54 protein-coding genes, 1 rRNA gene, 1 riboswitch and 1 other annotated feature (1 of these 57 running past the window's edge) are annotated in these 57,671 nt (G+C 48.2%); of the genes, 28 read left to right on the top strand and 27 right to left on the bottom strand.

The genetic code is table 11. The features are described 5' to 3' along the window. The 6 genes from H615_RS0100285 to uvsE all read left to right on the top strand — a co-directional run. A protein-coding gene (locus tag H615_RS0100285) for a bifunctional riboflavin kinase/FAD synthetase (RefSeq protein WP_027953291.1) crosses the window boundary here: on the top strand, positions 1-614 show its 3' portion. Its footprint begins 325 nt before the window's first position; only the last 614 of its 939 coding nucleotides appear in the window; the start codon falls outside the window, past its left edge; its stop codon occupies positions 612-614. Between the two features lie 25 nt (positions 615-639). After that, positions 640-888, top strand: a complete 249-nt coding sequence (locus H615_RS0100280) for a YuzB family protein (protein WP_027953290.1) — start codon at positions 640-642, stop codon at positions 886-888. Positions 889-902: 14 nt separating this feature from the next. Further along, positions 903-1,391 (top strand): DUF1189 family protein, encoded by a 489-nt coding sequence (locus H615_RS0100275; protein ID WP_027953289.1) that lies wholly within the window; start codon positions 903-905, stop codon positions 1,389-1,391. Positions 1,392-1,470: 79 nt separating this feature from the next. Then, positions 1,471-2,307: an SAM hydrolase/SAM-dependent halogenase family protein gene (locus tag H615_RS0100270; protein ID WP_035531012.1), complete on the top strand. Its 837-nt coding sequence runs from the start codon at positions 1,471-1,473 to the stop codon at positions 2,305-2,307. A 75-nt stretch (positions 2,308-2,382) separates the two neighbouring features. Next, on the top strand, positions 2,383-3,207 hold the full coding sequence (locus H615_RS0100265) for an aldo/keto reductase (RefSeq protein WP_027953287.1): 825 nt from the start codon (positions 2,383-2,385) through the stop codon (positions 3,205-3,207). A gap of 135 nt (positions 3,208-3,342) precedes the next feature. Further along, positions 3,343-4,299 (top strand): UV DNA damage repair endonuclease UvsE, encoded by a 957-nt coding sequence (uvsE, locus tag H615_RS0100260; protein WP_027953286.1) that lies wholly within the window; start codon positions 3,343-3,345, stop codon positions 4,297-4,299. Positions 4,300-4,506: 207 nt separating this feature from the next. On the opposite strand, the gene H615_RS0100255 is transcribed toward uvsE, so the two are convergent. Both H615_RS0100255 and H615_RS0100250 read right to left on the bottom strand, forming a co-directional pair. Continuing rightward, positions 4,507-5,088, bottom strand: a complete 582-nt coding sequence (locus tag H615_RS0100255; RefSeq protein WP_027953285.1) for a CDP-alcohol phosphatidyltransferase family protein — start codon at positions 5,086-5,088, stop codon at positions 4,507-4,509. 187 nt (positions 5,089-5,275) lie between these two features. Next, positions 5,276-6,691 carry an alanine/glycine:cation symporter family protein gene (locus H615_RS0100250; protein WP_027953284.1) on the bottom strand — a complete coding sequence of 472 codons (1,416 nt, stop codon included), beginning with the start codon at positions 6,689-6,691 and terminating at the stop codon, positions 5,276-5,278. A gap of 135 nt (positions 6,692-6,826) precedes the next feature. Between H615_RS0100250 and H615_RS0100245 the strand changes: the two genes are divergently transcribed. From H615_RS0100245 to H615_RS20655, 5 genes are all read left to right on the top strand, one after another. Beyond that, entirely contained in the window at positions 6,827-7,432 is a 606-nt protein-coding gene (locus H615_RS0100245) for a flavin reductase family protein (protein WP_027953283.1), read from the top strand. Positions 7,433-7,591: 159 nt separating this feature from the next. Next, positions 7,592-7,969 carry a GntR family transcriptional regulator gene (locus H615_RS0100240; protein ID WP_027953282.1) on the top strand — a complete coding sequence of 126 codons (378 nt, stop codon included), beginning with the start codon at positions 7,592-7,594 and terminating at the stop codon, positions 7,967-7,969. After that, positions 7,962-8,861, top strand: coding sequence for an ABC transporter ATP-binding protein (locus H615_RS0100235; protein WP_027953281.1), 900 nt, complete (start codon positions 7,962-7,964; stop codon positions 8,859-8,861). Before H615_RS0100240 ends, H615_RS0100235 begins: the two co-directional genes overlap by 8 nt. Continuing rightward, positions 8,836-10,848: a DUF6449 domain-containing protein gene (locus tag H615_RS0100230; RefSeq protein WP_027953280.1), complete on the top strand. Its 2,013-nt coding sequence runs from the start codon at positions 8,836-8,838 to the stop codon at positions 10,846-10,848. The genes H615_RS0100235 and H615_RS0100230 overlap by 26 nt, the downstream gene beginning before the upstream one ends. A 13-nt stretch (positions 10,849-10,861) precedes the next feature. Next, entirely contained in the window at positions 10,862-11,380 is a 519-nt protein-coding gene (locus H615_RS20655; protein ID WP_051254541.1) for an RNA polymerase sigma factor, read from the top strand. Positions 11,381-11,577: 197 nt separating this feature from the next. Here H615_RS20655 and H615_RS0100220 read toward each other — a convergent pair whose 3' ends face one another. From H615_RS0100220 to H615_RS20650, 5 genes are all read right to left on the bottom strand, one after another. After that, entirely contained in the window at positions 11,578-12,051 is a 474-nt protein-coding gene (locus tag H615_RS0100220) for a PCYCGC motif-containing (lipo)protein (RefSeq protein ID WP_027953279.1), read from the bottom strand. Positions 12,052-12,145: 94 nt separating this feature from the next. Continuing rightward, positions 12,146-13,777: a thiamine pyrophosphate-binding protein gene (locus H615_RS0100215; RefSeq protein WP_027953278.1), complete on the bottom strand. Its 1,632-nt coding sequence runs from the start codon at positions 13,775-13,777 to the stop codon at positions 12,146-12,148. Positions 13,778-13,790: 13 nt separating this feature from the next. Further along, positions 13,791-16,595, bottom strand: coding sequence for a sensor domain-containing phosphodiesterase (locus H615_RS0100210; protein ID WP_027953277.1), 2,805 nt, complete (start codon positions 16,593-16,595; stop codon positions 13,791-13,793). A gap of 130 nt (positions 16,596-16,725) precedes the next feature. After that, positions 16,726-17,907: a chromate efflux transporter gene (gene chrA / locus H615_RS0100205; RefSeq protein WP_027953276.1), complete on the bottom strand. Its 1,182-nt coding sequence runs from the start codon at positions 17,905-17,907 to the stop codon at positions 16,726-16,728. Then, positions 17,885-18,223 (bottom strand): PadR family transcriptional regulator, encoded by a 339-nt coding sequence (locus H615_RS20650; protein WP_425306993.1) that lies wholly within the window; start codon positions 18,221-18,223, stop codon positions 17,885-17,887. The genes chrA and H615_RS20650 overlap by 23 nt, the downstream gene beginning before the upstream one ends. A 174-nt stretch (positions 18,224-18,397) precedes the next feature. On the opposite strand from H615_RS20650, the gene H615_RS0100195 reads away from it, so the two are divergent. Further along, the gene (locus H615_RS0100195; RefSeq protein WP_035531009.1) at positions 18,398-19,381 is read left to right on the top strand and encodes an NAD(P)/FAD-dependent oxidoreductase; all 984 of its coding nucleotides are present in this window, start codon (positions 18,398-18,400) and stop codon (positions 19,379-19,381) included. A gap of 143 nt (positions 19,382-19,524) precedes the next feature. Here the strand turns inward: H615_RS0100195 and metH are convergent, their stop codons facing one another. From metH to H615_RS0100150, 9 genes are all read right to left on the bottom strand, one after another. After that, positions 19,525-22,986, bottom strand: coding sequence for a methionine synthase (gene metH / locus H615_RS0100190; protein WP_027953274.1), 3,462 nt, complete (start codon positions 22,984-22,986; stop codon positions 19,525-19,527). Next, entirely contained in the window at positions 22,967-24,826 is a 1,860-nt protein-coding gene (locus tag H615_RS0100185) for a bifunctional homocysteine S-methyltransferase/methylenetetrahydrofolate reductase (protein ID WP_027953273.1), read from the bottom strand. The genes metH and H615_RS0100185 overlap by 20 nt, the downstream gene beginning before the upstream one ends. After that, positions 24,823-26,004: a cystathionine beta-lyase gene (gene metC, locus H615_RS0100180; protein WP_027953272.1), complete on the bottom strand. Its 1,182-nt coding sequence runs from the start codon at positions 26,002-26,004 to the stop codon at positions 24,823-24,825. Before metC ends, H615_RS0100185 begins: the two co-directional genes overlap by 4 nt. Continuing rightward, a complete protein-coding gene (locus H615_RS0100175) occupies positions 26,001-27,116 on the bottom strand; it encodes a methionine biosynthesis PLP-dependent protein (protein WP_027953271.1) in 1,116 nt (371 codons plus the stop codon). The genes metC and H615_RS0100175 overlap by 4 nt, the downstream gene beginning before the upstream one ends. A gap of 104 nt (positions 27,117-27,220) precedes the next feature. Further along, a riboswitch (SAM riboswitch) is annotated at positions 27,221-27,331 on the bottom strand. A gap of 106 nt (positions 27,332-27,437) precedes the next feature. Beyond that, positions 27,438-27,884: a DUF4385 domain-containing protein gene (locus H615_RS0100170; protein WP_027953270.1), complete on the bottom strand. Its 447-nt coding sequence runs from the start codon at positions 27,882-27,884 to the stop codon at positions 27,438-27,440. Continuing rightward, the gene (glsA, locus tag H615_RS0100165) at positions 27,874-28,842 is read right to left on the bottom strand and encodes a glutaminase A (protein ID WP_027953269.1); all 969 of its coding nucleotides are present in this window, start codon (positions 28,840-28,842) and stop codon (positions 27,874-27,876) included. Before glsA ends, H615_RS0100170 begins: the two co-directional genes overlap by 11 nt. A 93-nt stretch (positions 28,843-28,935) precedes the next feature. Then, positions 28,936-29,961 carry a cytochrome d ubiquinol oxidase subunit II gene (locus tag H615_RS0100160; RefSeq protein ID WP_027953268.1) on the bottom strand — a complete coding sequence of 342 codons (1,026 nt, stop codon included), beginning with the start codon at positions 29,959-29,961 and terminating at the stop codon, positions 28,936-28,938. A gap of 24 nt (positions 29,962-29,985) precedes the next feature. Next, positions 29,986-31,311 (bottom strand): cytochrome ubiquinol oxidase subunit I, encoded by a 1,326-nt coding sequence (locus tag H615_RS0100155; protein WP_027953267.1) that lies wholly within the window; start codon positions 31,309-31,311, stop codon positions 29,986-29,988. A gap of 70 nt (positions 31,312-31,381) precedes the next feature. Then, positions 31,382-32,158, bottom strand: coding sequence for a class I SAM-dependent methyltransferase (locus H615_RS0100150; protein ID WP_027953266.1), 777 nt, complete (start codon positions 32,156-32,158; stop codon positions 31,382-31,384). 248 nt (positions 32,159-32,406) lie between these two features. Then, positions 32,407-32,635 (top strand) — a binding site (T-box leader). Positions 32,636-32,734: 99 nt separating this feature from the next. Between H615_RS0100150 and ileS the strand changes: the two genes are divergently transcribed. The 4 genes from ileS (at position 32,735) to H615_RS0100125 (ending at position 38,180) form a co-directional block, all read left to right on the top strand. Further along, positions 32,735-35,824 (top strand): isoleucine--tRNA ligase, encoded by a 3,090-nt coding sequence (ileS, locus tag H615_RS0100140; RefSeq protein ID WP_027953264.1) that lies wholly within the window; start codon positions 32,735-32,737, stop codon positions 35,822-35,824. Positions 35,825-35,928: 104 nt separating this feature from the next. Then, a complete protein-coding gene (locus H615_RS0100135; protein WP_027953263.1) occupies positions 35,929-36,348 on the top strand; it encodes an RrF2 family transcriptional regulator in 420 nt (139 codons plus the stop codon). A gap of 370 nt (positions 36,349-36,718) precedes the next feature. After that, positions 36,719-37,429 carry a nitroreductase family protein gene (locus H615_RS0100130; RefSeq protein WP_027953262.1) on the top strand — a complete coding sequence of 237 codons (711 nt, stop codon included), beginning with the start codon at positions 36,719-36,721 and terminating at the stop codon, positions 37,427-37,429. 136 nt (positions 37,430-37,565) lie between these two features. Further along, positions 37,566-38,180, top strand: a complete 615-nt coding sequence (locus tag H615_RS0100125) for a PH domain-containing protein (RefSeq protein ID WP_027953261.1) — start codon at positions 37,566-37,568, stop codon at positions 38,178-38,180. Between the two features lie 190 nt (positions 38,181-38,370). Here H615_RS0100125 and H615_RS0100120 read toward each other — a convergent pair whose 3' ends face one another. The 5 genes from H615_RS0100120 to nadB form a co-directional block, all read right to left on the bottom strand. Next, positions 38,371-38,556, bottom strand: a complete 186-nt coding sequence (locus H615_RS0100120) for an H-type small acid-soluble spore protein (RefSeq protein ID WP_027953260.1) — start codon at positions 38,554-38,556, stop codon at positions 38,371-38,373. Between the two features lie 57 nt (positions 38,557-38,613). Continuing rightward, positions 38,614-39,210: a TetR family transcriptional regulator gene (locus H615_RS0100115; protein WP_027953259.1), complete on the bottom strand. Its 597-nt coding sequence runs from the start codon at positions 39,208-39,210 to the stop codon at positions 38,614-38,616. A 75-nt stretch (positions 39,211-39,285) separates the two neighbouring features. Continuing rightward, positions 39,286-40,392 carry a quinolinate synthase NadA gene (gene nadA, locus H615_RS0100110; protein WP_027953258.1) on the bottom strand — a complete coding sequence of 369 codons (1,107 nt, stop codon included), beginning with the start codon at positions 40,390-40,392 and terminating at the stop codon, positions 39,286-39,288. After that, the gene (nadC, locus tag H615_RS0100105) at positions 40,389-41,240 is read right to left on the bottom strand and encodes a carboxylating nicotinate-nucleotide diphosphorylase (RefSeq protein WP_027953257.1); all 852 of its coding nucleotides are present in this window, start codon (positions 41,238-41,240) and stop codon (positions 40,389-40,391) included. The genes nadA and nadC overlap by 4 nt, the downstream gene beginning before the upstream one ends. After that, a complete protein-coding gene (gene nadB / locus H615_RS0100100) occupies positions 41,215-42,771 on the bottom strand; it encodes an L-aspartate oxidase (RefSeq protein WP_027953256.1) in 1,557 nt (518 codons plus the stop codon). The genes nadC and nadB overlap by 26 nt, the downstream gene beginning before the upstream one ends. 98 nt (positions 42,772-42,869) lie before the next feature. On the opposite strand from nadB, the gene H615_RS0100095 reads away from it, so the two are divergent. Together H615_RS0100095 and mscL are read left to right on the top strand one after the other, a co-directional pair. Continuing rightward, positions 42,870-43,994: an IscS subfamily cysteine desulfurase gene (locus H615_RS0100095; protein WP_027953255.1), complete on the top strand. Its 1,125-nt coding sequence runs from the start codon at positions 42,870-42,872 to the stop codon at positions 43,992-43,994. A gap of 57 nt (positions 43,995-44,051) precedes the next feature. After that, positions 44,052-44,543 (top strand): large conductance mechanosensitive channel protein MscL, encoded by a 492-nt coding sequence (gene mscL, locus H615_RS0100090; RefSeq protein WP_027953254.1) that lies wholly within the window; start codon positions 44,052-44,054, stop codon positions 44,541-44,543. A 39-nt stretch (positions 44,544-44,582) separates the two neighbouring features. Here the strand turns inward: mscL and H615_RS20645 are convergent, their stop codons facing one another. After that, positions 44,583-44,795 carry a hypothetical protein gene (locus H615_RS20645; protein ID WP_035531002.1) on the bottom strand — a complete coding sequence of 71 codons (213 nt, stop codon included), beginning with the start codon at positions 44,793-44,795 and terminating at the stop codon, positions 44,583-44,585. A gap of 256 nt (positions 44,796-45,051) precedes the next feature. Here H615_RS20645 and H615_RS0100080 point away from each other — a divergent pair, with 256 nt between their 5' ends. Further along, positions 45,052-46,230: an MFS transporter gene (locus tag H615_RS0100080; protein ID WP_051254545.1), complete on the top strand. Its 1,179-nt coding sequence runs from the start codon at positions 45,052-45,054 to the stop codon at positions 46,228-46,230. 137 nt (positions 46,231-46,367) lie between these two features. On the opposite strand, the gene H615_RS0100075 is transcribed toward H615_RS0100080, so the two are convergent. Both H615_RS0100075 and H615_RS0100070 read right to left on the bottom strand, forming a co-directional pair. Further along, positions 46,368-46,796, bottom strand: a complete 429-nt coding sequence (locus H615_RS0100075; RefSeq protein ID WP_027953252.1) for a BrxA/BrxB family bacilliredoxin — start codon at positions 46,794-46,796, stop codon at positions 46,368-46,370. A gap of 12 nt (positions 46,797-46,808) precedes the next feature. Then, on the bottom strand, positions 46,809-47,948 hold the full coding sequence (locus H615_RS0100070; protein ID WP_027953251.1) for a conserved virulence factor C family protein: 1,140 nt from the start codon (positions 47,946-47,948) through the stop codon (positions 46,809-46,811). A gap of 178 nt (positions 47,949-48,126) precedes the next feature. On the opposite strand from H615_RS0100070, the gene H615_RS0100065 reads away from it, so the two are divergent. Genes H615_RS0100065 through H615_RS0100055 form a run of 3 tightly spaced genes read left to right on the top strand, consistent with a single transcriptional unit; the run spans position 48,127 to position 50,452 of the window. Beyond that, positions 48,127-49,044, top strand: coding sequence for an ABC transporter ATP-binding protein (locus H615_RS0100065; RefSeq protein ID WP_027953250.1), 918 nt, complete (start codon positions 48,127-48,129; stop codon positions 49,042-49,044). Continuing rightward, the gene (locus H615_RS0100060) at positions 49,037-49,987 is read left to right on the top strand and encodes an ABC transporter permease subunit (RefSeq protein ID WP_027953249.1); all 951 of its coding nucleotides are present in this window, start codon (positions 49,037-49,039) and stop codon (positions 49,985-49,987) included. Before H615_RS0100065 ends, H615_RS0100060 begins: the two co-directional genes overlap by 8 nt. 18 nt (positions 49,988-50,005) lie before the next feature. Next, complete coding sequence (locus H615_RS0100055; protein WP_027953248.1) at positions 50,006-50,452, top strand: DUF4064 domain-containing protein; 447 nt, start codon at positions 50,006-50,008, stop codon at positions 50,450-50,452. Positions 50,453-50,482: 30 nt separating this feature from the next. On the opposite strand, the gene H615_RS22220 is transcribed toward H615_RS0100055, so the two are convergent. After that, the gene (locus H615_RS22220) at positions 50,483-50,659 is read right to left on the bottom strand and encodes a hypothetical protein (RefSeq protein WP_156896413.1); all 177 of its coding nucleotides are present in this window, start codon (positions 50,657-50,659) and stop codon (positions 50,483-50,485) included. Positions 50,660-50,779: 120 nt separating this feature from the next. Here H615_RS22220 and H615_RS0100045 point away from each other — a divergent pair, with 120 nt between their 5' ends. Next, the gene (locus H615_RS0100045) at positions 50,780-51,685 is read left to right on the top strand and encodes a formate/nitrite transporter family protein (RefSeq protein WP_027953247.1); all 906 of its coding nucleotides are present in this window, start codon (positions 50,780-50,782) and stop codon (positions 51,683-51,685) included. Between the two features lie 249 nt (positions 51,686-51,934). Here the strand turns inward: H615_RS0100045 and H615_RS0100040 are convergent, their stop codons facing one another. Beyond that, complete coding sequence (locus H615_RS0100040) at positions 51,935-52,405, bottom strand: DinB family protein (protein WP_027953246.1); 471 nt, start codon at positions 52,403-52,405, stop codon at positions 51,935-51,937. A 188-nt stretch (positions 52,406-52,593) separates the two neighbouring features. Between H615_RS0100040 and H615_RS0100035 the strand changes: the two genes are divergently transcribed. Further along, positions 52,594-53,358: a MerR family transcriptional regulator gene (locus H615_RS0100035; RefSeq protein WP_027953245.1), complete on the top strand. Its 765-nt coding sequence runs from the start codon at positions 52,594-52,596 to the stop codon at positions 53,356-53,358. A 41-nt stretch (positions 53,359-53,399) separates the two neighbouring features. Here H615_RS0100035 and H615_RS0100030 read toward each other — a convergent pair whose 3' ends face one another. Beyond that, complete coding sequence (locus H615_RS0100030) at positions 53,400-54,452, bottom strand: class I SAM-dependent methyltransferase (protein ID WP_027953244.1); 1,053 nt, start codon at positions 54,450-54,452, stop codon at positions 53,400-53,402. Positions 54,453-54,713: 261 nt separating this feature from the next. Here H615_RS0100030 and H615_RS0100025 point away from each other — a divergent pair, with 261 nt between their 5' ends. From H615_RS0100025 to H615_RS0100005, 4 genes are all read left to right on the top strand, one after another. Continuing rightward, positions 54,714-55,493, top strand: coding sequence for a 3D domain-containing protein (locus H615_RS0100025; RefSeq protein WP_027953243.1), 780 nt, complete (start codon positions 54,714-54,716; stop codon positions 55,491-55,493). 251 nt (positions 55,494-55,744) lie between these two features. Beyond that, positions 55,745-55,900, top strand: a complete 156-nt coding sequence (locus H615_RS22485) for a hypothetical protein (RefSeq protein WP_169516172.1) — start codon at positions 55,745-55,747, stop codon at positions 55,898-55,900. Positions 55,901-56,090: 190 nt separating this feature from the next. Then, complete coding sequence (locus H615_RS0100015) at positions 56,091-56,891, top strand: SDR family NAD(P)-dependent oxidoreductase (RefSeq protein WP_027953242.1); 801 nt, start codon at positions 56,091-56,093, stop codon at positions 56,889-56,891. Between the two features lie 627 nt (positions 56,892-57,518). Then, a 16S ribosomal RNA gene (locus tag H615_RS0100005) occupies positions 57,519-57,671 on the top strand; the annotation flags it as partial.

Here is a 57,671-nt window from a genome sequence, read left to right as displayed (position 1 = left end):
AGCATTTAAACCGCATGAATATCCAGCATGTGATTGTAGGAGAAGACTTCCGATTCGGGAAAGGCCGAGGCTCTGATGCGGAAGGACTGGCAGAGCTGTGCAGGGAAATCGGAGCCGGGGTATCGATTGTACCCGGTGTGATGCTTCATGATTCTAAAGTGAGCAGTACCGATATCAGGACGCATGTATCCAACGGAAGGATGGAAGCGGCCCAGGCGATGCTCGGGCGCCCTTATGAAGTCACAGGTTTCGTTGAAAAAGGGGAGCAGCTTGGACGCACGCTCGGTTATCCGACACTGAATGTCGGAGGAATCGATGACTACATCAAAGCTAAGCCAGGCGTCTACCTTGGTCTTGTGAAGCTTGTACAGGATTCTCCTGAATACTATTACACATTAATCAGTGCCGGTTACCGCCCGACGGTAAACGGTGATTCTTATAAAGTCGAAGCTTACCTTCTGGATTTCTCCGGCGATCTCTACGACAGAAAAGTGACCGTTCAGTTTTTACGGCATCTGAGAGACGAGGAGAATTTTGACGGGGTCGATGCCCTTGTCACACAGATGCAGAAGGATGAGCAGAAGGCCCGTCGAATTTTAGGCTTACCTGAATAATACACCTTAGAAAGGAGTACACCTGATGGGAATCGTTGTTGTTGAAGTATGTGACGGCAACTTGATCAATGAACTGGACATCGAGAGCATCATTGAATCCGAATATCCAGAAGTCGCTGTACTCATGAACGAATGTTTATCGTTCTGCGGCATGTGTGCCGTCCGCCCGTATGCCATTGTCAATAATCAGCGCGTTTTCGCAAAAACACCTGAAGACGCCCTGGAGAAAATCCGTACGAAGATTGAAGAAGAGCTGGCCATTTACGCTGAATAAGGCAGGAGAGAGTCATGAGTTTTTTTGATTCGTTGAAGAATAGTCTGCGCCTTCCAAAAAAAGAGGCGATGTTCCATTTGAATAGAAAAGGCATTACACAGACGATCGGTTATTTGTTTGTTCTTCTGCTTGCTTTGTTCCTGCCGGATATGGTTTTTTCGATTATGTATCTGGAGACGAGCGTTACAGAAGTATCCAGAGGAATGTACATCGTGCAGTTCCTCGTCTTTTATCCGCTGCTGATTGTCTTTTTAATCCTTGTCGGGGTTTCCATATTGGCTGGAGGAGCGCTCCTGCTTTGTAAAGCCCTTGAGAGGAAACTGAGCTACCAGCTGCTGTGGAAGCTGACCGCTTATGCTGCCACACTGCCGTTGATTCTCAGTGTCGTGCTGAAATATGCAGCGGTGCCGAACGTGATCAGTGCTCTTATTTTTTTCATTCTTTTCGTCTTTTATATGTACCGGATGATCATCATCTATCCAAAAGCACCTGTCCGTTCTTAGGACCGGTGCTTTTTTATGTTGCTTTTTTTAAATGAATTATTTAGAATGTTCATAATTTAACAGGATGGAGGTTCTTCGAATGGGAGCACTCGTATTTCAATCGGATTTCGGACTCGGAGATGGTGCAGTGAGTGCCATGCACGGGGTGGCACATGGAGTGGATGACTCGTTGAACATCTTTGATTTGACCCATGACATCCCACCATTTCATATATGGGACGGCTCATACCGGCTGTGGCAGACGATGGGGTATTGGAGAACAGGGACGGTCTTTGTGTCTGTCGTAGATCCTGGTGTCGGGTCTGCTCGAAGAAGCATCGGGGTCCGGACCGGATCCGGCCGGTACGTCATTACACCGGACAACGGTACGTTGACGCATATAACGGCGGCCGAAGGAATCGTGGAGGTAAGGGAGATTGACGAGCGGGTCAACCGTCTTCCGCGCTCCGGCGAATCATTTACGTTCCATGGCCGGGACATTTACGCCTATACAGGAGCAAGACTGGCTTCCGGAGTGATTTCTTTTGAGGAGATCGGTCCCCCTCTTGATCCAGCGGAACTTGTGAATCTCCCGGTGAAAGAGCCTGTGCTTCAACCTGGGTCTGTATCGGGGATCCTGGATATCCTTGATGTCCGGTTTGGAAATGTATGGACCAACATTCCTCGTCGGTTGTTCCTTCAGACAGGTGTCGATTACGGCAGTCAACTGGACGTGCAGATCACTCACAATGGCCAGGAGGTTTATCACAATACGGTGACGTTCGGCCGTTCTTTCGCAGCAACGCACATCGGAGAGCCGCTCCTTTATGTGAATTCACTGGATCATATGGCCGTCGCCATTAACCAAGGGTCCTTTTCCAAGGCGTATGGTATTCGGACGGGATCGAATTGGGAAATACAATTGAAAAAGCTGTGAGCAGATTAGAAGCCCACATGAAAGCGTTATGATACACTACAATTTGAAATCCCTAAGCAGAAAAGGAGAATGACAATGAAGACGGTTACGCTACATAGCCAGATTGAAATGCCTCAGCTCGGTTTCGGTGTTTGGCAGGTAGAAGAAAATGAAGCAGTGCCTGCGGTAACAAAAGCTATTGAAACGGGGTATCGTTCTATTGATACAGCGGCCATTTACGGCAACGAAAAGCAGGTCGGGGAAGCCATCCGCCAGAGTTTCGTTGCGCGCGATGAATTGTTCATAACGACAAAAGTATGGAATACAGACCAAGGGTACGACAATACCTTGAAAGCTTTTGAAACTTCTCTTGATAAGCTTGGACTCGACTATGTGGACCTTTATTTGATCCACTGGCCGACACCGGAATTCGATGAGTACGTTGAAACTTATAAAGCACTTGAAAAACTGTATAAAGACGGTAAAGTAAAAGCCATCGGAGTCTGTAACTTCGACATCGATCACCTGCAGCGTCTATTGGATGAATGCGATGTGAAGCCTGCAGTCAACCAGGTGGAATGCCATCCATATCTTGCGCAGAATGAGCTGAAGGATTTCTGCCGTGATAATGGTATCCTCCTGGAAGCATGGAGCCCTCTCATGCAGGGGGGAGAAGTTCTGAAAAACGAAGATGTTCAGTCCATTGCCAAAAAGCATGGGAAAACACCAGCGCAGGTTATCATCCGCTGGCACCTGCAGAACGATACGGTTGTCATTCCGAAATCCGTGACACCATCCCGCATCGAAGAGAACTTTGATGTGTTTGACTTTGAATTGACGGCCGACGATATGGCTGCCATCAACAAATTGGACCGTGGAGAGCGTAAAGGTCCGAAACCATCGGAAATGAATGTAAGATAATAATGAGAATGGGACGGCCGGACGATGGCCGTCCTTTTTATTGGAAAAAAACATACCGGACAGTGGAATCCATTATTAACCTTTTCCATTATGGGGAAGATAGAACTATACCATTTTGTGAGAAGGAGTATGTTTATGATCATCCGCTTCGGCTATGTATCTCACGCTCTATCGCTGTGGGAAGCCGCGCCTGCAAAAACGATGACCTTCGCCCGCTATCAGAAACTCGGGCGGGAAGAAGCGTTGAAACAGCTTCATACTATTGCAGAAATGAACCTGCGCCGTACGATCCGGATTCTCCACTATAATGTGGCCCGGCAGATCCACCTATACCGGATGTCTTCCTCCTTAATTCCACTTGCCACCCATGATGATGTGGAGTGGGACTATATTACACCCTTTGAGTATTTGTTCAGGGAAATCGGGGATATTGTCAGAAGGCACCGGATGAGAACAAGCTTCCACCCCAACCAGTTTACATTGTTTACAAGTGACCGTCCGGAAGTCACGGTCAATGCCGTCAAGGATATGACGTACCATTACGCGATGCTTGAAGCGATGGGACTGCATGAGGAAGCCCATATCAACCTTCACGTGGGCGGAGCCTACGGAAATAAAGCCAAAGCACTCGGGCGTTTTCACGAGAATATCAAACAACTGCCGGATCCAGTCAAACAGCAGATGACGCTTGAAAATGATGATAAAACCTACACAACATCGGAAACGCTTGACGTGTGCGAAAAGCACAACATTCCAATGATGTTCGATTATCATCACTATAAGGCGAATCATACAGATGAAGAATCATTGAAGGACCTTCTTCCCCGCTTTTTCCGGACGTGGGAAGGCATGCATGTGCCTCCGAAAATCCACATCTCCTCCCCGAAATCGGAGAATGCTTTCCGAAGCCATTCCGATTATGTGGACGCTGATTTTATCCAGCCGCTTCTGAAGGAATTGAAAGCATTGAACCAGCCGGTCGATTTTATGATTGAAGCGAAAGGAAAAGATCTTGCTCTCATGAAGCTGGTGGAGGACATGGCTGCTGTCAGAGGTGTGAAAAGGATAGAGGAGGCCGTGCTTGATCTATAAAACAGTCTTTTGAAAGCTGCTGCTATACGTTAATACCTGAAGGCTTCCAGGATGAGCGTTCGATCGTCACGCCCTCGGCAAGCCTTCACTGACAAGCGGTTCGTAAGCATTCATGCTGCGCAATCAAAAAAGAGATGCTCCTTTGCTTCGCAAAAGAGCATCTCTTTTTCTCCTCTATCTCTGTCAAAGTCTCCGGTTGATGGGATCTTACTTCAGAATTTTGGCTGCTTCCATAAAACGCTGGATGCCTGTGAACAGTTCTACGGCAAAGAACAACAGCGTTGACCAGAGCAGATAATCCGGAAACAGCATCATAATGCTGAATAAAAGGAAGCCTTCTGTCCGTTCGGCCGCCCCTGCCTGATAATAGAAGGACTTCACTCCTGCTTTTTCAGACACAGCTCCAACGACAAGAAATATCGTCATCGAAATGATGATGGAGGCAGTAAGAAGAAGAAGCGGCCACAGCACGTCCGGGTGCACGTAGGCGATCGCAAGAATGATTCCGACTTCGACGACACGGTCGAACGTAATATCCATCACGGTGCCGAAGGGGGATGTTTTAGTATGGCGGGCCATTGTCCCGTCTACGGCATCAAGAAATCCGGAAAACCATAAAAGGACGACAGCAGCCACCGGATGGCCGAGCATGTAAAGGATACTGGTGCCCAGACCGATGAATAGAGCGGTGATGGTGATTTGATTGGCTGACCGGCCCTGTTTTAATAAATAGTGGGCGGTTTTATCAATGGAAGGCTGTACATATTTCCTGGCGTGGGTATCGAGCATGTGAACACCTGCTTTTCGTTGTTTTCCTGCCTGTTTATCCTATATCTTATCCTCTTAGACGATAGCATAATCAGGGCTGGGAAGAGAATTGAAAAGGTCCATGTGTAAGCTTTCTTACAATCGGAGAGCCGCTCATAAAAAAACTGACGGGAAAAGTTCCCGTCAGTCGGCTTCCGTATAGAAAGGTTCAGCTGGCATCTTCCTCTTCCTCAAACAAGGAGATGTTCCGTTTAGAGGTTTTCTTTTTATACACCCGGTTTACGTAGTCATCGGTCAGTGCCGCGATTTCCTTGTGCAGGAACAGGAGCGGGATAATATTCGCAAGAAGGACAAGGGCTAGAAGCAGATCAAGGAACTGCCATACAAACTGAAGGCCTCCGAGAGCTCCGACGAAAACGGCAAGAATATAAACGATTCTCATCCCTTTGGCCGCTTTCAGGCCATATAAGTATTCCGCCTGCTTCTCTCCGTAGAATACAAGAATTCCAATCGTCGTAATGACGAAAAAGAGCAGGAAGACACTGATGAAGCTTCCTCCGAACGCGTCGCCGAACTCACTGCCGATGGCGACGTTAATCATGTTGGAGGCATCGCTGCCATCGACTTCTGTCCAGGCCCCTGTAACGAGCACGACAAGGCCGGAAACGGTACAGATCAGAATCGTATCTACGAAAACACTGAAGATCCCCCACAGCGCCTGGCGGGAAGGGTGATCGGTCTGAGCAGCGGAATGGGCGATCGACGCTGTCCCGAGTCCTGCTTCGTTGGAGTAAAGACCGCGCGCAATTCCCCAGCGGAGCGCCTGGGCTACGGCGGCCCCGGCAAACCCGCCCGTAGCGGAAACAGGTGTGAAGGCGTGCTGGAAAATAAGAGCGAAGACGGAGGGGATTTCACCAATGTTGGCAAAGATGACGTAAAAACAGACAGCAAGGTAAACCAGCACCATCCCCGGTACCATTTTATCCGTGACTTTGGCAATGCGCTGAATGCCACCAAATACGACGAGGGCAATGGCCACGCACATGATGGCGCCGGTAACTTCCACCGGCCACCCAAAGGCTCCCTCGGTCTGGGTGGCGATGGAGTTGGACTGGACCATGACACTTGGAATCAGTTCAATCATAAGGAGAAAGGCAAAGGCGGTGGAGACCCATTTCCAGCCGAGCGCTTTTTTTATGTAATACTGCGGGCCGCCCACCCATACGTTCTTTTCATTCTTTTCCCTGTATTTCACTCCGAGAAGAATCTCGCTGTATTTCGTTGCCATTCCGATAAGGGCTACCACCCACATCCAGAAAAGTGCTCCCGGTCCACCGAGCGAAATGGCTACCGGAACCCCCACAATATTTGTGGCGCCTGCTGTCGAGGCAAGGGCTGATGTGAACGCCTGGAAAGGAGTGATGCTTCCTTTCTGTTTGTTTTTCTTGAAAATCTGGCCCACGGTTTGATGGAGAACATGACCGAAGAAGCGGAATTGAAAAAACTTGATGCGGAACGTGAGGAAGATCCCGCCGAGAATTAAGATAATAGCAAGAGGGTATGTCCATAAAAAGTTGGATACAGTGGCTAATGCATCTTTAAAGTCACTCCATAAATCTCCCAATAAAAGAAACTCCTTCCTATTTTTAATGTTAATCATACATTCCCTTTACCATTTACTGTTAAACGGTAAATCCCTCTGCATGATGTGGAAAAACATGGATTCTAGTACAATGAAAAGTAAAGGAGGAGAAGCAGGATGAAAATCGGAGAAAATCAGTTTCATGAGCATCGTATGAGTAAGCTGGTGAAAGGGGCCGTCGTTCCTCGGCCCATCGCATGGGTGTCTTCTCTCAGCTCTGGTGGTGTAGCCAATCTGGCTCCGTTCAGTTTTTTTACAGTGGCTTCCATGGACCCGGTCACGCTTTGTTTTTCCATTGGTGATGGAGAACGGGAGAAGGATACTCTTGTCAACATACGGGAAACCGAAACCTTCATTATTAACCTTGTAACAGAACAACTGGCTGACCAAATGCACGAGAGCAGTAAAAATCATAGTCCTGATGTAGATGAGTTCCATGCAGCCGGCGTGGAGTCGGAACCCGGAGATTTTGTAAATGTTCCGAGAGTGAAGGAATCCCCTGTGCACATGGAATGTACACTGTCACAGGTTGTAGAGGTGGGATCCGGTCATTTAGTGCTCGGCCGCCTTGTCGGTTATCATGTGAGGGACGATGTTTATATGGACGTGGATAAAATCGATCCCTATAAGCTGAAGCCGGTTGGAAGGATGGCAGGAGATTATACATATGTCCGGGAGTTTTATTCCCTGCCCATCGGATGTATGAAGCAAAAAAAATCATAGACGTATGCAGAGACTGCCGCGGCCTGCCCGGCGGTCTTTTTTTGTGACTTGTGCGTCCATGTTTTTTCACTCCGGGCCTTCTCAAAATAAGAGGGGACGTGTATACTACTGTATTAGTAGTAATAATACAGTTAATACAGAAGAGGCGGAGGTGGATCTATGTTTGAGCTGGATATCAGGAGCCGTAAGCCGATATACGAGCAGTTGATCGACAAACTGAAGCAGCTGATTATTCACGATGTTCTTAAGGAAGATGAAAAGCTTCCTTCTGTAAGGGAACTGGCGCAGCAGTTGACGATCAACCCGAATACAATTCAAAAGGCATACCGGGAGCTTGAGTCCCAGGGCTACATTTACTCGTTGAAAGGTAAAGGAAGCTTTGTTCATCCTTCAAGTAAAAACGGACGGAAAGAGGAGCTGGAAAAAGTGAGGGAAGAGTTGAAGGAATTATTTGCAGAAGCGATGTATTTAGGTATGAGCCGGGAAGAGATTGCTGAACTTTTAAAGGATGTGGAAGGGGGAGAACGTCATGATTGATGTGAGAAACGTCGATAAATCGTTCGATAAACAACAGATTTTAACCAATGTCAGCTTTCATGTGAACAAGGGGTCGATCTACGGGATGCTTGGATCCAACGGTGCCGGTAAAACGACGATGATGCGGATGCTCGCAGGAATCCTGCGGCAGGACGACGGTCAGGTCCATATTGACAATGCTGGGATTTATGAAAATACGAAAACAAAGCAGCGGCTCATATTTCTGTCGGATCACCTGTATTTCCTACCGCAATACACCATTCGGCAGATGGGGGACTATTATCGATCCTTGTTTCCCGGCTGGGATGAAGAGCGGTACGAAAAGCTGAGAACGCTTTTTAAGCTGGACGACAAGCAGAAGCTCAGCCGTTTTTCAAAAGGGATGCAGAGACAGGCGGCGTTCTGGCTCGCATTGTCCACCGTCCCGGATGTATTGATTCTTGATGAACCGTTTGATGGCCTGGATGCTGTCATGAGACAGAAAATCAGAAACTTGATTATCCAGGATGTGGCTGAACGTGAAATGACGGTTTTGATTTCTTCTCATAACCTGCGGGAAGTGGAGGATATCTGCGACCACGTCGGCATCCTTCATAAGGGAGAGATCCTGTTGGAACGGGACTTGGACGACTTGAAGGAAGACGTGCATAAAATTCAGGCCGCCTTCAAGGAGGATGCGTTTGATCCTGATGAAACAGATCTTGACGTCCTTCATGTAGAAAAACGGGGAAGCGTATATGTCCTCATCGTCCGTGGCACAGAGAAAGAAGTGGCACAGGAAATTCAGTCATGGCATCCTGTGGTTTATGACCGCCTGCCGTTAACGCTTGAGGAAATCTTCATCTATGAAATGGGAGGTGTCGGATATGCGTTTGAAAACATCCTTGTTTAATAAGGAAATATTCAAGCAGGATTTCAGAGCTGTAGGGTGGATCAGCATCGTCTATTTTCTTGGACTTTTCTTTCTCGTTCCGCTGCCGCTGTTTATGGATCTGAATACAGCCACTCCTATGACTCTACCGGTGGAAAATGACGGAGGGCTCCTCGGTTCGATGTTCGCCTTTGAGCTTCAAGCTGTTTTTCTATTGATTCTCCCTGTCTTGATGGCTGTTTTTTTATTCCGGTATCTTCAAACGAAGGATGCCTCAGACTTTGCTCATAGCTTACCGATCAGCCGTGGCAGGCTGTTGAACCATCACCTGGTGTCGGGGATTGTTCTGCTGCTCGTCCCGGTTCTCTTGAATTTCATCATTTTAGTTGTAACTTCATGGATCGCAGACGTATCGGGTTATTTCACGATGGGAAATGCCGCTTACTGGCTCGTTCTTTTCTGTGTCATGTCCATCCTATTATTTATGACCGGTGTTTTTGTAGGGACGCTGACCGGTTTATCCGCTGTTCATGCAGTAATTACGTATATTTTCCTGCTATTTCCCGCTGGAATGTACTTATTGATCAGCTATTACCTGGACATGACAATCAATGGTTTTTCAGGCGTCATCGTTCAGGAAGAAACGATCCAGCATTTATCACCAATCACAGATGTTCTGACGGCGCCCCCTTCCGGTGGTGAAGCCTCCGATCTTCCATTATCCCAAGTTTCTTTATGGACGTACGGTTTGGCATCTGTCGTCATTTATGGCCTTTCTTATGTCATTTATCAAAGGCGTGCGTTGGAAACGGCCACAAAAGCCGTGACTGTTCCAGCGCTGCGCCCTGTCTTTAAGTTTGGTGTTACCTTCTGCACCGCACTGCTTGGAGGGATGTATTTCGGTCTCAGCTTGAGTTCGTACGGCTGGATGGTGTTTGGCTGGGGATTGGGCGGAACCTTCGGGTATATGGTGTCAGTCATGCTGTTGGAGAAGACGTGGCGTGTCTTCCATATCCGTCTCATTAAAAACTGGCTCGTCTATACAGGAAGCGCAGGTGCTGTCCTGGCTCTCCTTCCGTTAGGCTGGCAGAGCTACGAAGCTTACATTCCGGAGCAGGAAACGGTTGTAAAAGCTTATATCAGTGAGGGTTATGGTGAATATGAACAGCATCAGATTGACGGCACGCCGATTTCCTATATCACATCAGGAGAGGGAATTGAATCCGTTCTTAATTTACATGAAGCCCTTGTCGAATACAGCGAACCTATGGTGATTGGGGAAGACTACTTCTTTATCCATTACGAACTGGAAAACGGTCGGAAGGTCCAGCGGCAGTACCAAACGGCTGATCCAAGAATCGAAGCCGCCCGGCAGGCGGTTTATGAAACAGAAGAAGGTAGAAACATCCGTTATCCAGCTTTAACACTGGAGAGTGGACAGGTGGACCGCATCCATCTTGATCCTAATGGAAAAGGAAGACCGCAGACAATTATGGATGACGAGAAAGTGACCGGCTTGTTGAAGGCTTTGCAAGAAGATCTGCGCAGTCAGTCTTATGAAGAGATGGCCCATCCAAGCGGCATGTATTCATGGATATCCTTCCGTGTGAAGGACGAATCCAATGAAATCATAACCAACCCTTATCAAACGACCGTATACGAAGGGTATGAACGAACGACGGCCTGGCTTAAAAAGGAAGGGTTGTATGAGGAGTTTATGGTCGGACCTGGGGATATTGCTGAAGCGGTAGTGTTTGAATGGCCGGAGGAACAGCTCGCCGATGATTATCCGAGATTTATCTATGATCGGTTAATGGAACAGGGCGTGGAGCCACTGGCCGTGGAAGGTGATGAGAAAATCGAGCCTCTGCTTCAAGGCGAACACAATCAGGATAGCGGTGCCTATATAGTCGCCCTTTACTATGACGATACCAACAAAGACCATAATGAAATTGTGACGTTCACCAAAGAGAATGCTCCGGATTTCGTTCGACAGTATTTTGAGTAAGGAGGAGAGCCGGATGGATATCCGTGAACTTTATGAGCGTTATCACCGGCGGGTCTTTTTCTCTGCATATAAAGTGATGAAAAGCCACAGCCTTGCTGAAGATGTGGTGCAGGAAACGTACTTGAAAGCCTATCACAAACTGGATGAACTGACGGATGAGGAAAAAGCGGGAGCCTGGTTGTCTACGATTGCCGCAAGAAAAGCGGTCGATCTGCTGAGAAAAGAGCGGCGTGCCGTTGTAGTATCGCTTGAACATATCCCGCTGCCCGATTCTTTATGTCAAAAGGACTCCCTCGTTGAAGCAACGTGTGAACGGCATCAGCTTGAGGAGGAGATCCAATCATCCATCAACTTACTATCCCCTAAAATAAGGGATGTTCTTCACTTAAGCTTTCAGTACAGCATGAAGGAGCAGGAAATCGCGGCCTTTCTGAACATAACCCAGGGCGCCGTGAAGTCGAGGCTGCACCGGGGCCGGAAACAGTTAAAGCAGAAATTCGATCAGAAGAAGTCGGTGGAAAAGACGGCATGAAAGAGTCACTCTGAAAATGGCTTCCTTTCAGCGTGCAGAGGAACCTGTGTTTTTCTAGCGTCTCCATGAGTGCGGATCATTCGCTTAAGCGGGGCGTGACCTCGAACGCTCTGTGAGTACAACATACTAATTCTCAACAAACAAAGGCCGCCCTGGAAACCGGGGCGGCCTTCGTTGTTCATTTTAAAACGATCTGATTAAAGAGCAGGGGTTGGGGTAGGTTCTGCATACCCGTTTTCATATGCTTCATCAATATCTGCACGGATGTCCTTGATCGATTTCCCCTGCTGATAATCGTTGATGGAAGAGGCAGCAATTTCAAGGCAGACCCCGCATTTCGTTCCGTGGTCATCCCACATGATCCGGCCGTCGTCATGGTTTTCATGAACGAAGCAGTCGTAATTATCTTTATGGCCGGCGCTTTCTCCGCAACCACAGTAGCAGGGAATGTTTTCAAGCAGATCACGGTGCTGGGCAGCAGCCAGGTAGATGTTCTGGACATTTTCGGGTTTCTCGTCCATGAAGGCGGGGAGGACATCCGCTGAAGCCGTTTCTTCACGCAGGTCTCCGTTCGCATGTTCGACATGACTCTCTTCACTTTCCGACGCTCCACATCCTGTAAGGAACAGGCCGGATACGAGTATACCCATGATGAGTACATTTTTCAGCAAAACAAAGCACCCTCTTTATATAGATTACCTCTATCATAAAGAGGGTGCAGGAAAGATTCAATCGTTTTCAAAAAAATGACAGACTTTCATAGAATTATTTTCCGAAAGAAGAGAGGAACTTGACTCTATCACCCATAGGCGGGACATTGTCATCCACAAGGGAAATCTCAAGAACGGCTGGCCCGCTGCTTTTCAAAACCTCTCCGAGTGTATCTTCATTCACATCTTCCATGGAATGAACGGAAGCAGACGGCACACCAAGAGAAGCGGCCATAGCAGTAATATTGACCGCTTCCTGACCAAACCGCTCATGCGCACGCTTATACTGCAGCGTATGCCCGTGATGGACCATGCCGAGCCGTGCATTATTCATCACGATAAACAAGACGGGGATGTTGTATTCTTTGGCTGTCAGCAGTTCCATCCCGTGCATGAAGAAGCAGCCATCTCCGGTGAGGCTTACCACGGGTCTTTCCGGTTCTGCAAGCTTGGCACCGATGGCACTGCCGATGCCGCTTCCCATCGCTCCGAAGTGGACATTGATATCAAAAGAATCCGTGGAACGGACGTTCATATAGTGGACGACATAAGCCATGAATTCTCCGATATCCACTGTATAGCGTGTATTCTCAGGAAGGAGCTTCTGCAGGGAGAGCAGCACATTCTGGGTGTTATACTCCGGTGTGATTTCCTGTGAGCGCTGTGGGAAGGCAGCCATTCGTTTCTGCCTTTGTCCAAGCTGATTCAAAGCTGTAATCAAAGAAGATACGGTCACATTGATATCCCCGTGTACAGCCATGTCAACCGGATACTTCCGGTTGAAGACCGTAGCATCGTAATCAACCTGGATAAGCGTCCGGTTGGCAGCCAGGGCGGGATTCCAGTTGTTCGTAGCCGTTTCCCCAAGGCTCGACCCAAGCACAAGGATGGTTTCAGCTTCATTCGAATGAATGAATGCGGAAGCCTCTTCGTGCCCCGCAAATCCGAATATCCCTTTCAGAAGCGGGTGATCATCCGGGATGAATCCCTTCGCCTGAGGGGTTGTGATAATCGGCCATTCCAGCGTTTCAGCCAGTTCCAGTACGTCTTCGACAGACCCGCGGATCCCTTGGCCGGCGAAAATAAATCCACTCGTTCCGGCGAGTTTTTCAGCCGTTTTCTGGATTTTTTCATCATCGGGAAGAAGAGGGAGCCGTTCCGGAAAAGCCGGAAGAGCGGGGGGCGTAACGGATGAAAGCTGAACGTCGATCGGCATAGCGATATGCACAGGGCCTGGAACACCGGTCAGGGCAATTTCCACCGCTTTATGAATTTCCGGAAGCAGGTCCTCCGCCCGGTCCACACGCTGGCTGTATTTCGTCACAGACTGATACAGAGGATCCGCATGCAGTTCCTGGGACGCGTTCAATCCGACAGTATCCACAGGGACAGCTCCGGTGAGGAACAGGACAGGAAGGTGCTCCCGCATCGCATTCGCCGCCCCTGTCACCAGATTTGTTCCGCCGGGACCACTGCTTCCGATGCATACACTCAGCGAACCGGAATATTTAGCATAGGCAGCGGCCATATAGGAGGCTGCTCCCTCATGCTTAGCGATAACAGGTGTAATGGAAGGCGTGTCATAAAGCTCATCAAAAAAGGCATTTACCGATCCAGCCGGAATTCCAAAAATATAAGAAACATCTCCTGAAACTAAATAATCCAGTACAGCACGAACAGATTTCATTTCATTAGCTCCTTTATGAATGTGATGGGACGTACCGCTCCTCAAATTCAGATACAGGAAGAGGGCGGCTGTATAAATATCCTTGAATCCAGTAGCACCCGTGCCGGGCAAGGAAGTCAGCCTGATCTCTGCTCTCGACTCCTTCTGCAATGACGTTCAGTTTCAGACTGTCAGCCAGAGTGATGATCGTCTTGATGATGGCGGCATTGTTCGCATTCGTTGTCATATGATCAATAAAGGATTTATCAATCTTAAGCGTATCCACCGGGAAATCCTTCAAATAGCCGAGGGAGGAATAACCTGTCCCAAAATCATCAATGGATATCTGCACACCAAGGTCCTTCAGTTCCCGGATCGTTTTAAGGGTTTGATTGGTATTGTTGACGATTAAATTTTCTGTCAGCTCCAATTCGAGCAGCTGTGGTGGAAGACCAGTCTCTTTAAGAATAGCAGCTACCTTGGATGCAAGATCGGTCTGCTGGAACTGCTGCGGCGACAGGTTGGCGGAGACGGCGAGCTGCGTGCATCCTTTGTCGTACCACTTTTTCATCTGGCGGCAGGATTCTTTGATGACCCACTCCCCGAGGGCGGTAATCAACCCGGTTTCTTCCGCCAGCGGAATAAACCGGCCGGGGGACAGCAAACCGAATTCCGGATGATTCCAACGAATCAGTGTTTCTGTACCGATCAATTCATCGGAGCGGACATCGAATTTGGGCTGATAATACAGTTCAAACTCATCCCCACGCTGGAGGGCTTTGAATAAGTCATTCTCCAGCTGGATCTGTTCAACCGAACGTTCTTCGATATCATTGGAAAAAAGCTGATATTGATTACCAGCGTAATCTTTCGCTTTATACATCGCTACGTCCGCATGTTTGATCAACGATTCAACATTGTCCCCATTCTCTGGATATATGCTGATACCAATGCTGGTTTTTATGCTTACTTCCTGGGATTGAATCGTAAAGGGTGTGTCGAAAGAAGCCAATACCCGCTCTGCGCATGCAACAGCATCATCTGTCCGATCGATTTTAGGAAGAAGGATGATGAATTCGTCGCCTCCCTGCCTGGAAACCGTCGCCTCCTTCGGAATGGCATGCTCCAGACGCTGGGCGGCCTGCTGGAGCACCATATCCCCGAAGCTGTGTCCGAACGTATCATTGATTTTCTTGAATCGGTCAAGGTCCAGAAACAGAATGCCCAGCGACTTTCCTGTTAATTCTGCATAGCTGAGCGCCTGCTTCAGCCTGTCTCTGAACAGGACACGGTTCGGAATATTGGTGACGACATCATAATAGGCATGGTATTTGATCTTTTCCTCCATCTGCTTGCGTGATGTCACATCTTTGAAGGTCACTACGTACCCGATGGTCTTATCGTTTTCCTGCTTAGGTGTTATAACATATTCGACAGGAAACGATCCGCCGTCTTTTTTTATGAAAAAGTGCTCCTGCCCGCTGTAAGTTTCCTTCCAGAGATAGAGATCCTTGAAGGAGTGGATGTCCACACTCGGATCTTCCCACTTGAAAATCCGTGCGTAAGACAAGCCCACTACATCGGTTTCATCGGCATAACCGAGCAGACTGGTGGCAGAAGGGTTTGCGAAGGTGATGTTTCCATCAAGGTCGATGCCGAAAATCCCTTCGCCCGCGGAATTCAAGATCAGGTCCTTTTCACGGCTGATCTGCTTCAATTCTATGAAAGCCTCCTCCAGTTCCCGGTTTTTCTCTATTAATTCAGAGGTACGGTCCTGGATGATAACCTCCTGCTTTTCTATATACAATAGATTGAATAAAACGGGGGCTGTTGTATCCACGATGGATTCAGCGAGCTGGCGGACAGAGGGGGTGAAGCGGAATTCCGTTTCAGTCAGATTGACGATGGCGATGGCGCCAAGGACTTCTCCAAGTGATACAAGAGGAATCATATACAGTCCTTTAATTCCAAACTCCCTGCAAATGTGCTTGTTGACACGGTCATCTTCATACACATCCGGGACAAGCACGGACTTTTTTGTTTCAATCACTTCCTGAAAGATCAAGTCTTCCTTATGATCGAACCGTGTCTTTCTGTGAGTGGCGATCCAGTCTTCCTCGGTCCAGTCACTGTTTTTGTTCAGGCTCGCCGGCTTCAGGCGGTCTTCTGCTACAGGATCGATAAAATGCGCGCCGATGTTCTGGTTTCCAAGGACTTCTCCAAGGTAATAAAAACATTTATCAAGAGCTTCCTGCAGCGAAGAACACAAAGATAAATCGCGTGTCACGTTAAGGAGAAGCTGTTTTTCTGAAATCAGTTTTTCTTTTCTTGTCAGGTTGTTGGCATTTCGCAGCGCTACAGCGGCCATGTGAATATAGGCTTTGACGCTTTCAATCTCAGAGTCCGTCAAATCCATGGGGATCCCGTAGTCAAACAAGAAGACGAGTCCATACAATTCATCTTCATAGGAGATGGGAGCGACAAGCAGCGAGTTGATCTTAAACGCCTGGATCGCCCGCTGGTCCGGGCGGTCATCCTTGGAAGTGTCCGGGATATAAATTGCTTCCCGCGTTTCAATCACTTCTTTGGCTAACAGATCCTGTTCCGGCTCGACAATGTGCATATCCAATGTCATGCCGTTAATGGTATTGGGTTTCCCTACATACCCCTGGTACGTGCCGTCTTCCCGCGGGAGATAAATCCCCACGGAATCGCACCTCATGATTTCTTCTGATATGGCTGTTACTACATGCTCTAATACTTCGCGCAGATCCAACTTGGTGTTGATCAGCTTGGTAATTTGAGCTAGTCGAGAATATCTGGTTTGCTCTTCAGCCATGTGGTTCCCTCCATAGTTTCATCTTTTGATAAAGTTCGACTATTATAGTGAACTTCCTGCATAAGATCCAAAGTTTTTTGAATAAGATCGAAAATAAAAGGCACAAAAGAACGTCTTTTGTGCCTGGTATCTATAACATATTGAGCACAGCTCCGGCAGCAACCCCGATGATAACGATGGCCCATGCCGGGACTTTAAAGAAATGAAGCAGGGAGAACAGGATGGCAGCGAGCGCGAAATCTTCTCCGCTTAAAATCGAGCTCTTAAGGACCGGATCATAAAAGGCAGCCAGCAGGATGCCGACGACGCTGGCGTTCACGCCTGTCAGAACTCCTTGGAAAGCCGGGCGCTTTCTAAGTTCGTTCAAGAACGGGAGCGCGGCTACAAGGAACAGGAAAGACGGGAGGAAAATCCCTGCCGTCGCGGCGACAGCTCCAGATATTCCCTGAATCATCGTACCGAGATAGCTTGAAAACGTGAACAAAGGTCCGGGAACAGCCTGAGCCATTCCATATCCAGCAAGAAAATCACCGGCAGATAAAAGTCCGGTCGGAACAACTTCCCGTTCCAGCATCGGAAGGACCACATGACCGCCCCCGAAGACAAGAGATCCGACCCTGAAGAATGTATCAAACAGCTGGATGAACAGACTGTCTGTATTCCTTGCCAGCACAGGCAGAAAAATAAGCAGGGCGACAAGAATACTGAGGGAAGCGACCCCTGCTTTTTTAGAAAAGGTGACAGGAAACGGCTGGATTCTGGATGGATTCAATCCGGAAAACATCTTCCACCCGAAGACGCCCGCAGCGAATATGATGACCAGCTGCATCCAGGCGGATGGATAAAGCAGCAGAATCAAGGCGGCTGCCAGTGCTATCGCAATCCTCGGCTTGTCCGGTGTCAACTTTTTACCAAGCCCCATCAATGCATGCAGGACGACAGCTGCAGCAACGACTTTAAGGCTGTGGATGAAACCGGCATCTGCCAAGTCAAAGGATTGATAAAGCATAGCGAATAGAATAAGAACCAGAATGGACGGCATCGTAAAACCGAACCAGGAAATCAATCCTCCAATGAACCCTCCGCGCAGCATACCTATGGCAATGCCTACCTGACTGCTTGCCGGGCCGGGGAGAAACTGGCAGAGGGCAATGATATCAGCATAGGTTTTATCATCGAGCCACTTTTTACGATCGATGTATTCGTCCTTAAAATAGGCAAGGTGCGCAATAGGGCCGCCGAAGGACGTGAAGCCGAGTTTTGTCGACGTGCGCAGTATTTCCAGCCAGTTACTTTTCTTTGATTGACTCATCTGAAATCTTCCTCCAATCTTTCCCTAAGATTTCTTCAGCAAGTTCCTGGACCTGCTGTTTTCCTTCTTTCAGTACCTGCTGCCCCTTGTCTGTAATGACATAGTATTTGCGGATTTTCCCTTCTACCTTCTCCTCGTATTTTTCAAGCAGCTCATCCTTATGCAGCTGCTTGAGCGTAGGGTAGAGGGTCCCCGGACTGATATCATAACCATGGGAAGCAAGCTCCTCTATAAGAAACGCGCCGTATATCGGTTCTATACTGGCATGATAGAGGATATGGATCTTAATCGAACCAAGAAAAAAATCTCTCAGCACATCGACCACCTCCATTATCGAAATCCGATATCATAATACGATAATGGTTGGGGGAAAGCAATGGAATCCCTGTAACCTTTACAAAAGATTTACTTTTGCATTCTTTTTCCGCCCTCCGTACAATGGGAGGTAATCACGTGTACGAACATATATGAAGCGGAGAAGGTGACAGACATGGAAATGTACGATGTAACCATTATCGGCGGAGGTACGACGGGGATGTACGCCGCTTTTTATAGTGGGATGAGAGGGCTGAAGACGAAGGTGATTGAAGACCAGCCGGAAACAGGAGGCAAGGTTTCGTTCTTTTACCCGGAGAAACAAATCTATGATGTCGGCGGTTTTCCCGGGATATCCGGGGAGGAACTTGCGGCAAATGTGGAAAAACAGGCACAGAGCATTCATCCGGCTCTTGTGACAGGGACGAAAGTAAAAGATTTTCAGAAACAGGAAGATGGGACGTTTCTTCTCATGACCAATGATGGGTCCGCTCATTATACAAGGACCGTCCTGATCGCTTCCGGACTGGGGACTTTCCAAATGCAGCCTCTCCAGGTGAATGGCGCCGCTGTTTATGATGGCACACAAATCCATTACACAATAAAAAATAAGGAACAGTATAAAGGGCTGAAAACCGCTGTAGTATCAGAAAACCGTGTCGGAATCGACTGGGCGCTTGCGCTGGAAGACTCCGCTGATGAAGTGACGCTGATCAATAGGGGCAACGCCTTTAAAGCGGTTTATGAAAAGGATGAGGAAAAACTGCAGGCGTCCTCAGTTCACGTCCAGTACGGCCGTACCATTCAGCAGTTGAAAGAGGAAGACGGACAGATGACCGGGGTGATTTTGAGTGATGGTACAGAGCTTTCTATTGATCACCTTCTCGTTTATGAAGGACTGCAGATGGAGAAAAGCGTGTATGATCAATGGGGAATCCACACCGATAAAGGACGGATTCCTGTAGAAACGGATATGTGTACCAATATTCCCGGAGTGTTCGCGGCAGGGGATGCAGTGGTCTATCCAAGTAAAACGATGTTGATTGCTTCCGGATTCAATGAAGCAATGGCTGCCATCAACAGCGCGGCCACTTTCCTGGATCCTAAAGCGAAGACTCAGGTCTACAGTACCGTCATTTATAAATACCTCGATGATTAACAAGTCGCGTCTCAGGTCTTTTGATCTGTAAAAACGGCTCTCCGTGGACGAGCGTGGCAATCAAAGGATAAACCCGTACAGTGACTCAGAAATCTTGGTCTCTGTACGGGTTTTATATCGGTATAGAGCTTTTCCGCTTCGTTTTAATGAACGTTGAAGTAACGGGCCTCCGGATGGGCAAATACCATCGCTGTTACGGATGCTTCCGGTTCCATCATGCATTCTTCTGTCAGTTCAATACCAATATCCTCTGGTTGAAGAAGGCGGAACAGCTTCTTCTGATCTTCAAGCTCTGGACAGGCCGGGTAGCCGAAAGAATACCGCTGTCCCTGATATTTGGCTGAAAATCGTTCCTGCATCGTAAAGTCTGTCGTATCCGGGAACCCCCAGCGGTCACGCATTTCCTGGTGGATCTTTTCCGCCAGCCCTTCAGCTGTCTCCAGAGCCAGTGCCTGCAGCGCATGGCTTTCCAGGTAACGGCCGTTATTTTTCAGCTCCACGGACCTTTGTCTGATTCCTTTGCCTGCGGTAACTGAGAAAAAACCGACATAATCCATCTCTCCGCTTGAAACGGATCTTAAATAGTCTGCCAGGCAGAGAAACGGTTCTTTCTGCTGCCTCGGGAACGTAAAGCGTTCCATGACACGGGTATGATCCCGGGGATCGTAGATCAGGACATCATCGCCGTCGGACTGCGCGGGGAAAAACTGGTATAAGGCAGAAGGTTCAATCCAGTTGTTTTGTTTCGCCTGCGTCAGCAGTTGATTGACGACTTCGTTTAAATGGACGGCTTTTTCATTTCCTTCTGCCAGCAGCTTCTCGAATCTGCCCTTTAATCCAAGGTGGTGTCCAATCAACATCTGCTTATTGATATACGGTTCAACGTGTGCGACAGGGTGTCGGAGGATCAAGTGCCGCTGAAAGTCGTGTGGCTGGTAGACGGGTCCATTCTCGGCAGCCATTGAGACTGGTCGGACAGCCGTGGCTGTGCCTCCGCCTCTGTTTTTTTCCGGGGCTGGACGATTCGTTCGCTCGACTGCAGCAGCCTGTTTTTCAGCCTGTTCACTTAGAAACTGTTCCCTGGAATCTTCACTGCTTAATTGATTGGAAATAGCGAGCCCATCCATGGCATCCTTGGCATATAAGACAGGTCCTCCATATTCTGGTGAAATTTTTGTATGGGTGAACTTCCGTGACAGGGCAGCGCCGCCGACAAGAATCGGCAGGTGGATGTTCTGCTGTTTCAAGTCCTGAGCGGTTAATACCATCTGCTGGGCAGATTTCACGAGCAGACCGGAGAGCCCGACAATGCTCGGTTTTTCTTGCTGTATCTGCTGAATCAGCTCTGCGGGTGTCACTTTGATTCCGAGATCGACGACTTCAAAACCATTGTTGCTTAAGATGATTTCGACCAGGTTTTTGCCGATGTCATGAACATCCCCTTTGACTGTCGCAAGCAGAACCTTGCCTTTTTTATTGGAAGCATCCCCTTTTTCCATATGCGGCTCAAGGTAGGCGACGGAAGCCTTCATGACTTCGGCACTCTGCAGAACCTCAGCGACAATCAGCTGGTTATCATTGAACAAGCGGCCGACTTCAGCCATGCCGGTCATTAACGGGCCGTTAATAATCGAAAGAGGTGTGTCATACTGTTGGAGGGCGAGGTTCAAATCAGGTATCAGCCCTTCCTTCGTACCTTCCACGACATAATGAGCGAGCCGCTCCTCAAGAGTCATTGTTGATGTCGGCGTTTTGGATTCCTTTTTCTTTCCGCGGTAAAAAGCTGTGAAATCTGCCAGTGTTGCGTCATTGGTATGAAACAGCAGTTCATCGGCGAGGGAGATTTCATCCCCGCCGATCGAGGCGTAGCGCTCGAGCTTTTCCGTATTCACAATCGCATAATCAAGACCGGCTTTTGTACAGTGATACAAATAGACAGCGTTCAGCACTTCCCGGCCGACTGGAGGAAGCCCGAACGATACATTACTCACTCCAAGGACAGTCTGACAGAGAGGAAGGTGCTGCTTAATCAACCGGATGCCTTCAATTGTCGCTTCTGCTGACCCGATATACTGCGCATCTCCGGTACCGACGGGGAAGACGAGCGGGTCAAAAATAATATCACGAGGGTTTATCTCGTATTCGTTTACGAGAATATCAAAGGAACGTTCGGCGATTTCCAGTTTCCGCTCCGCCGTAACGGCCATCCCCGTTTCATCAATCGTCCCGACAACAAGTGCCGCTCCGAACTGCTTAGCTAGGGGAAGCACCTCTTTGAAGCGCTCTACACCATCCTCCAGGTTGATGGAGTTAATGATCACTTTCCCCTGGGAAAAGGTAAGAGCTTTCCTGATGACGTGATAATCCGTGGAGTCGATCACCAGAGGCACCTTCACCTTATTGACGACCTGCTTCATGAAGGCTTCCATATCCTTGATTTCCTCCCGGTCCGGGTCGGCTAGACAGATATCGATGACCTGTGCTCCTTTTTTCACTTGGGCGCGGGCAATTTCCGACGCTTCCTCGTATTTTTCTTCTGCAATCAACCGTTTGAACTTTCTGGACCCGATTACGTTCGTCCGTTCCCCTACAAGGATCGGGCGGTCAGCGGGATCATCATAAATCAACGGCTCAATTCCGGATAGTGCGTGGGCATGGTCTTCCGGGGCGGTTCTTGGAGTGTACTCCTTGACGGCTTCTGCTATGGCACGAATGTGATCCGGCGTCGTGCCACAGCAGCCGCCGACAATATTCAACCATCCTTTTTCAGCAAAACCTGCCACTTTAGATGCCAGAGAAGCCGGGGTTTCATGATAATGTCCTTCTTCATCGGGCAGCCCTGCATTGGGGTAGCAGCTGACGGAGGTGGCAGCAAGATCCGAAAGAGAGCGCAGGTGATCCCGCATAAACTCCGGCCCTGTGGCGCAGTTCAACCCGACGACAGCCGGATTCATATGTTCCAGCGATAAATAAAAGGCTTCTATGCTTTGTCCGGCAAGGGTCGTTCCCATCGGCTCAATCGTACCGGAAATCATAAGGGGCACCTCGATTCCGAGTGCATGACCGGCACGTGTAATCCCGAGATAGGCCGCTTTGACATTCAGCATATCCTGGGACGTTTCCAACAACAGAAGGTCGACGTTTCCCCTCATTAATCCGCGTGCCTGTTCCTCATAGGTGTCCGCCAGCTGCTCGAATATCGTCCCACCGGTGACGGATAAGGTTTTCGTCGTCGGCCCCATCGCTCCTGCAACAAAGCGGGGGTGATCTTCTGTGCTCATTCGTTCTGCAGCCGTTTTAGCGATTTGTGCTGCTTTGATATTGATTTCCTCCGCCAGGTGACCGAGATTGTATTCATCGAGGACAAGGCTCGTCGCACCAAACGTGTTGGTTTCGATAATGTCCGCTCCCGCTTCCATATACCGGGTGTGGATGGTATCAATCAACTCCGGGTAGGTGAGGTTCAAATATTCATTGCATCCGTCGTAGTCCTCGCCGCCAAAATCCTCAGGGCTCAGGCCGGCTTCCTGAAGCATCGTCCCCATGGCTCCGTCCAAAATGAGAATCCTCTTTTTCAGCTGTTCGTCAAACCATGTGGATGCCATCGGACATCTTCCTTTCCTGTTCCTTTGTTTTCTGTTTAATGTACTTCGTTAGTTCCACCGTCATCTCGTAGCGGAGGAACGGGGTGATCAAGTAAATGCCGTTAAACAGGTCAACCGCTGTATCGATGAGGGACTTTGCGATGCTGATGCCCTCGGCCTGCGCTTGTTTCCGGTCCTGTCCGGATTTTTCCATTTTTTCCAGTATAGAAGGAGACAGGGTGATGCCGGGCACTTCATTGTGAAGGAATTCAGCATTGCGTGCGCTTGTCAACGGCATGATGCCGATGTAAAGAGGGGCTTCCACTTGTTTTGTCGCTTCATAGACTTCGAGAAGCTGCTCTTCGTTAAACACAGGCTGACTGATAAAGTAATCAGCGCCGGCGGTGATTTTCTTCTTCATTCTTCCTACGGCACGGTTCAAATTTCTTACATTCGGATTAAAGGCTGCAGCGACTGAGAATGATGTTTGGTTCCCGAGAGAATTTCCGGAAAAAGAAATGCCTCTGTTCATCTGCTTAATATAGTGAATGAGATCCAAAGATGACAAATCATAGACAGACGTCGCTCCAGGAAAATCCCCGATCTTCGTGGGATCGCCGGTGACCGCAAGGACTTGGCGGATGCCTTGTGTATGAAGACCCATCAAGTGGGACTGCAGACCGAGAAGATTGCGGTCCCGGCAGGCGATATGGACGAGTGGATCGACATCATATTTCTCTTTAATGATCGAAGCCATAACAGAGTTGCTGATTCGTGGAGAGGCTAGGGAGTTATCCGCAAGGGTGATCGAGTTAACACCAGCTTCCTGAAGCGCTTTGGACCCTTTAAGAAAACGGTCAATGTTCAACTTTTTCGGGGGATCCAGTTCGACAATGATGGACCGGCCTTTCTTCGCCGCTTCATGGAGGTGTGGTCGTTGATCTTTAGTGGATTGGACGGCTGTTTCGGCCTTTTGTCGGACAACTACAATCTTTTCTTTGATCGGTGCTTTTTCTTTTACTTTGGATGCGATGGCTTCAATGTGCTCCGGTGTTGTGCCGCAGCACCCGCCGATGATCCGCGCCCCTTGGTCGTAAAGCGCCCGGGCGCTTTTTTGAAAGTAGGAGGGATCTGTCGCATAAACGAGTCTGCCATCCTGAAAGGCCGGCAGACTGGCATTCGGATAGACAGATAGAAAAGCTTTTTCGGGTAAGGGCACTTCTTCTAAGGACTGGATCATATGGTACGGGCCGAGACGGCAGTTGATGCCTGTCACGTCCGCTCCGATTTTTTCCAGGTGAGTGAGCGCGTCAGGGAGTGGTGTACCATCCTGCAGCACCCCGGGTTCATGCATCGATACCTGGGCAATCAGAGGAAGGTCTGTTTCCTTCTGGGCGATAGACAGAATGGTGGAGAGTTCCTCTAGATCATAGAAGGTTTCAAAAAGAAGGCCGTCCACTTGTCCAAACAAAAGACAGTAGAGTTGTTCCCGGAAGCTTCGTTTTATTTCCTCAAGAGAAACAGCTTGTTTCTGAACCCCCCGGATGCCGCCGACCGTTCCGAGTACATACGCCTTGTCGCCGGCGGCATGTCTTGCGAGCTGGACAGCGGCTGTATTGATCTCCTTTACGTGATCCTCGAGGCCGTAACGGCCAAGTTTGATGTAATTGGCACCGTACGTATTGGTTTGAATCAAATCGGCTCCTGCCTGGACGTAAGCGTCATGAACGCTTTTCACTTCTTCTGGATGCGAAAGGTTCAGTTCCTCGAAACACTGGTCGACCCCGTAGGAATATAGAAGAGTCCCCATCGCCCCGTCTCCGACCAGTGTTTGTCTATGGAGGGCTTCACGTAATGTCATATACTCACCCTCCTGACTTCAGCAGTCCGTTCGATTTGGTTCAAAGCCTGCGAAAAGTCAGCGATCAGGTCCTCCGGTTTTTCCAATCCGACCGATAAACGCAGCAGTCCGTCTGTGATGCCGCGTTTGGCCCGTTCCTCCTTAGGCATGGAGGCATGGGACATCCGCGCCGGGTACGATAAGATCGACTCGACAGCTCCAAGACTTACGGCATACACCGGAATTTCGACAGCTTTTGTGAATTGACGGACAGCCTCCTCGTCACGGAGGCGGAAAGATAGAACGGCTCCATACCCGTCGGATTGATACGTGTGGGTGGAATTCCCCGGATGACAGCGGAAGCCTGGATAGTACACGTGCTCGACCAGAGGGTGACTGGATAAAGCTTCTGCGACTTTTGCCGCTGATTGAGATGATTGGGTGATTCGGCAGTGGAGTGTCTTCAGGCCGCGGAGCACGAGCCAGCAATCGTGTGCGCCCAGAATAGATCCGAAAGAATTCTGTAGAAAAGAAAGAGCCTCTGCGACGTCTTTCCTGTTGGTCACGGCTAACCCGGCGACGACGTCACTGTGTCCGGCAATGAACTTTGTTGCACTATGGAGGACAAGATCGGCGCCAAGGTCGAGCGGACGCTGCAGGGCTGGTGTCATAAAGGTGTTATCGACAAAGGTGAGGCAGTTGTTCGCTTTGGCGAGTTTTGCCACTGCACTTATATCAGTGATTTCAAGTGTTGGATTGGAAGGAGTTTCAATATATAACAGCTTCGTATTCGGCTTTATGGCTGTAGCCACTTCATGCAGATCGGTCATGTCAACAAAGGTGTGATCGATTCCAAAGCGGTGGAGAACATCGTGGATCATTCGGAAAGTCCCCCCGTATACGTCCTTGGTTATAACGATGTGATCCCCTTTGGATAAAAGCATGAATGCTGTGGAGATCGCTGCCATTCCGGAGGCGAAAGCAAAGCCTTTCGTGCCGTTTTCAAGGCCGGCGATCGTCTCTTCCAACGCTGTTCTTGTCGGGTTTCCCGACCGGCTGTAGTCGTAATCTCCAGGTGTGTCAAAATCCTGTTGGTGAAAGGTTGAGGACTGTTGGATCGGGACACTCACCGCTCCGGTCTGCGGATCGAACTTCTGGTCGTTGTGAAGCAGGCGGGTCTGCAGGGAATGGGTATTCATTGGACGGATTCCTCCTTAGGTAATTGACTCAAAGTAGATTGAAGATCTGTCAAAAGATCATCGATATGCTCCACGCCTACGGAAAAACGGAGCAGTTTATTGCACACGCCGTAGCGGACGCGTTCTTCTTCAGGGATATCGGCATGGGTCTGGGTGGCGGGGTAGGTGATGAAGCTCTCCACACCTCCGAGACTTTCCGCGAAACTGATTAAATTCAATCCTCTTAGAAAAGGGTCGATCCAATCTTCTTCCTTTAGCCGGAAGGACACCATGCCGCCTTTTCCTGGGTAGAAAATATCACTCACACATGGATGATCCTCCAGGAATCGAACGACGGCTTTGGCGTTGCCTTCATGCTGCCTCATCCGTAGAGGCAGGGTTTTCATGCCGCGCATGACGAGCCAGGAGTCGAACGGCGACAGGACAGCCCCGGATGTATTCTGATGAAAAGCGAGCTTTTCGCTGATGTCTGTTCCTTTACTGACAAGAAGTCCGGCCAGAACATCGTTATGTCCAGCCAAATATTTCGTCGCGCTGTGAATGACGATGTCCGCTCCATCCTTCAACGGCTGTTGAAGGGCCGGTGTGTAAAGGGTGTTATCGACAATCAGCAGGAGGTCATGTTCTTTTGCAAGTCCGGCCATCTGCTTGATGTCGGTTTGGTGCATGAGCGGGTTTGTCGGGGTTTCAATGTAAACGGCTTTCGTACGTTCGGTCACATAAGAAGGGAGGTCATTCAGCTTTTCGTTTTCCAGGTAGGTGAACTGTAGACGATAACGCTCCTTCATATGTTCAAATAAGCGGTAGGTTCCCCCGTATAAATCTTCGGATACGAGAATTTCATCACCCTCCCGGAATAGGGAGAGGACGGTCTGGATGGCGGACATTCCTGAACTGAATGCAAAACCTGCGTCACCTTCTTCGATATCGGCGATGGATGCTTCAAGGATTTTTCTTGTCGGGTTGCCCGTCCGCGTATAATCAAATCCTGTAGATTCCCCGAGCCCGGGGTGGCGGTAAGGGGTGGAAAAGTAAACCGGTGGATTGATCGCTCCGTACGGTTCGTTCCGCTGGTTTCCTGTCTGGACGAATTTTGTTTCCGTGTGACACATAAAAATACTCCTTTCGTTTATGAACTGATCAAGAGAGGAAGAAGCGTGAAGACGAAAAAGGACGCCTTCTCTAAGAAGAAGGCGTCCTGGATATCCAAGGCTTCTTCTTATCTTTCAAGTTGATCAACAACTTGCTGGAGTTAGCACCCTTCTGGTCGATACCAGGGGTTGCTGAGGCTTCACAGGGCCAGTCCCTCTGCCTCTCTCGATAAGAATATAATTGTAAGTTCATGTAAATGTTGATGACTACTCTACACTACTCAGAAAGTTTTGACAATATGCATGCGGAAGATTTTTCAATTTTAATCGAAACGTCCTGTTTTATCCGAATTCCTTTTGGTGGGTCCGTTTTTTCTCAAGGTATTCTTCATCCTCGCGGGCTTTGATCCATTTCTCTTCGAAAATCCGGGCTGATTCTGCTTTTTCCTCATCCATGTCACGGTCGTTGATGTCTCCATCGTCATCGTATTTTTTTCCACCTTTGTAATTGGCGTACCGGCGCGAGCGTGTATACCCCATCTGGAGGAATTTACGGGCCATATCCATGCCGATGAAATCATCGTTTTTCTTATACTCTTCGAACATGGCGTAGATTTTTTCTGACGACTCTTTTGCGATTTCCGGTGTTTTAAAGCGCCAGTGCTGCAGAATTTCACTTTTGTAGGGTTCGACGAGAAGCACACCCTGTTCGCCGCGCCCGACGCGGTATTTTTCGGGTTCTTCTCTGAAATCAATGGAATCAAAATCTAAATCGTAATCAAAAGGCATGGTCCTTCGTCCTTTCTGTATTTTCTATGCCGAACATATTCAATTCCAGGTCCCTGGACAATTTTTTGATTAAAGCGCCGCCGGCTGTGCTGTTTCCCTTTTCATCAATGGCAGGGCCGACGACGCCGATTCCCATTCTTCCAGGCACCGTACCGATGATGCTCCCGGATACTCCGCTTTTACATGGGAATCCAGCTTCGACTGCGTAGTGGCCGGAGGAGTTGTACATCCCGGAGGTCATCATGATGGCTTTTACGGTTCTTAGGTGGTGGGCGGGAATCAAGCTTTCTTCCGTATCTGGATCGAGGCCGCCTTTAGCAAGGAACAAGCCGACCCGGGCAAAGTCATGACAGCACATCATGACTGCATTCATACGATAGTATAAATCCAGCGCTTCTTCGACATCGGTTACAAGTGTGCCTGTACTGTGCATAAAGTAGGCGAGGGAACGGTTGCGCGAGCCGTTCGCCTTTTCTGCTTCGTACATCTCTCCGCTCATTTCAAGATGATCGTTGCTGGTGATTTTCTTTAAGAAATTCATATAGCGGTCGAACCGGTTTTCCACGCTCTGTTCTTTAATAAGGGAAGCTGTAGCGATAGCGCCTGCGTTAATCATCGGGTTGAAAGGTTTGCTTGTGTCATAGGACTCCAGCTGGCTGATGGAATTGAAGAAATCTCCCATCGGCTCCATTCCTACGGTTTGAAAAACACGGTCCTTTCCGAAGTCCTGGAGAGCAAGCATCAAGCTGATGACTTTTGAGGTACTCTGCATCGGAATGTATTGATCATGATCCCCGGCGCTGTAGCACGAGCCGTCTGTCGTGATGATGCTGACGCCGAGGAAGTCTTTATTTGCCTCCCCGTAATCAGGAAGGTTCATATTCACCTTTCCTTGAGAAGCATAGGGACGGCTGTCCTCAATAGCTTCTTCCAAATAGGAGTTCGATAGTTCTGTCATAGCGTTTCTCCTTTTTTGTAGTTCAGTACCCTCTTACAGAAAGTGGGTAAACAAAAAAAGCAGCCATCCCCGCAGGGAAGTGGCTGCATGTGCTTACTGCTGCTTTAAGTAGCGCCGGTCTTTCAGGAACAATCTCCAGAATAAATAGAAGGCTGGAATCAAAATCCCGAAACCGACAGCATAGACGATCAGCATGGGGTAAAAGGTGGAAGCGTTGGTGAACCCATCGCTGACTGTTAAATCCGGGTAAATCAAGTACGGCAGGTGGGCGGATCCGTACGCATAAATAGCGAATCCGTACTGCAGCACGATCATGATGACGGCAGGGCGGGCCCGTCCCTTTCTTCCGTCCGGTTTTTTCAAAAACAAAAGAACATAGCCGATCAGGAAAAACAACAGGGAAAGGCCGAAAATGAGCCAATTCTGCTCAATATTATCAACAATCCAACCAGCTTCCTCAGGAAATGTTCCGATCGTCAGCATGGCGACGGCGATGCTGACAGGTCCGAGCCACAGGGCGTGCTTTCTGAATGTATCATACGCATCCCAGTCTTCAGCTTCCTTGGCATAGTCCATTAAAAAAACCGCTGAAATAAACAACTCGGTGGATAGACCGAACAATACGTGCATGTACAGCGTCGGATGGGTCAGAAGCTCTCCGTATTCCAACCGCGGGTAGTCATCCTCAAAGCTGATGAATCCCCCAAGGGTAATCGGCAGAATACTGACGAGCAGGGCAGGAATGATCAAACCTGTGACCCCGGAGGTGACACGAAGGAGCCCGACAAATTTCCCTGCATAGTGCTGGAACACCATAAAGGTGGTCCGGATCGTCAGGAGCAGCAGTCCGAGCGCGACAGGAACGAGCAGGACACTGCTCAGAAGCGTCGTTGCATAAGGGAAAAACGTGACCACTGAAACGACGAAGATGACGAGGAATACATTGGTGACCTCCCACGTCGGAGATAAAAAGCGGTTGGCAATCTGGGCGGCGCTTTTTTCCTCACTTTTTCCATAAATCATCCCCCAGAACCCTGCCCCGAAATCAAGAGATCCGAGCATTGCGTAAATGAACAGCAGGCTCCACAGAATGGTGACGGCCAGTGTTGAAGCTTCCATAAAAAGTTCTTCCTTTCTCTGCCTTTATTGAGAGCTCAAGTCCCGGCTGACAGGGTTTCTCTTGAAATAGAACCGAAGGACGAATCCTGTGACGAACAACAGAGTGATGTACAAACTCATGAACAAGTAAAAGAGAAAACCGACACTTTTGGATTTTGTTGCAGCTTCCCCTGTTCTCAAGACGTCTGTAATCGTCCAGGGCTGACGTCCGATACAGCTGAAGCACCAGCCAGCTTCGATTGCCAGCAAAGCCAGCGGTCCGCTGACGACAAGGATGGCGAGAATCCATCCGGGAAACTCTTTTTTTAGGACGAGTTTCCAGAACAAGGCGGCAAAAGCGACGGCAATCAGGACAGTACCGATGCCGACCATGACATTGAACAAAATATGGACATACAATGGCGGCCACAGCTCCTGCGGGTATTCATTCAGACCAATCACTTCGGTATCAAGCCGGTCACCGGCAAGGAAGCTCAGTCCGTATGGAATTTCAATGGCGTACTTCACCCGCTGGTCCTCAAGGGACGTGTAGCCTCCGACAGAAAGCGGGGCATAACGCTGGGTCTCGAATAACCCTTCAGCAGCTGCCAGTTTTCTTGGGTTGTATTCATGGAGCATTTGAGCGGTTTCGTGGCCGTTGATTGCTGTCCCTAAAGACATCAACGCGCCGAAATAAAGGGCGATCATCAACGCTTTTTTATGATAGGCCCGCTCCTGGTCGGTGATTTTCGACTTCATCAAACGGAGCGCAGCCACGGAAGCCACAAGAAAAGCGACGGTCATGTAGGCGGAAAGGGTGACATGGATGGCCGTGACCCCGAAGCTCGGGTTGAAAAAGGCCGCCCACGTATCAATATCTGTAATTTCCCCGTTTGGAAGCATACGGAAGCCCGCCGGGGTGTTCATCCAGGCATGGACATCGGTGATCAGTATGGCCGACGCAGTCGCTCCAAGAGCAACAGAGATGATGCTTACAAGACGGAGCGTCGGCGGCAGGCGGTCCGCCGCATATAAGTAAATCGACATGAAAACCGCTTCAATCAGGAAAGCGAAAATCTCCATCTGGAACGGCAGGGCGATGACCTGGCCGACGATTTCCATGAAGTCAGGAAACAGCAGGGAAATCATAACGCCTACAATCGTTCCGGATGCGATCGATACAGCAAGCAGGATGGCGAAGGCCTTCGTCCATCTTCTCGCCAGCAGTGCATAATCACTGTCTTTTTTAATGAAATACATAACTTCCGCTATGATGATCATCACAGGAAGTCCTACACCGATGGTGGCATAGATGATATGGAAGCCCAGGGAAGTTCCGAAAAGGGCACGGGCCATGACGACGATATCCATTTGATTTCCCACCTCACAACAAGTTTCATTATCCTTTGGTTATTCTTCCTATGAGGTGGAGGATTATTCGTTAGCAGGAACCTTTTTCTACAAGAACCATATACTCGTCGACGGAAAAATGTTCAACACCTGAATCTGACGATGTAATGGAAAAGTAGGCCTTGGTATTGGTGTCGGCCGACAATAAAGCCTGTTCTATCGCGCGCTGTTCAACAGGACAGGACTGGGTGCGTGTCACCCACGACGAAAAGGGGAGGGTCTTCTGCCGTTTCAAGTGTTTCTTCACGATCAGCGATTGGTCGTTGAATAAGGCTTCCCATTCCGATACCTTCAAGGCACGGACGTGGGTGGGGTCCCTCCTTTTTTCAAGAGCGTTGTAAAAATGGTCAAGCTGATCATCTTCAGGTGCTGTGTTATCAATCATGAGGAAGCGGCCGCCGGGTTTCAGGACGCGGGAGACTTCCGATACAAAGGTATCGGGTTCAGGAAAGTGATGGGGAGCAATCCGGCAGGTGACCGCATCGAAGTAATCGTCAAGAAAAGGAAGCTCTTCAGCATCCGCTATAATAAACGCCATATCAGCGATGCTGGAAAGGTGGGCGGCTGTGTTCTGGAGCATTTCCTTTGTCAGATCTGCCGCATATACACGGTGCACGAACGGCTGCACAGCCTTGGCCACATGACCGCCGCCTGTGGCTGCATCGAGCACCCTCCAGTGTTGTTCCGGCTGCAGCCATTCGACCAACAGTTTCAAATCATCAGGATTGTTATGGGTGGTGCTTTGAACATACGCCTCTTTGTTTTTTGAGAAAGTTTCCTGTACACGCCGTTTCTGTTCATTTTTCATCCCAGACATCCTTCCTTCAATGGAGTTGCTTATAGTGTAATCCGAAGCATGGGTTTTGGATAATACCAATCTTTGATCTGCTGTGATAACCACAACAAATCAAAGATCCAATCGTAAAAAATGACAAAAAATCAGTGGGGGTGTAAAGTGAAATCCACACGTATAATCCAAGAGGGAATGGGCGAAGATGGGGGTAAGAAACTTTTTGACATCCCTGACGTTCCATTGTACGATTAGAGAAGATACGTATAGTTTCATTGACGGGAAGAGTAAATCGATCACCTGACCTGTAGAGAGTCGCTGGCTGGTGGAAAGCGACGGCGGAATCGGTTGAAGATCATCCCTGAGAAGTTCTGCTGAAATGATTGAGAGTAGGTGGAACCGGCTGACGGCCGTTATCCGTTTTTTACCGAGCGCCGTGCGGCTGGATCTGCACGGAATATGGGTGGTACCGCGGAATGAACATCCGTCCCTGTTTTCATACAGGGGCGGATTTTTTGTTTTTTCAGGGAAACTGTATCCAGTTGTGTCCCATGTGATTATCTATACAAAATAAAAGGGTAAGAGGTGGAAGAAATGCGCAGTGTCAATACGAAGGAAGCGGCCTTAGACCGCGAGAATCGTGTCAAAGATTACTGGAAACAAGAAGATGTCTTCCGACGCTCCATGAATGAGCGCGAAGGCGCAGAAACTTTCGTTTTTTATGAAGGACCTCCGACAGCGAACGGACTTCCGCACGCGGGTCACGTACTCGGCCGGGTCATCAAGGACTTTGTGGGCCGTTACAAAACGATGCAGGGCTATCAGGTGCTGCGTAAGGGCGGCTGGGATACCCATGGTCTTCCGGTTGAACTGGAAGTTGAAAAGCAGCTCGGTATTTCCGGAAAGCAGCAGATCGAGGAATATGGTGTAGAGAAGTTCATCGAGAAGTGTAAGGAAAGTGTCTTCAACTATGAAAAAGAGTGGCGTGAATTCACGGAATCCATCGGGTACTGGCTCGATATGGATGATCCGTACGTAACGCTTCAGGATCGTTATATTGAAAGCGTCTGGTACATCCTCAGTGACCTTCATAAGCGCAATCTGCTATCCAAGGGTCACCGGGTTACTCCGTACTGCCCGAGCTGTCAGACAACATTGAGCTCCCACGAAGTGGCTCAGGGCTATGAAGATGTGAAAGACTTGTCCGCGACAGCGAAGTTCAAAGTCAAAGGAACAGAGAATGAATTCTTCCTTGGCTGGACGACGACGCCTTGGACACTGCCGGCCAACGTTACCCTGGCTGTCCATGCGGATCTCGATTACATCAAAGCAGAAAAAGACGGCGAAGTTTACATCGTTGCTGAAGCTCTTGCTGAGAAAAATCTTGGAGAAGATTATACGGTCGTATCCAAGCATAAAGGAAGCGAGTTCAGCGGTGTATCCTATGAAGCACCATTCCCGTTTGTGAAGCCTGAGCGTGGTCATTTCGTTGTCGAAGCAGATTTCGTCAACGCCGAAAGCGGTACAGGTGTTGTTCACATCGCACCTGCCTACGGGGAAGATGACTACAACCTCGTCAAAGAACATAACCTTTCCTTCTTTAACGTTGTAGACGGACAGGGACGCTACACAGCAGATATCCCTCCATTCGAAGGCCGTTTCGTGAAAGACTGTGATGTAGATATCGTGAAGTACCTGGCTAATGAAGGACTTCTTTTCCATAAAGAAAAGTATGAGCACAGCTATCCGCACTGCTGGCGCTGTGATTCACCGCTTCTTTATTACGCAATCGAAAGCTGGTTCATCAAAACGACGGAATTGAAGGATCAATTCCTTGCCAACAACCAGCAGGTTGACTGGCATCCGGATCACATCAAAGACGGACGCTTCGGAAACTTCCTTGAGAATATGGTCGACTGGAACATCGGTCGGAACCGTTTCTGGGGAACACCGCTTCCAATCTGGATGTGTAATTCCTGTGACCACCAATACGCTCCGCACAGTAAAGCGGACCTTCAGGAAAAAGCGATTGGAGACATCGGAGACGTTGAGCTGCATAAGCCTTACGTCGACCGTGTTCAGGTTTGCTGTGAAAAATGTGGAGGCACGATGGACCGTGTACCGGAAGTTATCGACGTCTGGTTCGATTCCGGCTCCATGCCGTTTGCCCAGCAGCATTATCCGTTCGAAAACCAGGATCAGTTTGAGAAGCAGTTCCCAGCTGATGTGATCTGTGAAGGAATCGATCAGACACGTGGCTGGTTCTACAGCCTGCTGGCGGTTTCTACGCTGTTCACAGGTAAAGTACCGTACAAGCGCGTGCTTTCCACCGGCCACATTCTTGATGAAGAAGGCCGTAAGATGTCGAAAAGTAAAGGAAATGCCCTTAATCCGACGGACATCGTCAATAAATTCGGTGCCGATCCATTCCGCTGGGCGCTTCTTGCAGATAGTGCACCTTGGAACAACAAACGTTTCTCTGAGCGTGTCGTGATTGAGGCTAAATCCAAAGTGATTGACACCCTTGTGAACACGCACGGCTTCTATACGCTTTATGCCAACATTGACGGCTACACATTCAATAAGGACGAAACCGGAGAGAAGACGCTTCTTGACCGCTGGGTCCTTTCCCGCTTGAACAGTGTGACAGCTGTTGTGGAGGAAGCTCTTGAGGATTACGATTTCACAAAAGGAGCGAAGGCTCTTGAGAAGTATATCGATGAAGTGAGTAACTGGTACATCCGTCGTTCCCGTGACCGTTTCTGGGAAGAAGGCATGACCGAGTCCAAAAAAGCGGCCTACCATACGCTTCATGAAGTGCTGACCCAGCTGAGCCAGCTGATGGCTCCGTTCACGCCGTTCTTGGCTGAGGATATCTACCAGAACTTGACGGGAGAAAGTGTGCACCTGGCCCACTTCCCGAAAGTAGACGATGCTGTCGTCAACAAACAGCTGGAAAAAGATATGGACGCTGTCCTGCAGGTGGTCGAGCTTGCCCGTGGTGTGCGTAATACAGAAGCGATCAAGACGAAGCAGCCGCTTTCGGAGCTTGTTGTCATTCCGGTCAACCCGGACCAGGGCAAAGCGCTTGAGGAATACAGCAGTATCATCCGTGATGAGATCAACGTCAAAGAAGTCGTTGTTAAACAGTCTTCCGAGGATCTTGTCCGTTATGAAGTGAAGCTGAACTTCCGCGCAGCCGGCCCGGTTCTCGGGAAGAATGTCGGTCTTGTCAAAGGCTATCTGGAAAAGCTGTCGGAAGAAGAAGCCGCAGCTGTTGTCCAAAATAACAAAGCGGTCGTTCCAACCGCTGATGGTGAGGTAGAAGTACCGATGGATCTGTTGAACGTGGAACGTGTAGCCGATGCCGGCCTGTCCATGGGGGCCAACCAGGACTTCCACGTTGTTCTTGATACATCCATCACAGAAGAGCTCCGCCTTGAGGGTCTTGCCCGTGAAGTGATCCGTGTGATTCAGGATGAGCGGAAGCAGCAGGATCTGCCGATCGAACTTCGTGTCGATATCGCTCTGGCCGGTGATGATGAAGTACAGGAAGCCATTAAGCAGAACGAACGGCTGATTCGTGAGAATGTCCTTGTTAAGGAACTCACGGTCGGCGAAAAAGAGGAAATGAAAGAGTATACCGTTGGTGATCATACACTGAAACTGGCTCTTACACAGTAAGGATGGAAAGTCCCGGCTCCGGCCGGGGCTTTTTTTACCGTTCCGGTGTTTTGACTTTTTTTGCAGGATGTCCCAAAATAAGAAACAGATGAAGAGGTGAAATCATGGCAGAAAAGGTATCAAGCACACGATGGTTTGGGATGGCTGTTCAGGCCCTTGTCGTCCTTGCTGAAAATGAAGGACTCTGCCCGAGTGGAAAGCTTGCCGAAAAGCTGGAATCCAAATCTGTGTTCTTAAGAAAGATCCTCCGTCACTTAGTGAAGGCGGGATTGATTCACGCCAAAGAAGGTAGAGAAGGGGGCTATTCCTTAGTGAAAGACCCCGAAGATATAAAGCTGTCAGAAGTCTATGAAGCAATGAGAGCGGAAACTTTTCCGAAGGGTTTCTTTAATGTCGGAGGTAAAGAATGCTTTGCGCCTTCTACAAGGGAATCCTTGATCGAGCTCCGTAATGATATGGAAAGCTGGGTTGTAGCCGGACTAGAAGAGAAAACCATTGCCGACCTGATTCAAAAGTCATCGTAATGTTGTTTGAAGATCGACTGCCGAGAAAATTCTCGGCAGTCTTTTTTTCTGTGAATTTTGAGGTGTTTTGTTGTATGGAAAGTGGACGATCTTATGTTAAACAAAGAGCACCCTCAAATTCAGCTCATAGTGAGGTCACGTTCCGCTTATTGGTGAATCTTCGGCCCGTGCTTTTCCAGCAGGCGTCACCACTGAATGCTGGAGTTGACCTCGCCAATCGAATCGTGAAATGGGTCTTGTGATCATAGCCGGCTGGTAGCGAAACATTATGGTGTGCTTTTTTTATGGGTTATCATAAACTGTAGTTGACAAAGGAACAGTTAAATCATATACTGTTCTTGTGATAAATACAGTTTAAAGGAGCATCATCATGTCTCAAAATACAATGAGTAAAGAAGAATACCTAAATAAAGTAAAAGAAATCGATACAACGAAAGAAGCACCGAAACAGCTGGAGGACACGGATTTTCTAACTGTAGCCAAAGAACGCCGCTCTGTCCGCCAGTATGATCCTGAATTCAAAATGGAAGAAAGTGAAATCCGTGAGATTCTGGAAACAGCGGTTCTGGCTCCATCTTCCAGTAACCTTCAATCGTGGAGATTCCTTGTCATCGAAGATCAGGCGGAAAAAGAGAAGCTTCTACCTATCGCCAACAATCAGCAGCAGATCGTCGATGCATCCGTCGTCGTGGCTGTTCTTGGTGACCGTGAGGCCTATAAAAATGCAGACCAGATTTACAGCCAGATTGCTGAGAAAGGCAACATGCCTGAAGACGTGAAAAACATGTACGTCAACAGCATTTTCGATAACTACGGAAACTTCCCGACAGAGCGTCTTGCGAAAATCGCTCACATCGATGGCGGAATCGTGGCCAACCAGCTGATGCTTGCAGCAAAAGCGAAAGGCTATGACACCGTGCCGATGGGTGGTTATGATGAAGCGCAATTCCTGGAAGCTTTCAACGTTCCTGAAAACTATGAAGCAGTTATGCTGATTTCTCTTGGAAAAGGTACAAAAGCCGGTTTCCAAAAAACCCGTCTTCCATTGGATGAAATTGTTCAGTGGAACCGTTACGAATAATGAACAAGTGCCGCTCCGGTTACGGGGCGGCTTTTCTTTGTGGTGATTATGACAAGTTAGATTTTTTCAAGCACGGAAGGGATTGGCGTTCGTCTGTCGAATGATGTAGAAGAAGAAGAATAAAGGAGGCTTTCCTATGTTTAAAAAGCTTGCAAGTGATGCCTTGGGCTTGAGTGATATCGGGAGAATCATTTCCAAAGAAGATTTTGATAAGACCCAGTCGGATGATTTTGTCTTAACCGAAGACGGAGAAAAAATCCATTTCCTGATTAAGTCAAAAAGTGACGAGTACTGCTTTACGAACCGCGCCCTCATCCACCTGGATGGAGAAAAGGCCTCCAGCAGCAAGCGCAATATTCTGCGCTATGACTATTACAAAAATCCGATCCGGAACGTAACCATAGAAACCGCAGGAACCATCGACCTTGATCTGGAAATCCAATTTTCCATCGGCAGTCAGTCCATGAGCATTGATATAGCTAAAGATGAAGGCGAGGCCATTGCCGATCTTTATAAATCCCTTACAGCGATTTCTCAGATTCAGGAAGACCATCAGCTTCATGCTGAATATGCGAGAGAAAGTCTGGAGGCTGCCCGTGATCTTCTGCGCGAAAACCGGTTCCATGACAATCAAGTCTCCTCCGAGTTTAAGGAATCCGTAACGTTCACCTATGAATGGCTCGCTCAAAAGCACACCGAGCATACACGCAAGGACTTTAAGGACATCTTCGAAAAATACATCCAGAATTAAGCTGCTGATTTTTGTATGTCTCCAGTAGTTCAGAGTATGGTCTTCTGCGTTCACATTGTCCGAGCAGGAGTATCTTTTTAACTGTGGGATACGCAGCATGCTGATAAAGGAAAAAAGTACAACCCGTACCGAGGTTCAAACGCTTGAATCCCGGTACGGGTTGTCTATTATTGTTCAGTCCTTCTTAAAGTTACTGCTCCCGTTCCTTGAGTTCGTACAAAGGAACTTTCTGAACGATGTTCGGCTGATCGGTCGGGTGAATCCTCGCCATTTCATTGCGTTCAATCACTTCTTCAATATAAATCTCCCGGTCCTTATGATGGACCTGGATCATATCAGGGGAATGGAAGATTTCTTTGGCTCGCTCTTTGTTCATCATGGAGACCTCCTGTCGTTTACGTTTACTTTCTGCCTCCACGACGGTTTATATGCATCACCGCTTGATAATGAAATCGAGCTTTTTTTTGACTCCATTCAAAAACATCTCCAGAGAAACTTCCTCTTCATACACGTACAATAGAAATTCGAACGCCAGGGAACTGTAAATGATTTCGGCAGCCTGATTGGCGTTGAAATCCCCGGGCAGCAGCTCTTTTTCCTTCATCTCATTCAAAAGAACAATCATTTCGTCCACCAGCATAAAGTCGATGCCGATCATCTTTCTGCGATTTTCTGCGTCGTTCTCCATTGCGGGGAAGATGCTGTTCATCATTTCTTTGAACACGGATTTATCCATCGACGTGAACTCCTTCATCCGGTTCCATAAGTACGTATAGATCATTTCCGCCGGCTTTTGATTCGTCGATGGATGGACCTCTACAGAGGTGGTCTCCAGCTGCTGAATAAAGCCTTCAGAAAAGGAATCAATAAACAAATCCATCAGTGATGGGTAGGTACGGGCAGCGGACACTTCAGAAACTTCCGCCTGTCCGGCGATTTCCTTTACGCTCGTTCCACTGAATCCTTTAGTGGAAAAGAGGCTGTGGGCCGCCTTCAGCATCCGCTCCTGTTCTTCTTCGGTCATGTGCATAGGGAATCAGCTCCTTCAAAACAGTAAGTACTCTCTTTTTGAGTGTACGCTCTTTTTCAGGAAATGCAACGGAATCTAAGCGTGATCCAACATCCGGTTCAGGGCAAGACGTGCCGGTCCGGCCACCTGTTCTTCCACTTTGATCCGGTTTGGAGGGTGTCCTTCAGCCAGCGATTCGAGAGCCCATGTCAAATGGGGGAGGTCAATCCTATTCATCGTCAAGCATGGACACATCTTCGGGTTAAGTGAAAGGATATGCTTGTCCGGGTGCTTCTGGATGATTCGATTGACGAGGTTCATTTCCGTCCCGATGGCCCATGCGCTGCCCGGAGGAGACTGCTCGATAGACTGGATAATCGCATTAGTGGATCCAGAAATGTCGGACGCTTCGACAACCTCTCTTGAGCACTCCGGGTGAACGATGATCTTCATATCCGGGTATTCCGCGCGGATGTGATCCACATTCACGGTGGTGAAATTTTCATGAACAGAGCAATGTCCTTTCCACAAGATAACCTGGACCTCGTCCATAACGCCGCTGCCCACCAGCTCTTCCTGAACCGGATCCCATACGGCCATTTTTTCTAAAGGAATTCCGAGATCGCAGGCTGTATTCCTGCCCAGGTGTTGATCAGGAAGGAATAACAGGCGCGGCTTTTGGGTGAACGCCCACGTCACCATATCCGCTGCATTGGATGACGTGACTGTCGCCCCGCCATGTTCCCCAACGAACGATTTAATCGCAGCTGTGGAATTAACATAGGTGAGAGGGAGAATCGTGTCTCCAAACAAAGCCGTCAACTGCTCCCATGCCCGTTCCGTCTGGCGGATATCAGCCATGTCGGCCATGGAACACCCTGCCCGCATATCGGGGAGGAAGACGTGCTGATCCTCTCTTGTTAAAAGGTCCGCCGTTTCCGCCATAAAGTGAACACCACAAAAAACGATGGCATCCGCATCGTGCTGAGTGGCGGATAGTTGGGCAAGCTTTAACGAATCTCCGCGGGCATCGGCAAATTGGATGACTTCATCTTTTTGATAGTGGTGTCCGGGAATGAATAATCGACGGCCCCATTCTTGTTTCACTCGTATAATCCTCTCTTCAAGCTCTTCGTCAGCCATCCTCTTGTACCGTTCAGGCAGGGAGGGGCGTGTCGAATTCAAAGTGTCAAAAAGGTTCATAAAATCTCCTCCTTCATTAAAACGGCCCGGGCACTGAAATCAAGCGATCGGACGCTGTGTGTTAAAAAGCCGAGGGAAATGTAGTCCACGTTCAAATGACGGTAGGTGGAAAGGTTGTCCAGAGTGATTCCGCCAGAAACTTCTGTCGTGATGGTTTCTGGAATAAAAGGAAGCATCCGTTCAATGTCTTCAGGAAGACGGTTATCAAACATAAGGGCGTCCACCCCTGCGTTCACCGCTTCCAGTACCTGTTCGTCTGTCTCGGTTTCCACTTCGATGTTCACCATATGGCTGGTTTTTGCTTTGATATGCTGGACGGCGTTTGTAAGAGATCCGTAAAAAGCGATGTGGTTGTCTTTTAACAGGACAGCATCATATAGTCCGAAGCGGTGATTGTATCCGCCACCGGCGCGGACGGCTTCCTTTTCAAACATCCGCAGCCCCGGCGTCGTTTTCCTCGTGTCACAAAGACGGATCTTTGGGTTCCCTAGTGCCTGGACAGCTTTCCTGGTCAGGGTGGCGATGCCGCTCAGCCGCTGGATGCAGTTGAGGACGACCCTTTCCCCTTTGAGAAGATCTGTCATTGGCCCGTAAACCTCAGCCAGACAGGTGCCCGGTTGGAATTCCTCTCCGTCCTGGATAAGCACCTCTGTTCTAACCTTTTCGTTGAGAAGATGATAGCTGTCTGTCACCACCCATCCGCCGCAGAATATTCCCTTTTCTTTAGCAGTGATGCGCAGAACGCCGTGCTGTTCATCAGGAAACAGCAGATCCGTACTGACATCGTAATCTCCAATATCCTCGATTAAGAATTCCTTCAGTTTATCCAAGCGTTTGATACGGTTCATCATTCGTCTCCTTTTTGTGGGATTGAAGCAGGATGGTCCGATCCTTCCACTCTGCCTGTTCTTCTGGATAATCGGAACGAAAATGACTGCCTCGGCTTTCTTTTCGTTCCAAAGCAGCGGTCGTAATCAACCGGGCTGTCTGGAGCAGAAATAAAACGGTTACCTGCTCCTTCGTCAGCATCCCTTTGTCAAAACCGTGACTCATTGGAAAAGAGTCCAGCCATTTTTTATGGGCGTGGAGGTCCTTATGGTTTCTTACAATTCCTGCTGCTTCCATCGTCCGCTTCTGAATAACCTGCCGTTCAGGGAGGTGAAGGCGAACGGAAGGAGGCGGGCATTTTTTTCGTTGCTGCGAGGGGAGAGAGGATGACAGGGAGTTCAAAAACCGTGCGGATCTTCTGCCGAAAACGAGGCCTTCCAACAGGGAATTGCTCGCCAGACGGCTGGCTCCATGGACTCTTGTGCAGGCGTTTTCTCCAACCGCATATAATCCGGGAACGTTCGTCCTGCCCTTGTCATCTGTTTTGACCCCTCCCATAATAAAATGACACCCTGGTGCCACAGGAATCAGGCCCTGCTTAAGGTCGACCTTATGCTTCAGGCAGAGGGCGGTGATGGAAGGAAACCGTTCATGAAAACGGGGCACGTGCCGAATGTCCAAAAAGACCGGCCGGCCTTTTTGACGGTAGTGGAAGATGGTTTGAGCCGTCACGTGGCGCGGGGCAAGATCTTCCATCGGGTGGACCCCTTTCATGATTCTTCTGCCGGTCTCATCGACAAGAACAGCTCCCTCCCCTCGTACAGCTTCGGAGATTAACCCGGCGCCCTGCCCGTTTATGTATAGAAGGGTGGGATGAAACTGGATATACTCCATATCAATCAACTCAGCTCCAGCCTCAAAAGCGAGAGCGATGCCGTCCCCTTCAGCTGATGCTGCATTGGAAGTACAGGCATAGACCTGGCCGCATCCTCCTGCAGCGAGCACGGTATGGGGGGAAAGGAAGGTATGAATCTTCCCGTATGCATCCTTACTTCGTGCACCAAAACATTCATTCTGATCATTGATAAGTAATTCAAAGACGAACTGATTTTCCAGAACGGTTACGTTAGGCGGCAGCACACCTGCCAGGCATTCCACAAGCCTCCTGCCGGTTTGATCTCCGCCTCCGTGGACAATGCGGCTTTGTCCATGGGCGCCTTCCCGTCCCAGCTGAAACTCTCCCAGTGAATCTTTATCAAATGCGCAGCCGATGGAAGCCAGATCATGGATGACGGAGGGGGCTTCCCTGGTCATAATATGAAGGGGCCGCGATGCATTGGTAAGGCGGCCGGCCTTAACTGTGTCTTTGTAATGGGAAGAGGGGCTGTCATCCCCGCCAAGTGCTGCTGCAACTCCTCCCTGCGCCAAGAAAGAATTGCTGTGTTGTAATGTAGACTTTGTGAGTAATATCACATTCATTGTCGGACGAAGGTGTCTGGCGAGCTGTAAAGCAGAAGCGCCGCTTCCAATGATCAAAACATCTGCATCCATGTCGTTTCCTCCTGATAATGTATATACACATGTATTGACATTAATGTTCACACAAATTTAAACTGAAGGCAAGCGTTTTTTGAACAGGGGGATCGATCATGAATCGATATTTTGATTATGCGGCCACAAGTCCGATGGATCCGGAGGCATTGGAGGCCTATGTCCATGCTGCCACCCATTACTATGGAAATGCGGAAAGTCTCCACGATGCAGGAACAAAAGCATCCTCATTATTGGAACACTGCCGGAAGAAGCTTGGTGAACTCCTTCACGTCCCGTATGAAGGAATTGCTTTTACGAGTGGAGGAACAGAAAGCAATGAATTGGCTGTATCTGCATTAATAAAGGCACTTAACAGTCAGCATCTTGTCATTTCCGGAGGTGAACATTCTTCCATTCATAATCTGGCAGAGCGGATGAAAGGACAGGGCATCCAAGTGACGATCATCCCGCTGCATCCAAATGGGCAGGTCGATCTCACAAAACTGGAAAAAGCCCTGTACAACGGACCTGCTGTCGTCGCTCTCCACCATGTCAATGGAGAAATCGGGTCCATCCAACCGGTCGAAGAAGCTGTCCATACGGCAAGGAAGTATGGATCTCTACTCCACTGTGACTGCGTACAGTCCTTTGGCAAAATATCCTTAAGCACCATCGGATCCATCGTGGACAGTTTATCGGTTTCCAGTCACAAAGTGTCTGGACCAAAAGGAACAGGGGCTGTATACATACGTCCTGATCTTTCCTTTCAGCCTCTTACCCCGGACGTGACCCATGAAAAAGGTGTGCGTCCGGGAACCGTGGATGTACCGGGGGCCGCGGGATTCGTTACGGCTGCAGAAAAAGCAGTCAAGCACCTCCCAGCACGTGCTGCTTATCATCAACATTTAAAAACGTCTTTTCTTGAGGAGTTAACCCCGGGACGCTGGCAGCTGGCTGGGGAGACCGAACATCAGCCTGTTCCTATAATAGGTTTGATGCTTGATCACCATCAGGGGCAGTGGATGATGCTGGAAGGCAGCCGGAGGGGGTACTTTTTTTCGACGGGCAGCGCCTGCCGTGTCCATACGCAGCAGGCATCGTATACGTTAAGCGCCATGGGGGTGAAAGAAGAAGACGCGAAGTCTTTTATTAGGATATCCTTCAGCCACCACCATTCGAAAACGGATATCCTTGATCTTGCCCACCATCTGAATCTCTATCTGCCTCGGGAGGATGATTGAAAGGGAGGGACATGCTTCCTATTTTTCTTTCATACAATGTGGGAAAGGGGGGATAGGATGGGGATTTTTCATGAATTCAAACAGTTTACCATCCGGGGGAGTGCTGTCGATATGGGGGTTGGAATGGTGCTTGGAGCTGCATTCAGTGGTTTTATCGACTCCCTCGTCACCGACCTGCTTCTTCCTCCCATTGGTGTTCTGTATTCCAGTATGAATTTCGAAAACATGTTCATCAGTCTGGACGGCTTGTTTTACCCTTCCCTCGCGGCAGCGAAGGAGGCAGGAGCGGCAACCATCAATTATGGGCTTTTTCTAACCGCTTTCATTCGTTTCGTCATTATTCTATTTGCTGTCTTCCTCGTTGTAAGGCAGATGAACCGTTGGAAGAAACCGCACCAACACCCGCTGGACGGCCTGACAAAAAAAGAATGTCCATACTGTTGTCTTCCCATTCCACCCCGGGCGGTCATCTGTCCGCATTGTTCATCCTCGCTGGAAGAGCAGAAAAATTCCTCCCGGACACGTGGCACGACGTGGAAAATCAAATAAAAAGGCGCAGTGATGACACTGCGCCTTTGGTTATGTGCGTTATTCAGCTGATTCTTCCTCAGATTCTTCTTCAGAACCCTCTTCAGAATCTTCGCCTTCCATTTCAGAGGAATCCTCTGAGCCTGTATCACCGGATTCCTGCTCTTCTGTCTGCTCTTCCTCTGTGTTGCCTTCCTCTTCACTTTCTCCGCCGCATGCCGCCAGTGTTAAAACAGAAACCATACCTAAAGCCAGTAACCATTTCTTCAACATCACCAAACTCCCCTTTCAAAATTGAGGTACGTCCACAAGATACCTCCTCATTGTTAAGATAAATTGAATAACTTGTTATATTATGGTAAAGTCTGATAATTTAAAAAGATTTAGTTCATTGGTTGGATGACTTTAGGAGGGATTTATTTCCTGAGGAGTGGAGGGAGGGATTCAATGATTTGGGACATCCTACAACTATGAAGATGTAGGAGGTGCCGCTTTGAATAACAAAGTCAGCGGCTGGTGTCTCGTCAGTATGGCTTCCATACCTCTTGTGATGACGCTTGGCAATTCCATGTTGATTCCTGTACTTCCGATTTTTGAAAAGAAGGTAGGCATTACGTCTTTCCAGTCCAGTACGATCATTACCAGCTATTCCATTGCTGCTATTATTCTCATCCCTATTGCCGGATATTTATCGGACCGCTTCGGGAGGAAGATGATCATCCTGCCCAGTCTCGTGCTGGCTTTTATCGGGGGATTGATTGCTGGTTTTGCATCCTGGAAGCTGGAGGAGCCGTTTCTATGGATCACCATCGGTCGTGTCCTTCAGGGAATGGGAGCGGCGGGAGCGACGCCTATTATCCTTCCGCTCGTGGGGGATTTGTACAAGGATGATGATGCAAAGGCAAGCTCATGCCTTGGGATTATTGAAACATCCAATACGTTCGGGAAAGTGCTCAGTCCCATTTTGGGAGCAGCCTTTGCAGCCGTCTTATGGTTTTTACCATTTTTCTCAATCTCTTTTTTCAGCCTCATCTCGATTGTTTTAGTTTTTTTCTTTATTCAGGTACCAAAAGGCGGAGAGGAAAAACCACGGCCTTTTAAGCAGTTTCTTCAAAAAACGAAAGAAATTTTTAAGCGGGAGGGGGCATGGTTGTATCCTGTTTTTCTTATTGGTGCCTATGCCATGCTCGTTTTATTTGCCGTTTTGTTTTTTATGTCGGATATGCTGGAGAAGGTCCACGATATTAAAGGAATAAAAAAAGGGTTTGTGCTCGCCGTTCCTTTATTTACCTTATGTATGTCTGCTTTCATCACGGGGAGAAAGATTAAGGGAGATACTGACGTAATGAAAAAAGTGCTCCTTTTTTCTCTGCTGACGGCCGCTGGTAGTGTCGTATTTACAGGCTATATGCATGAGCGGCTGGTATGGCTGCTTGTCGTAACAAGTATCCTCGGAACGTCTATCGGAGCGATGCTGCCTACGCTGGATGCTTTGATTACAGAAGGTATTGAGAAGGAGGAAAGGGGGACCATCACCTCGTTTTACAGCTCTTCAAGGTTTATTGGAGTAGCCGCAGGTCCTCCGCTGATGTCTCTTTTGATGAAAGAATATATGAATGTCAGCTATTTGGCGGCAGGGGCAGCAGGGGCTTTGTTGTTTATCATCGTATGGAAGCTTGTTCAGCCTGACAATCAAAAAACAGCATAAACCAGACGGTCGAAAGTGTTCGCGGCCGTCTTTTTTCAATAGAGATCATCCGGCCCGGCCCTTAAAAGCCATCCTTCCTGGATGGATGAAAAAAGCCTGCAGGAAAACATGAGGTTTTCTCTGCAGGCTGAAGGGTTTCAGCAGTATTCGTTGTAGGCCTTCGTCAGGTTCGCTGTAATTTCCTCGACCTCGTAATCTTCGATGTCTTCTCTTGGAATGAAGTGGACGACCTGTCCGTCTTTCAATAAAGCCATGGAAGGAGAGGAGGGTTCGTACCCTTCGAAGTAATCACGCATACGCGCAGTCGCCTCGCGGTCCTGTCCGGCAAATACTGTAACAAGGTGTTCAGGTGCCTTTTCGTTGTTCAATGATTCTCTTGCAGATGGGCGTGCCAGTCCGGCAGCACAGCCGCAGACGGAATTGACGACAACGAGGGATGTTCCCTTCGTTTCGCCGATGAATGTATCGACTTCTTCCGGTGTTGTTAATTCAGTAAAGCCGGCGTTCGTTAATTCATCACGCATCGGCTGGGAGATTTCTTTCATATACTGCTCATATGGGTTCATGGGGTGGACCTCCTATTGTTGTTTTTGCTGAGTGGCCTGTGTCATCTGATGCCACACAGATCCTTTGGCTTCTTCTCCGCCTTCAATTCTTTCTACAGCCATATTCACCTGCAGGCGTACTTCGAATTCCGGGTCATCCGCCGCTTTTCTTAAGGCAGGCAGAGCAGATTCATCTCCGAGTTCGTAAAGGAACATGGCTGCACGCCAGCGGACAAGCTTGTTGGAATCACTTAGAGATTCCATCATCTTGGGCATCGCTTCCTTGAAGCCCAGATCGGATAAACAGTCGCCGGCTGTACGCCGGACAGTGACTGTCTTATCATTCAATGCTTTATACAAATAAGGAAGGGTTTCCAGCTCTTCGATCATGCCGAGATAAGCAGTCGCAAGCCTGCGGATCGAAGCTTTCCCGTCATCAAGGGCTTTATCGAGAATCCGGTAATCCTCAGCCGTCGGATCCATTTGATCCAGAGCGGCGTACCGGACCTTCCAATCGTCATGATCCAGAGTCTCCAAGGTAATGGAGGCTTGTTTTTCCTGATTATCTTCGACAGGAATCTCCTCATCAAACGCTTGTTTAACGAGCGTTTCCAGTCGGTTTTGATCATAGCTTGCGGAAATCTCTTCTTTTACCTGTTCCCCGATTTCCTGGACATCACCGTAACGCGGGCTCTGCTCGACCCACTTTCGTTCCATAATCATGTTTGGAGAGGCAGGAGAGGCTTTCATAGCCGCTTCCATAAAACGCTCAGGAAGTCCCACACGCGTCTCCTCGTCCCCTTCTTGGAGTTTCACCTGCATCGGAAGTCCTTTGAACATTTGGATGAAGACGCGTACTTCGCCGAAATGCTCGTCCGGCTGAACAGGTTCTGCCGTCTGTTCTGCATCTTCTGCCTCGCCGAAGACTTCACGTACTTGGGGAAGAATGGCTTCCCAGGACACACGGGCGTTTCTCTCGAGGGCTATGAAGTCCGTCACATGATAGGCTCCCTTGACGCCTTCCACAGCAAAGAGCTGCTGAATGAAATCCGGCGACTGTTCGTGGTCGTCCCCTTTTTTGTAGTTATGTGTTTCGCCGTCCGGGAGTGTCTCACTTAAGTTAATCTTCATCGAGTTCGGACTGGGTGTTGGTTCAATCGAAACAATTCTCATTCAACATTCCCCCTAAACGTTCCTTATTTTTTCATTTTACCAAAGATAAGCAGCAGCATCCAAAAATCTTCCTTCTGTCCATTCAGGCATTTGGATGAAGGTGGTAAAACGAAAAATGAAACCATTTGTGAAAAGAGACGTATGTATATTGGAGAATAAGAAAAAGGAGGGGAAAGAAATGTCGGAAGCAGTCATGCAGCTGAAGAATGTTAAGAAAACCATCGGCAGGAAAGAAATCATCAAAGGATTGGATTTTGATATCCATGCTGGAGAGGTTTTCGGTTTTCTTGGTCCGAACGGGGCTGGAAAAACAACAACGATCCGTATGATGGTCGGATTGATTGAGATGACCGAAGGCGATGTTGTGATTAAGGGGCACAGCATCAGCAGAGAATTCAAGCAGGCGGTCCGCCACGTGGGTGCCATCGTTGAAAATCCGGAGATGTATCCGTTTCTAAGTGGATGGAAAAACCTCGTTCACTACGCAAGAATGATGCCGGGGATTACAGAAGAGAGGATTCATGAGGTGGTCAGACTTGTCGGCCTCGAAAATCGGATCAAGGAAAAGGCGGGGAAGTATTCCCTCGGCATGAGACAGCGCCTCGGTATTGCCCAGGCCCTTCTCCATAATCCATCCGTATTGATTCTCGACGAGCCGACCAATGGACTGGATCCATCGGGTATCAGGGAAATCCGTGCCTACATAAGAAAGCTTGCCGAAGAAGAAGGAGTGGCCGTCATCGTATCCAGTCACATCCTTTCCGAGATGGAAATGATGTGTGACCGGATTGGTGTGATTAAAAATGGCGAGCTCATTTCCATCCAGATGGTTCATGAAGCACAACAGAGTGAGGATGTCGAAGTCGTATTCACGGCATCACCGGTGGATCAGAGTGCCGCAGCCTTGAAGGAGTTGACGGGTAAAGACGTAGAAGCCGGGGAAGAGACATTGACCGTACAGATGACAAAAGAAGCGATCCCTGACGTCGTTTCCGGGCTCGTTCAAAAAGGGATCCGGATTTATGGAGTGAATATCCACCGCTCCACACTCGAGGATAAATTCTTAGATTTGATTGGAGAGGGAGCCATTGAGTAATTTTTTTCAATTAGTCAAAAATGAATGGATGAAGCTGCTCCACCAGAAATCCACCTGGATCATGACGGTGATCCTGGCTGTGCTGGTTATAGGGGCGGGGATCCTTTTTAAAGTGGATGCAGCCTTTACGAACGGTGACGTGCCAAGCGGGGATAACTGGAAGCAGGAATTGCAGGAGCAGAACGAACAATTGATGGCGGACCCCACAGCAGAAGTAGAATATCCGAACTATGGGAATATGGAGGAGAACCAGTATCGGATTGATAACGACCTTGCACCGACAGCATATAACGGCTGGGACTTCGTTAGAGATAATCTGGGGCTCTCCGCACTTGTCGGCTTGTTTGCTATTATTGCAGGTGCGGGTATTGTAGCAAATGAATTTCGCTGGGGAACCATCAAGCTGTTATTGATCCGGCCGATTACTCGTTTGAAAATTCTATTGTCCAAATACGTTACGGTCCTTACATACGCGCTGGCTATGATGGTGTTTTTGTATGTGTTCTCGTTGATTACAGGCGCTGCTCTGTTCGGTCTTGAAGGTTTTTCAGAAACTTACGTCTATCAACAGAATGGTGACTATCAAAATACAGGAATATTTACTTTTTCATTGTTGAAATATGGCTTGAGCTTTATAGAATTAACCATTATGACGACCTTTGCATTCATGATTGCTGCTATATTCCGGAACACCTCTCTTGCTATCGGTTTAAGCATTTTCTTAATGATGGCTGGAAGTTCCATCATTTTCTTCCTTATTGAAAAGGAATGGGCGAAATTTATTCTTTTCGCTAATACGAACTTGAACCAGTTTTTCGAAGGATCACCAATCATTCCCGATCTGACTCTTGGGTTTTCTATAACGGTTTTAGCGGTATATTATATAGTATTCCTGCTATTATCCTGGGTATTTTTCACGAAGCGCGACGTCGCTGGATCATAATTAAAGGAGGAATTGGATATGAAACGAACAGCAGAAATTGTACTTACAGTGATCGGTATTGTCTTGTTTGGACTGCCTATTATTTTAAGCGGGATTCTTCTGAATACAAAGGATAACCCGCAAGTGCGTCAGGAATTAGAGAGCTTTATGAATTCTCCGGAAATGCAGATGGAAGGTCAAATGAACATCAATCAGATCGTAGACGCCATGGGATCTTTTGCAATGTTTGTCCTCATCGCTTCCCTGATTGCGATTGGCTTGGGAATACTGGCAATCGTCTTCCTTAAAGGGGATAAAAAGCCGAAAGCCGCAGGTATCATTCTGATCATTACCGCTGTCATCTTTACCTTTGCCACCTTCGGCATGGGTCTTTTCGGAGCGGCAGCCTTCCTGATTGCAGGGATCGTCGCACTTGTTCGTAAGAAGAAATCAACCGTAGAAGATGGAGGCACAATCGATTATTAAGGAAAAAGCACAGCCGCGGCTGTGCTTTTTTTAATCCATATAGCGGTTCTGCTCGTCCACTTCTGCAGCCTGACGGTCATATACACGCCCGTACTGGGGTTGGAATCCGCTCCCCCCACAGATCCTGCACGTGTACCGCCATGCCTCATCGTCCATTAATAATCCATCGCCATTACAGGCGAGGCACAATTTGTCCTGTGTCATCACTCAGATTCATCCTTCCCTTATCCTGATTCCCTGCTCTTACTTTTTCACAGGGAGAATTTGTTATGCAGGGATTATGTTTTTTCAGAAAGGGGAATGCAGTAATCATTGGAGGGATGAGTCATGAGCAGGGAAGAGGATTACGTGGAAGAACAGGAAGAGCATGAAGAGATAAAAAACGGAAAAAAAATAGACCGGCCCGGCCGGCAGTTTTATATTCCATCCCAGATCGTCGACGAATTCGGGGAAAAAGGAAGGGATCACTTAAATAAACCGTTCAGGGCCCAGTTTCTGCTCGCTTTGACAGCGGGTTCCTTTATGACCTTCGGGGCGGTGTTTTCCATCCTTCTTGCTGTTGGGGTGGAGACGAAAGGACTTTACCATCTGCTATCCGGCCTCGGATTCGCCGCTGGGTATTCGATGGTGTTCATTTCGGGAGCGGTTTTGTTTACAGAAGTCAACGTTCTTCTGCCCTCATACTTATTTAACAAGCAGGGATTGATGAGCAGGAATATCTATAAATTCTGGCTGTCCTCTTATGTAGGGAATATTCTTGGTGCCTTTATGGTAGCTGTACTCATTTATATGTCCGGTTCTTTATCCAGCACGTTCAATACTGAACTATCCATGTATCTGGATCACAAAATGAAATTTCTTGATCATGGATGGAAAGGTTGGTTCCAGATTCTGATTTCCGGTGTGCTGGCTAACTGGCTGATTGGTATGGCGGCGTTCCTGACAACGGCAGCCCGTGATATTACAGGAAAAATCCTGGGGACGATGCTTCCGGTTATCCTGTTTGTTGCTGGTAACTTCCAGCACAGTGCAGCAAATATGGGCTATTTCAGCATGGGTTTTTTAGTTTCAGATCAATACACATGGTATGAATATATCCTTCTTAATCTGCTTCCCGCCAGTATCGGGAACTTGATTGGAGGAGGAATTCTCGTTTCCCTGTTGTTTTCCTACGCCTATAAGGAAGATATCCAGACTACACTCGGCAGAACCAATGGTTCAAAGAAGAAATAAGAGAAAACCCCCGCAGGGAGCGGGGATTCAGCTTGCGGAGAAACCCCTGTTTCTCCGCAAGCTTTTTTCTTGTTGTCAGGAGCACCGCTCCTTGAAAGTACCTTGCGAGCCGCGTCAGGCATCCACCGATAAGTAGAACGTGCCCCTTCACACGACCAACTCTACCTAGATGACACGGAATTTTCCCCGTGGAGGCATCGATATTTGCAGGCGGTTGGTAATCATGCTTTTAGAAACAAGTCGCTATTCTCATTCAAATAGCAGCACCTCTAGATCTTTGTTGTAGGAATGCACCAGCATAGCCTGCAGCTGGCCGCGGTGATGGTACATATGAGCAACGATCTGGACGAGCCATTCATACCGGGTGTAGCGTACGTCCCACCAGGAGGTCGTCTCTTCCTGAAGTTCTTCCTCTGTATAATATTCAAACTGGGCTTTCAACTGGGCGAAATTATGAAAAAGGTGATCAAGAATTTCCTCTTTCGTTTTCATGTTGACCGTTTCATAGAACCTCTCCATCTTTTCTTTCGAGGCCCCCTCTGTTATGTATCCGTCGGCCGCCGGAATAGTGGCCATATGGGCCAGCAGTTCGCCGATGGAGTATTTTCCTCTGGTCGGTCGTAACTGCATATCTTCTTCTGTCAGCTGACCAATAATTTCAGAAAGGGAGGCGATGACTACTTCCAACTGATGAAACGCACTTTGGCAATACATATTCATAAGAACACAACCTCATTTGTAATGGTATTTCATGTTTTACTTCTGCGGATTCTGTCTGAATTCCTTTTTGAGGTGAAAAACTACATAGAACGACGAAATATGAGTTTTTTCCGCCCCCTGTTTTGTATAAAAAAGAATTGACTCTCACGCTGCGTGAGCGCTTATGGTTAAAGAGGAGGTGATGATCGATGTACAAAGTGAAGGAAATGGCGGAACTTGCCGGAACCAGTATCCGGACGCTCCATCATTATGATGAGATCGGCCTGCTCACGCCAAAATGGACAAACGAGAAAGGCTATCGATTTTATGGAGAGGAGGAAGTGAAAAAACTTCAGCAGATTCTTTTTTTCAAAGAGATGGACTTCCCGCTTGCCAGGATTCAGCAGATCATTGAAAATCCGAACTTCAACGAAGAGGAAGCCCTCTCCCAGCATAGAACGGTGCTCATGAAGAAAAAAGAACGGCTGGAGAAGCTGATTTCTTCTGTCGATCAATCCCTTCAGTCCCTGCAAGGAGGAAAAGTGATGACACATGAAGACAGGTTCAAGCCCTTTAACAAAGAGGAGATCGAAAAGCACCAGCAACAGTATGCTGAAGAGGTAGAGGAGCGGTGGGGGCATACGGATGCCTACAAAGAGTCGAAGAGAAGAACAGATCAGTATAAAGACGAGGATTGGAAAAAAATCCAGGAAGAAAGCATGGCTATTGACCGGAGCCTCTCGGCGAGAATGAAGGATGGACCTGGTGATTCAGAGGTGCAGCGGTTGATTGGTGAAAAGCGCAGGCATATAACCGATCATTTTTACCCGTGCACCTTGGAAATATTCAGGGGACTGGGAAGCATGTATGTGCAGGACCCGCGATTCAAGAAAAATCTGGAGCAGTGGGGAGAAGGGTATGCCGCTTTTCTTCATGAAGCCATCGACATCTATTGTGACCGAGTTTCCTCGTGAAAAAGGTGGAGGCCGCCCATATGGGCCGCCTCCACCTTTTTTTACCGCGGACGGCAGATCAGTCCGTTATGAACCTTGATATATCCGTGCCTGAGGATGTCGAAGCCGTTCTCATACATATATAACCCCATCTGTTCAACGGTCATCAGTTCTCTGTAAGTATGATTCATCACATCTGCCATCACATGGTAATACAAGCGGGACCGGAGCTGGTTCCTCGGAGTTGTAAGAACAGCATAGCCATTGTCCTTCAAAAAACGCCTGTGCCAATCTACTACTTCCTGTTTATACTCATCAGGGAAATGCTCCAGCAGACCAACCGATAGTACGATGTCGAATTCTTTACCGTAAGGAAGGTTCCGGATATCGTCGACCACATATTCAATGTTCAAGTCATCCTTGTAGACGATTTTATCCTGTCCTGTTCTGGGGTTGTGTCCGAGAAAAGGATAGCCTTCCGGAAACTCAGCAAAACGTGTCGTTTTGCAGTATTCATCGTAATCAACCATGACAATTTCTGCGCCGGGGTACATGGCAGCGAGCTGCATGGCTTCATACCCTTCCGCAGCTCCGAGAAAAAGTATACGGGGGCGGTGGACGAGCAGTCCCTGGAACAGGGCTCTTTTTCCCCGTGGATCCCAAATGCCGTCCTGGATTCGGTGCACGTAATTCCATAAGTGCAGTCGTACAAGGTTTCCGAGCGCCTGATTTACTTCAGACGGTTGGAACGAACGAAGACTGCTCAGGAATTCCTGTTTGGTCCGGTCTTTTTCCTTGGGCACATCTTTCATGAACCACTCATGAAAGGCTTTGTTGAAATAGGTCCATGAGGTGTGAGGATCCATAGCTTTTTCGTTGGATTGTTCCCATTCCTTCCGTTCCTTGGCGTATCTCTTTACCTCGAAAGGTTTTCCGACGTCTTTCCAGGACAACAGTGACCAGTCGGACACAGTATTGACGCGGACGAACTTGTTGTATTCCTTTTCCGAATACTTCCTGAGGTCGACTCGATACTGGGGGAGGACAACTGTATTTCCGACATCCTCTTCACGGTAAGGTTTGGATGACCGGTTTTCGAGTACGGCTTCCTTCATCAACGATCCCACCTTTTCCTTTATTAGGTTCACTATACTTATTTTTGTAAACGTTTACAATATTTCGCTTCATTATATGGGAATCCTTCTTTCTTCTATATATTACAGACAGGTAAAGTGCTTGTAATGTGTGAAACGTATTTGTTGCTCTCTTGTTATTGGAATCCTCGCTGTACATGTTAGAGTAGGTCTTGTGATTTTAAAGCAGCGCTTAGCCGAGAGCTGAGCGAGACGGTTTACCAAGGAGGAAATTGAATCATGATGAAAAAAACTATCGTTTCTTTGGCGGCGGTCGCATCGGTTTCGGCAGTAACAGCAACAGCGGTAAGTGCAGAAGAAGTAACAGTGAATAAAGGAGACACACTTTGGGGCATTGCTCAAAACCATAATGTGTCCGTGCAAGATATAAAGGATAACAACGGATTAAACTCTAACTTAATTTTCCCGAATCAGACGCTGACCGTAAACGGAGGCAACAATAATGGACAGGCTTCCTCATCCAGCGATGTCCACAAAGTCGTTTCCGGCGACACACTATTCAGTATCGGTCAAGACAACGGCGTGAGTGTAGAACAGCTTCAAGCCTGGAACAACATTGATTCTCATCTAATCTACCCTGGCGAAGAGCTTTCTCTTCAAGGCTCGGCTGTAGAAACATCTACAGAGCAGAGCGCACCTGAAAGCCATTCATCTGATCAAGAGGCAGAAGCTGAACAGACATCAGCAAATCCTGCCGGTGGTGACGAAGCCGTTAAAACAATGACAATGGAAGCGACAGCTTATACAGCGTTTTGTGAAGGCTGCTCCGGTACGACAGCAACTGGTATTGACCTTAGAGCCAATCCGGACCAGAAAGTTATTGCCGTGGACCCTGACGTCATTCCACTAGGTACAGAAGTTTATGTTGAAGGTTATGGCAAAGCTGTAGCCGGCGATACAGGTGGCGCGATCCAAGGGAACCGTATTGACGTTTATATGGAAGACCGTTCTGACGCGCTTGATTTCGGACGTAAGTCTGTAGAAGTAAAAGTTTATGAATAATATAAAAGAAAGACGGCCCTGATCCGGGGCCGTCTTTTTTTTACAAATGCTTGAAAAATGTTCTCTATTTAACGAAAATACGTTTAAAAATCAAACACAGCGGAAACCGTTGAGTAAGGATGATTCCCGATATAAAAGGATGTAATAGAAAAAATGCTATAAAACATAAATTTTGCTTGCATTAACGTCGTTTTACTAATAATATCAAGAGGAATCATTTCATATCCTAAAAAGAAAAGGAGGACACCACGATGACTCTGCTCTATTCAAAAGCCCGTGAGTTGTTCGATCAGGACTACAAAAACAGCCCTGAAGGTCAAGCACAGGAAAAAGGTAAAGGGGTAAAACGCACACGGAGTGGAAAGGTTCTTTTCTCTTTCCGTAAGCAGAATAACAAACGTAAATAACTTTAGACGTGGTGAAGCCAGCTATGAGAAGAAATATGAAACGAATAAACATGGCCGACTATTTGAAGAATAGAGTCCCATGGATCAGCGCTTATTTGACGGAATCAGTCAATAGGCGCTGATTTTTTTATGCAAAGGTTTAGGTTGTCCTCGTTGCGGTAATGGTTTAGTCACAAGGAGGCGGACAAGGATGACCATTTTTTCTAAAGAAGCTCTGAAGGGTGAACATATCATCGTAACGGGAGCAACAGGTGGAATTGGATATGAAGCAGCGAAGGAAATTGTTCGTGCAGGAGGTCATGTGACCATTACCGGCCGGAACGAGGAAAAGCTTTCTTCATTAAGGGAGGATTGCGCAAGCATTAATGGGGCGGCTCAGATTTATGTAAGTGTAGCAGACCTGAATAAGACGGAGGACCGAAAGAAAATTGTTCACGATGCAGCACAGGCCATCGGGCCGGTTACCGGAGTTGTCAACTCTGCCGGAATCATCGGTGGCGGACCGCTGGAAGACCTCACAGAAGAGGAGATGCGGAAGGTCATGGAGTTGAACTATTTTTCCACGGTTCTTTTCACTCAGGAAGCTTTTCAAATGATGAAGGCGAACGGGAAAGGTTCGATCGTTAATTTGTCTTCACTTTCTGGGCTGCGTGGAACGCACAGCAATACAGCCTACAGCGCCTCGAAGTTCGCAATCACCGGCTTCACACAGTCTTTTGCGTTTGAGGCCATTGAACATGGAATCCGCGTAAATGCGGTCTGTCCGGGATACGTGGATACAGCAATGGGGCAGGAAGCCATCCGATCTAAAGGAGAGAGGGAAGGAAGGAGCTACGAGGAGCAGCGGGTACTCGCTGAAGAGGGCATCCCGTCTGGGAGATTAAGCAGCCCGGAAGAAGTCGCACGTTCAATCGTTTACTTACTCTCTTCTGCTTCAGAAAACATTGTTGGAGAATCATTGAAAGTTTCAGGTGGTACAGTCATGAGATGAGGAACGGTTTCCCACTCTTTTGTTTTCCAAAGACTCAAACAGGGAAAAGATAAGTATCCACCAACTTTATATGGAGAGGAGTGATTTTGATGGGACGGTTGATTCGAAAAGTAGCCAAGTATGGACCCATTGTCTATCCATTGATTAAGAAGTTTATGAGAAAAAGAAAAGGAAGATATTAAAACGTGCTGATACCAGCGCGTTTTTTTATGGGCAGAACACCTTGTTTACGGTACTCTCCCTACTAATCTTAAAAAATATGAAAATAGCACTTGTGTAATATGGAGCATCCATGGTACATTATTAAACGTCGCATTGAGAGCGACTCAACGGAAAGAAAGACTCCGTAAAAAACACAAAATTAGTTGTTGACTTCAATAACTATGCGTGGTAAATTAGTATTTGTCGCCGAAAACGACAGCCAAACACTTTCTCAACTTAATGAAAAAAGTTGTTGACATGAAAAACAACACATGTTAAGATGATTGAGTCGCTGTTTTCAAACGGCCGACAACATTTGATCTTTGAAAACTGAACGAACCAACCAGTACGTCAAAACATTTCTTCTTTATTGAAGAAATTTGAAACAAAGCACATTCGGTGTGCAAATGAGCAAGTCAAACTACTTTTATGGAGAGTTTGATCCTGGCTCAGGACGAACGCTGGCGGCGTGCCTAATACATGCAAGTCGAGCGCGGGAAGCGAGTGGATCCCTTCGGGGTGAAACTCGTGGAACGAGCGGCGGACGGGTGAGTAACACGTGGGCAACCTGCCTGTAAG

The organism is Halobacillus kuroshimensis DSM 18393, assembly GCF_000425705.1.
In the GTDB taxonomy this organism is placed as follows: Bacteria; Bacillota; Bacilli; order Bacillales; family Halobacillaceae; genus Halobacillus; species Halobacillus kuroshimensis.
The sequence above is the reverse complement of the archived record's forward strand: the minus strand, read 5'-3'. Positions and strand labels throughout refer to the sequence as shown.

Bases quoted from the DNA above. Each gene is read 5' to 3' on its own strand.
- H615_RS0100270 (WP_035531012.1), top strand. From the start codon at position 1,471: ATGGGAGCACTCGTATTTCAATCGGATTTCGGACTCGGAGATGGTGCA.
- metC (WP_027953272.1), bottom strand. From the start codon at position 26,004: ATGAATACCCATTCCCTGCAGACCCGCCTGCTTCACAACGACCAGAAG.
- H615_RS0100015 (WP_027953242.1), top strand. From the start codon at position 56,091: ATGACCATTTTTTCTAAAGAAGCTCTGAAGGGTGAACATATCATCGTA.
- H615_RS20645 (WP_035531002.1), bottom strand. From the start codon at position 44,795: ATGTTGAAGAAATGGTTACTGGCTTTAGGTATGGTTTCTGTTTTAACA.
- uvsE (WP_027953286.1), top strand. From the start codon at position 3,343: ATGATCATCCGCTTCGGCTATGTATCTCACGCTCTATCGCTGTGGGAA.
- H615_RS0100170 (WP_027953270.1), bottom strand. From the start codon at position 27,884: ATGCCTTTTGATTACGATTTAGATTTTGATTCCATTGATTTCAGAGAA.
- nadA (WP_027953258.1), bottom strand. From the start codon at position 40,392: ATGAACCTTTTTGACACTTTGAATTCGACACGCCCCTCCCTGCCTGAA.
- H615_RS0100080 (WP_051254545.1), top strand. From the start codon at position 45,052: ATGGCTTCCATACCTCTTGTGATGACGCTTGGCAATTCCATGTTGATT.
- H615_RS0100035 (WP_027953245.1), top strand. From the start codon at position 52,594: ATGTACAAAGTGAAGGAAATGGCGGAACTTGCCGGAACCAGTATCCGG.
- H615_RS0100065 (WP_027953250.1), top strand. From the start codon at position 48,127: ATGTCGGAAGCAGTCATGCAGCTGAAGAATGTTAAGAAAACCATCGGC.
- glsA (WP_027953269.1), bottom strand. From the start codon at position 28,842: ATGACAGAACTATCGAACTCCTATTTGGAAGAAGCTATTGAGGACAGC.
- H615_RS0100135 (WP_027953263.1), top strand. From the start codon at position 35,929: ATGGCAGAAAAGGTATCAAGCACACGATGGTTTGGGATGGCTGTTCAG.
- H615_RS0100125 (WP_027953261.1), top strand. From the start codon at position 37,566: ATGTTTAAAAAGCTTGCAAGTGATGCCTTGGGCTTGAGTGATATCGGG.
- H615_RS0100275 (WP_027953289.1), top strand. From the start codon at position 903: ATGAGTTTTTTTGATTCGTTGAAGAATAGTCTGCGCCTTCCAAAAAAA.
- H615_RS0100235 (WP_027953281.1), top strand. From the start codon at position 7,962: ATGATTGATGTGAGAAACGTCGATAAATCGTTCGATAAACAACAGATT.
- ileS (WP_027953264.1), top strand. From the start codon at position 32,735: ATGCGCAGTGTCAATACGAAGGAAGCGGCCTTAGACCGCGAGAATCGT.
- H615_RS0100230 (WP_027953280.1), top strand. From the start codon at position 8,836: ATGCGTTTGAAAACATCCTTGTTTAATAAGGAAATATTCAAGCAGGAT.
- H615_RS0100240 (WP_027953282.1), top strand. From the start codon at position 7,592: ATGTTTGAGCTGGATATCAGGAGCCGTAAGCCGATATACGAGCAGTTG.
- H615_RS0100155 (WP_027953267.1), bottom strand. From the start codon at position 31,311: ATGGATATCGTCGTCATGGCCCGTGCCCTTTTCGGAACTTCCCTGGGC.
- nadB (WP_027953256.1), bottom strand. From the start codon at position 42,771: ATGGATGCAGATGTTTTGATCATTGGAAGCGGCGCTTCTGCTTTACAG.
- H615_RS0100030 (WP_027953244.1), bottom strand. From the start codon at position 54,452: ATGAAGGAAGCCGTACTCGAAAACCGGTCATCCAAACCTTACCGTGAA.
- H615_RS0100045 (WP_027953247.1), top strand. From the start codon at position 50,780: ATGAGCAGGGAAGAGGATTACGTGGAAGAACAGGAAGAGCATGAAGAG.
- H615_RS0100215 (WP_027953278.1), bottom strand. From the start codon at position 13,777: ATGAAATCTGTTCGTGCTGTACTGGATTATTTAGTTTCAGGAGATGTT.
- H615_RS20655 (WP_051254541.1), top strand. From the start codon at position 10,862: ATGGATATCCGTGAACTTTATGAGCGTTATCACCGGCGGGTCTTTTTC.
- metH (WP_027953274.1), bottom strand. From the start codon at position 22,986: ATGGCATCCACATGGTTTGACGAACAGCTGAAAAAGAGGATTCTCATT.
- nadC (WP_027953257.1), bottom strand. From the start codon at position 41,240: ATGAACCGTATCAAACGCTTGGATAAACTGAAGGAATTCTTAATCGAG.
- H615_RS0100040 (WP_027953246.1), bottom strand. From the start codon at position 52,405: ATGAATATGTATTGCCAAAGTGCGTTTCATCAGTTGGAAGTAGTCATC.
- H615_RS0100130 (WP_027953262.1), top strand. From the start codon at position 36,719: ATGTCTCAAAATACAATGAGTAAAGAAGAATACCTAAATAAAGTAAAA.
- H615_RS0100265 (WP_027953287.1), top strand. From the start codon at position 2,383: ATGAAGACGGTTACGCTACATAGCCAGATTGAAATGCCTCAGCTCGGT.
- H615_RS0100210 (WP_027953277.1), bottom strand. From the start codon at position 16,595: ATGGCTGAAGAGCAAACCAGATATTCTCGACTAGCTCAAATTACCAAG.
- H615_RS0100185 (WP_027953273.1), bottom strand. From the start codon at position 24,826: ATGACATTACGTGAAGCCCTCCATAGACAAACACTGGTCGGAGACGGG.
- H615_RS0100070 (WP_027953251.1), bottom strand. From the start codon at position 47,948: ATGAGAATTGTTTCGATTGAACCAACACCCAGTCCGAACTCGATGAAG.
- H615_RS0100055 (WP_027953248.1), top strand. From the start codon at position 50,006: ATGAAACGAACAGCAGAAATTGTACTTACAGTGATCGGTATTGTCTTG.
- mscL (WP_027953254.1), top strand. From the start codon at position 44,052: ATGGGGATTTTTCATGAATTCAAACAGTTTACCATCCGGGGGAGTGCT.
- H615_RS0100255 (WP_027953285.1), bottom strand. From the start codon at position 5,088: ATGCTCGATACCCACGCCAGGAAATATGTACAGCCTTCCATTGATAAA.
- H615_RS0100120 (WP_027953260.1), bottom strand. From the start codon at position 38,556: ATGAACAAAGAGCGAGCCAAAGAAATCTTCCATTCCCCTGATATGATC.
- H615_RS22485 (WP_169516172.1), top strand. From the start codon at position 55,745: ATGACTCTGCTCTATTCAAAAGCCCGTGAGTTGTTCGATCAGGACTAC.
- H615_RS0100025 (WP_027953243.1), top strand. From the start codon at position 54,714: ATGAAAAAAACTATCGTTTCTTTGGCGGCGGTCGCATCGGTTTCGGCA.
- chrA (WP_027953276.1), bottom strand. From the start codon at position 17,907: ATGAGTCAATCAAAGAAAAGTAACTGGCTGGAAATACTGCGCACGTCG.
- H615_RS0100280 (WP_027953290.1), top strand. From the start codon at position 640: ATGGGAATCGTTGTTGTTGAAGTATGTGACGGCAACTTGATCAATGAA.
- H615_RS0100195 (WP_035531009.1), top strand. From the start codon at position 18,398: ATGGAAATGTACGATGTAACCATTATCGGCGGAGGTACGACGGGGATG.
- H615_RS0100160 (WP_027953268.1), bottom strand. From the start codon at position 29,961: ATGGAAGCTTCAACACTGGCCGTCACCATTCTGTGGAGCCTGCTGTTC.
- H615_RS0100095 (WP_027953255.1), top strand. From the start codon at position 42,870: ATGAATCGATATTTTGATTATGCGGCCACAAGTCCGATGGATCCGGAG.
- H615_RS0100245 (WP_027953283.1), top strand. From the start codon at position 6,827: ATGAAAATCGGAGAAAATCAGTTTCATGAGCATCGTATGAGTAAGCTG.
- H615_RS0100115 (WP_027953259.1), bottom strand. From the start codon at position 39,210: ATGCACATGACCGAAGAAGAACAGGAGCGGATGCTGAAGGCGGCCCAC.
- H615_RS0100175 (WP_027953271.1), bottom strand. From the start codon at position 27,116: ATGTGTCACACGGAAACAAAATTCGTCCAGACAGGAAACCAGCGGAAC.
- H615_RS0100075 (WP_027953252.1), bottom strand. From the start codon at position 46,796: ATGAACCCATATGAGCAGTATATGAAAGAAATCTCCCAGCCGATGCGT.
- H615_RS0100150 (WP_027953266.1), bottom strand. From the start codon at position 32,158: ATGAAAAATGAACAGAAACGGCGTGTACAGGAAACTTTCTCAAAAAAC.